At 68.5% G+C, this 55,740-nt stretch carries 54 protein-coding genes, 1 tRNA gene and 1 pseudogene (2 of these 56 running past the window's edge); 26 read left to right on the forward strand and 30 right to left on the reverse strand.

Features of this window, described 5'->3' with window-relative positions; genetic code table 11:
- A protein-coding gene (locus IE302_RS28980; RefSeq protein ID WP_191257596.1) for a hypothetical protein crosses the window boundary here: on the forward strand, positions 1-332 show its 3' end. It extends 619 nt beyond the left edge of the window; 332 of the gene's 951 nt are visible here — the last part of the coding sequence; the start codon falls outside the window, past its left edge; its stop codon occupies positions 330-332.
- Here the strand turns inward: IE302_RS28980 and IE302_RS28985 are convergent.
- The 5 genes and pseudogenes from IE302_RS28985 to pdxR form a co-directional block, all read right to left on the reverse strand.
- Positions 322-948, reverse strand: a complete 627-nt coding sequence (locus IE302_RS28985; RefSeq protein ID WP_191257799.1) for a TetR/AcrR family transcriptional regulator — start codon at positions 946-948, stop codon at positions 322-324. The genes IE302_RS28980 and IE302_RS28985 overlap by 11 nt on opposite strands.
- 93 nt (positions 949-1,041) lie before the next feature.
- Complete coding sequence (locus IE302_RS28990) at positions 1,042-1,350, reverse strand: cupin domain-containing protein (protein ID WP_191257597.1); 309 nt, start codon at positions 1,348-1,350, stop codon at positions 1,042-1,044.
- A 36-nt stretch (positions 1,351-1,386) separates the two neighbouring features.
- On the reverse strand, positions 1,387-2,427 hold the full coding sequence (locus tag IE302_RS28995) for a polyprenyl synthetase family protein (protein ID WP_191257598.1): 1,041 nt from the start codon (positions 2,425-2,427) through the stop codon (positions 1,387-1,389).
- Between the two features lie 102 nt (positions 2,428-2,529).
- Positions 2,530-2,826, reverse strand: a pseudogene (gene ssb / locus IE302_RS29000) (single-stranded DNA-binding protein); the annotation flags it as partial.
- Positions 2,827-2,980: 154 nt separating this feature from the next.
- Positions 2,981-4,408 carry a MocR-like pyridoxine biosynthesis transcription factor PdxR gene (gene pdxR, locus IE302_RS29005; protein WP_191257599.1) on the reverse strand — a complete coding sequence of 476 codons (1,428 nt, stop codon included), beginning with the start codon at positions 4,406-4,408 and terminating at the stop codon, positions 2,981-2,983.
- An 80-nt stretch (positions 4,409-4,488) separates the two neighbouring features.
- On the opposite strand from pdxR, the gene IE302_RS29010 reads away from it, so the two are divergent.
- Positions 4,489-5,703 carry an MFS transporter gene (locus IE302_RS29010; RefSeq protein WP_191257600.1) on the forward strand — a complete coding sequence of 405 codons (1,215 nt, stop codon included), beginning with the start codon at positions 4,489-4,491 and terminating at the stop codon, positions 5,701-5,703.
- 29 nt (positions 5,704-5,732) lie between these two features.
- Here the strand turns inward: IE302_RS29010 and IE302_RS29015 are convergent, their stop codons facing one another.
- Positions 5,733-6,125 (reverse strand): NUDIX hydrolase, encoded by a 393-nt coding sequence (locus tag IE302_RS29015; protein ID WP_191257601.1) that lies wholly within the window; start codon positions 6,123-6,125, stop codon positions 5,733-5,735.
- 78 nt (positions 6,126-6,203) lie between these two features.
- Between IE302_RS29015 and IE302_RS29020 the strand changes: the two genes are divergently transcribed.
- Positions 6,204-7,361 (forward strand): epoxide hydrolase family protein, encoded by a 1,158-nt coding sequence (locus IE302_RS29020; protein WP_191257602.1) that lies wholly within the window; start codon positions 6,204-6,206, stop codon positions 7,359-7,361.
- Here the strand turns inward: IE302_RS29020 and IE302_RS29025 are convergent.
- Positions 7,354-8,400, reverse strand: coding sequence for a winged helix DNA-binding domain-containing protein (locus IE302_RS29025; RefSeq protein WP_191257603.1), 1,047 nt, complete (start codon positions 8,398-8,400; stop codon positions 7,354-7,356). The genes IE302_RS29020 and IE302_RS29025 overlap by 8 nt on opposite strands.
- Before the next feature lie 80 nt (positions 8,401-8,480).
- Here IE302_RS29025 and IE302_RS29030 point away from each other — a divergent pair, with 80 nt between their 5' ends.
- Together IE302_RS29030 and IE302_RS29035 are read left to right on the forward strand one after the other, a co-directional pair.
- Positions 8,481-8,858 carry a DUF6153 family protein gene (locus IE302_RS29030; protein ID WP_191257604.1) on the forward strand — a complete coding sequence of 126 codons (378 nt, stop codon included), beginning with the start codon at positions 8,481-8,483 and terminating at the stop codon, positions 8,856-8,858.
- 47 nt (positions 8,859-8,905) lie between these two features.
- The gene (locus IE302_RS29035) at positions 8,906-9,493 is read left to right on the forward strand and encodes a DUF305 domain-containing protein (RefSeq protein WP_191257605.1); all 588 of its coding nucleotides are present in this window, start codon (positions 8,906-8,908) and stop codon (positions 9,491-9,493) included.
- A 24-nt stretch (positions 9,494-9,517) separates the two neighbouring features.
- Here IE302_RS29035 and IE302_RS29040 read toward each other — a convergent pair whose 3' ends face one another.
- On the reverse strand, positions 9,518-9,898 hold the full coding sequence (locus IE302_RS29040; RefSeq protein WP_191257606.1) for a MerR family transcriptional regulator: 381 nt from the start codon (positions 9,896-9,898) through the stop codon (positions 9,518-9,520).
- Between the two features lie 28 nt (positions 9,899-9,926).
- On the opposite strand from IE302_RS29040, the gene IE302_RS29045 reads away from it, so the two are divergent.
- Positions 9,927-10,631, forward strand: a complete 705-nt coding sequence (locus IE302_RS29045) for a methyltransferase domain-containing protein (RefSeq protein ID WP_191257607.1) — start codon at positions 9,927-9,929, stop codon at positions 10,629-10,631.
- A gap of 13 nt (positions 10,632-10,644) precedes the next feature.
- Here IE302_RS29045 and IE302_RS29050 read toward each other — a convergent pair whose 3' ends face one another.
- From IE302_RS29050 to IE302_RS29060, 4 genes are all read right to left on the reverse strand, one after another.
- A complete protein-coding gene (locus IE302_RS29050; protein WP_229907985.1) occupies positions 10,645-10,998 on the reverse strand; it encodes a hypothetical protein in 354 nt (117 codons plus the stop codon).
- Between the two features lie 67 nt (positions 10,999-11,065).
- Positions 11,066-12,139, reverse strand: coding sequence for a SagB/ThcOx family dehydrogenase (locus tag IE302_RS29055; protein ID WP_191257608.1), 1,074 nt, complete (start codon positions 12,137-12,139; stop codon positions 11,066-11,068).
- Between the two features lie 53 nt (positions 12,140-12,192).
- Positions 12,193-12,315 (reverse strand): hypothetical protein, encoded by a 123-nt coding sequence (locus IE302_RS43100; protein ID WP_268246782.1) that lies wholly within the window; start codon positions 12,313-12,315, stop codon positions 12,193-12,195.
- 81 nt (positions 12,316-12,396) lie between these two features.
- A complete protein-coding gene (locus IE302_RS29060) occupies positions 12,397-15,327 on the reverse strand; it encodes an AfsR/SARP family transcriptional regulator (RefSeq protein WP_191257609.1) in 2,931 nt (976 codons plus the stop codon).
- A gap of 430 nt (positions 15,328-15,757) precedes the next feature.
- On the opposite strand from IE302_RS29060, the gene IE302_RS29065 reads away from it, so the two are divergent.
- Together IE302_RS29065 and ku are read left to right on the forward strand one after the other, a co-directional pair.
- Positions 15,758-16,036, forward strand: coding sequence for a YggT family protein (locus IE302_RS29065; protein ID WP_191257610.1), 279 nt, complete (start codon positions 15,758-15,760; stop codon positions 16,034-16,036).
- A gap of 57 nt (positions 16,037-16,093) precedes the next feature.
- The gene (gene ku, locus IE302_RS29070) at positions 16,094-17,020 is read left to right on the forward strand and encodes a non-homologous end joining protein Ku (RefSeq protein WP_191257611.1); all 927 of its coding nucleotides are present in this window, start codon (positions 16,094-16,096) and stop codon (positions 17,018-17,020) included.
- Here ku and IE302_RS29075 read toward each other — a convergent pair.
- Both IE302_RS29075 and IE302_RS29080 read right to left on the reverse strand, forming a co-directional pair.
- On the reverse strand, positions 17,007-17,636 hold the full coding sequence (locus IE302_RS29075; RefSeq protein WP_191257612.1) for a B3/B4 domain-containing protein: 630 nt from the start codon (positions 17,634-17,636) through the stop codon (positions 17,007-17,009). The genes ku and IE302_RS29075 overlap by 14 nt on opposite strands.
- An 11-nt stretch (positions 17,637-17,647) precedes the next feature.
- Positions 17,648-18,259, reverse strand: coding sequence for a LysE family translocator (locus IE302_RS29080; RefSeq protein ID WP_191257613.1), 612 nt, complete (start codon positions 18,257-18,259; stop codon positions 17,648-17,650).
- A 149-nt stretch (positions 18,260-18,408) separates the two neighbouring features.
- Here IE302_RS29080 and IE302_RS29085 point away from each other — a divergent pair, with 149 nt between their 5' ends.
- The 4 genes from IE302_RS29085 to IE302_RS29100 all read left to right on the forward strand — a co-directional run bounded on the left by IE302_RS29085 (position 18,409) and on the right by IE302_RS29100 (position 20,562).
- Positions 18,409-18,909 carry an ATP-binding protein gene (locus IE302_RS29085; RefSeq protein WP_191257614.1) on the forward strand — a complete coding sequence of 167 codons (501 nt, stop codon included), beginning with the start codon at positions 18,409-18,411 and terminating at the stop codon, positions 18,907-18,909.
- 21 nt (positions 18,910-18,930) lie between these two features.
- Positions 18,931-19,815 carry an alpha/beta fold hydrolase gene (locus tag IE302_RS29090; RefSeq protein ID WP_191257615.1) on the forward strand — a complete coding sequence of 295 codons (885 nt, stop codon included), beginning with the start codon at positions 18,931-18,933 and terminating at the stop codon, positions 19,813-19,815.
- A 25-nt stretch (positions 19,816-19,840) separates the two neighbouring features.
- Positions 19,841-20,257 (forward strand): VOC family protein, encoded by a 417-nt coding sequence (locus tag IE302_RS29095; protein WP_191257616.1) that lies wholly within the window; start codon positions 19,841-19,843, stop codon positions 20,255-20,257.
- A 98-nt stretch (positions 20,258-20,355) separates the two neighbouring features.
- Positions 20,356-20,562: a CsbD family protein gene (locus tag IE302_RS29100; protein ID WP_191257617.1), complete on the forward strand. Its 207-nt coding sequence runs from the start codon at positions 20,356-20,358 to the stop codon at positions 20,560-20,562.
- A 61-nt stretch (positions 20,563-20,623) separates the two neighbouring features.
- Here the strand turns inward: IE302_RS29100 and IE302_RS29105 are convergent, their stop codons facing one another.
- A complete protein-coding gene (locus IE302_RS29105; RefSeq protein ID WP_191257618.1) occupies positions 20,624-21,736 on the reverse strand; it encodes a cytochrome P450 family protein in 1,113 nt (370 codons plus the stop codon).
- Positions 21,737-21,822: 86 nt separating this feature from the next.
- On the opposite strand from IE302_RS29105, the gene IE302_RS29110 reads away from it, so the two are divergent.
- The 3 genes from IE302_RS29110 to IE302_RS29120 all read left to right on the forward strand — a co-directional run bounded on the left by IE302_RS29110 (position 21,823) and on the right by IE302_RS29120 (position 23,700).
- Positions 21,823-22,290, forward strand: a complete 468-nt coding sequence (locus IE302_RS29110) for a MarR family winged helix-turn-helix transcriptional regulator (RefSeq protein WP_191257619.1) — start codon at positions 21,823-21,825, stop codon at positions 22,288-22,290.
- A 94-nt stretch (positions 22,291-22,384) separates the two neighbouring features.
- On the forward strand, positions 22,385-22,981 hold the full coding sequence (gene sigK, locus IE302_RS29115; protein ID WP_191257620.1) for an ECF RNA polymerase sigma factor SigK: 597 nt from the start codon (positions 22,385-22,387) through the stop codon (positions 22,979-22,981).
- Positions 22,978-23,700: an anti-sigma factor gene (locus tag IE302_RS29120; protein WP_191257621.1), complete on the forward strand. Its 723-nt coding sequence runs from the start codon at positions 22,978-22,980 to the stop codon at positions 23,698-23,700. Before sigK ends, IE302_RS29120 begins: the two co-directional genes overlap by 4 nt.
- Here the strand turns inward: IE302_RS29120 and IE302_RS29125 are convergent.
- From IE302_RS29125 to IE302_RS29155, 7 genes are all read right to left on the reverse strand, one after another.
- Positions 23,697-24,644: an SDR family NAD(P)-dependent oxidoreductase gene (locus IE302_RS29125; RefSeq protein ID WP_191257622.1), complete on the reverse strand. Its 948-nt coding sequence runs from the start codon at positions 24,642-24,644 to the stop codon at positions 23,697-23,699. The genes IE302_RS29120 and IE302_RS29125 overlap by 4 nt on opposite strands.
- Positions 24,645-24,655: 11 nt before the next feature.
- A complete protein-coding gene (locus IE302_RS29130; RefSeq protein ID WP_191257623.1) occupies positions 24,656-25,099 on the reverse strand; it encodes an ATP-binding protein in 444 nt (147 codons plus the stop codon).
- Between the two features lie 69 nt (positions 25,100-25,168).
- The gene (gene amaP, locus IE302_RS29135) at positions 25,169-25,735 is read right to left on the reverse strand and encodes an alkaline shock response membrane anchor protein AmaP (RefSeq protein ID WP_191257624.1); all 567 of its coding nucleotides are present in this window, start codon (positions 25,733-25,735) and stop codon (positions 25,169-25,171) included.
- Entirely contained in the window at positions 25,732-26,259 is a 528-nt protein-coding gene (locus IE302_RS29140) for a DUF6286 domain-containing protein (protein WP_191257625.1), read from the reverse strand. Before IE302_RS29140 ends, amaP begins: the two co-directional genes overlap by 4 nt.
- Positions 26,256-26,642, reverse strand: a complete 387-nt coding sequence (locus tag IE302_RS29145) for an Asp23/Gls24 family envelope stress response protein (RefSeq protein WP_191257626.1) — start codon at positions 26,640-26,642, stop codon at positions 26,256-26,258. The genes IE302_RS29140 and IE302_RS29145 overlap by 4 nt, the downstream gene beginning before the upstream one ends.
- Before the next feature lie 5 nt (positions 26,643-26,647).
- Entirely contained in the window at positions 26,648-26,824 is a 177-nt protein-coding gene (locus IE302_RS29150) for a hypothetical protein (RefSeq protein WP_005154991.1), read from the reverse strand.
- Between the two features lie 41 nt (positions 26,825-26,865).
- Complete coding sequence (locus IE302_RS29155) at positions 26,866-27,336, reverse strand: Asp23/Gls24 family envelope stress response protein (RefSeq protein WP_191257627.1); 471 nt, start codon at positions 27,334-27,336, stop codon at positions 26,866-26,868.
- A gap of 210 nt (positions 27,337-27,546) precedes the next feature.
- Here IE302_RS29155 and IE302_RS29160 point away from each other — a divergent pair, with 210 nt between their 5' ends.
- On the forward strand, positions 27,547-28,764 hold the full coding sequence (locus IE302_RS29160; protein WP_191257628.1) for an alkaline phosphatase: 1,218 nt from the start codon (positions 27,547-27,549) through the stop codon (positions 28,762-28,764).
- Positions 28,765-28,819: 55 nt separating this feature from the next.
- On the opposite strand, the gene IE302_RS29165 is transcribed toward IE302_RS29160, so the two are convergent.
- Entirely contained in the window at positions 28,820-29,431 is a 612-nt protein-coding gene (locus IE302_RS29165; protein WP_005157321.1) for an ANTAR domain-containing response regulator, read from the reverse strand.
- A 174-nt stretch (positions 29,432-29,605) separates the two neighbouring features.
- Here IE302_RS29165 and IE302_RS29170 point away from each other — a divergent pair.
- A tRNA-Leu gene (locus IE302_RS29170) sits at positions 29,606-29,682 on the forward strand.
- Between the two features lie 195 nt (positions 29,683-29,877).
- Here IE302_RS29170 and IE302_RS29175 read toward each other — a convergent pair.
- Complete coding sequence (locus IE302_RS29175; RefSeq protein WP_191257629.1) at positions 29,878-30,243, reverse strand: hypothetical protein; 366 nt, start codon at positions 30,241-30,243, stop codon at positions 29,878-29,880.
- Positions 30,244-30,988: 745 nt separating this feature from the next.
- Here IE302_RS29175 and IE302_RS29180 point away from each other — a divergent pair.
- Genes IE302_RS29180 through IE302_RS29190 form a run of 3 tightly spaced genes read left to right on the forward strand, consistent with a single transcriptional unit; the run spans position 30,989 to position 40,297 of the window.
- Positions 30,989-32,248 carry an acyltransferase domain-containing protein gene (locus IE302_RS29180; protein WP_191257630.1) on the forward strand — a complete coding sequence of 420 codons (1,260 nt, stop codon included), beginning with the start codon at positions 30,989-30,991 and terminating at the stop codon, positions 32,246-32,248.
- Positions 32,249-32,253: 5 nt separating this feature from the next.
- Positions 32,254-35,226, forward strand: a complete 2,973-nt coding sequence (locus tag IE302_RS29185) for an SDR family oxidoreductase (protein ID WP_191257631.1) — start codon at positions 32,254-32,256, stop codon at positions 35,224-35,226.
- 22 nt (positions 35,227-35,248) lie between these two features.
- Positions 35,249-40,297, forward strand: a complete 5,049-nt coding sequence (locus IE302_RS29190) for an SDR family oxidoreductase (protein ID WP_191257632.1) — start codon at positions 35,249-35,251, stop codon at positions 40,295-40,297.
- Between the two features lie 16 nt (positions 40,298-40,313).
- On the opposite strand, the gene IE302_RS29195 is transcribed toward IE302_RS29190, so the two are convergent.
- Positions 40,314-41,936 (reverse strand): GMC family oxidoreductase, encoded by a 1,623-nt coding sequence (locus IE302_RS29195; protein WP_191257633.1) that lies wholly within the window; start codon positions 41,934-41,936, stop codon positions 40,314-40,316.
- A gap of 133 nt (positions 41,937-42,069) precedes the next feature.
- Between IE302_RS29195 and IE302_RS29200 the strand changes: the two genes are divergently transcribed.
- Complete coding sequence (locus IE302_RS29200) at positions 42,070-42,939, forward strand: LysR family transcriptional regulator (protein ID WP_191257634.1); 870 nt, start codon at positions 42,070-42,072, stop codon at positions 42,937-42,939.
- Between the two features lie 16 nt (positions 42,940-42,955).
- Here the strand turns inward: IE302_RS29200 and IE302_RS29205 are convergent, their stop codons facing one another.
- Complete coding sequence (locus IE302_RS29205) at positions 42,956-43,864, reverse strand: AurF N-oxygenase family protein (protein WP_191257635.1); 909 nt, start codon at positions 43,862-43,864, stop codon at positions 42,956-42,958.
- Between the two features lie 429 nt (positions 43,865-44,293).
- Between IE302_RS29205 and IE302_RS29210 the strand changes: the two genes are divergently transcribed.
- The 5 genes from IE302_RS29210 (at position 44,294) to IE302_RS29230 (ending at position 50,983) form a co-directional block, all read left to right on the forward strand.
- Positions 44,294-45,598: an alpha/beta fold hydrolase gene (locus IE302_RS29210; protein WP_191257636.1), complete on the forward strand. Its 1,305-nt coding sequence runs from the start codon at positions 44,294-44,296 to the stop codon at positions 45,596-45,598.
- A 14-nt stretch (positions 45,599-45,612) separates the two neighbouring features.
- On the forward strand, positions 45,613-47,049 hold the full coding sequence (locus IE302_RS29215) for an MDR family MFS transporter (RefSeq protein ID WP_191257637.1): 1,437 nt from the start codon (positions 45,613-45,615) through the stop codon (positions 47,047-47,049).
- A gap of 25 nt (positions 47,050-47,074) precedes the next feature.
- Complete coding sequence (locus IE302_RS29220) at positions 47,075-48,046, forward strand: aldo/keto reductase (protein WP_191257638.1); 972 nt, start codon at positions 47,075-47,077, stop codon at positions 48,044-48,046.
- 20 nt (positions 48,047-48,066) lie between these two features.
- The gene (locus IE302_RS29225) at positions 48,067-49,275 is read left to right on the forward strand and encodes a cytochrome P450 (RefSeq protein ID WP_191257639.1); all 1,209 of its coding nucleotides are present in this window, start codon (positions 48,067-48,069) and stop codon (positions 49,273-49,275) included.
- 298 nt (positions 49,276-49,573) lie between these two features.
- Positions 49,574-50,983, forward strand: a complete 1,410-nt coding sequence (locus IE302_RS29230) for a helix-turn-helix transcriptional regulator (protein ID WP_191257640.1) — start codon at positions 49,574-49,576, stop codon at positions 50,981-50,983.
- Here the strand turns inward: IE302_RS29230 and IE302_RS29235 are convergent.
- The 4 genes in view from IE302_RS29235 to IE302_RS29250 are tightly spaced (at most 9 nt apart) and all read right to left on the reverse strand, a layout consistent with a single transcriptional unit that may run on beyond the window.
- Positions 50,920-53,082, reverse strand: coding sequence for an AMP-binding protein (locus IE302_RS29235; protein ID WP_191257641.1), 2,163 nt, complete (start codon positions 53,080-53,082; stop codon positions 50,920-50,922). The two genes, IE302_RS29230 and IE302_RS29235, sit on opposite strands and share 64 nt — an antisense overlap.
- Before the next feature lie 9 nt (positions 53,083-53,091).
- The gene (locus IE302_RS29240; protein ID WP_191257642.1) at positions 53,092-54,612 is read right to left on the reverse strand and encodes an HAL/PAL/TAL family ammonia-lyase; all 1,521 of its coding nucleotides are present in this window, start codon (positions 54,610-54,612) and stop codon (positions 53,092-53,094) included.
- Positions 54,609-55,274: an O-methyltransferase gene (locus tag IE302_RS29245; RefSeq protein ID WP_191257643.1), complete on the reverse strand. Its 666-nt coding sequence runs from the start codon at positions 55,272-55,274 to the stop codon at positions 54,609-54,611. The genes IE302_RS29240 and IE302_RS29245 overlap by 4 nt, the downstream gene beginning before the upstream one ends.
- Positions 55,210-55,740: the 3' portion of a 3-methyl-L-tyrosine peroxygenase-related protein gene (locus tag IE302_RS29250; RefSeq protein WP_191257644.1), read on the reverse strand. The gene runs 399 nt beyond the window's last position; 531 of the gene's 930 nt are visible here — the last part of the coding sequence; its start codon lies off the right edge, out of view; its stop codon occupies positions 55,210-55,212. Before IE302_RS29250 ends, IE302_RS29245 begins: the two co-directional genes overlap by 65 nt.

The raw sequence follows: 55,740 nt of genomic DNA on the forward strand, positions 1-55,740 counted from the left end.
GCGCGCTCATCGGCGGCTTCCTGATCGGCAGGCCGTTCCCGCTGTTCCGGATGATGTTCCGCAGCGCGGCCGAAAGTCACAACGTCCTCTACGGCGCGGCCGCGTTCGCCCTCCAGTCGGTCGGCAACATCGTGGTGATGGCGCTGTTGTTCCTTCTGCTCACGCATGGCACGGGCGGGCGGCTGCAGCGGTGGATGCTCGCGAAACCCACCAGGATCGCGGTGGTGACCGGTGCCGCGCTGCTGGTCGCCGGCACGTTCACCCTGTTGTACTGGGATCTGCGCGTGCTCGGCCGGACCGGCGTCATCTGGTACCCGACCGTCAAGTGGTGAAAAGCCTCGCCAGTACCTGCCCGACCGAATCCTGAAGGCACCTCGCCGCGTCTTCCCGGCCGGCGAGGTGTTTCAGCAGGCCCTGCTGGAACAGGCCGTCGAAGAGCGCGTATGTCGTCGACGGCGTGAGATCCAGCGGCTTGCCCAGTAGTTCCGCGTACCGGGAGACGACCCGCCAGATCATCAGTTCGAGTGTCTCGTCGATGGCGAGCACGTCGGCCTGGAACAGCTTTTCGAACAGGCTCTGATTGCGCAGGTCGTACCAGAGCCGGTGCAGCCGGGCATTCTCGCGCAACGTGCTCGCCGTCGCGGCGCCGAAGGCCAGCTTCAGGTCTTCGGCGGTCTCCGCGGTCTCGACTATCCGGTCGTACCGGGTGACACATTCGGTCTTGTACTGCTTGACGCAGTAGGTGATCAGCTCGGCCTTGTTCCGGAAGTAGTAGTGCAGTACTCCGTGGGAGAACTCGGAGTTCTGGGCGATCTCCCGCAGGCTCGTGCGGGCGTAGCCCAGTTCGGACAAAGTGACCAGTGCCGACATCGCCAGTTGCGCGCGTCGCTGATCGAATCTGTCCACCTGGCGGGTTTCGTCACCGCTGCGGTCCGCCACGTCGGTCACAGTTCCCGGTTCCCGTCGCTTCGGGTGCCCGCCCACCACGAGCACGTCGTGGGATTCTAGCCCGGGAAAGGGTTTTCTTGCGGCCGACAGAATTTACTCGAGCCACTCGGTGATGAACCGGTCGCTCTCGTGGATGTGGACGGCCTCGTAGATCTCCGGACCGATCACGGCGAACTTGTGCGGGGTGTCCGCGGGCACGACGAGGACGTCGCCCGCCCCGCCTTCGCGTTCGGCGTCCCCGACGGTGAACCTGGCCCGGCCGCGGATGATGACGAACGTCTCGCGGTACGGGTGCTGGTGCAGCCTCGGTCCGGAGCCGTCGACGCCGGTCCGTTCGCGGATGATCGAGACTCCGGAACCGATGTCGCGGCCTTCGACGTTTTCCAGGGTTTCAGTGGCCATTCCTTCACCATAACCCCGCTCCCGCGAGCCGTGGGGCTATTCGCCCCGGTCGACCACGAACGCCGAAAGGCCGACGAGCAGCGCCCTGGCCGGACGGTCGGGGAGACCGAGCGCGAGATCCCGGGCCTTGGCCGCGTAGCCGTGGGCTTCGGCGAGGGCACGTTCGACACCGGCGGACTCGCGCAGGAGATCGAGCGCCTCGCGCCGGAGCCCCGGATCCGGGACCGGCCCGTGGCCGACGATCTCGCGCAGGCGAGCGGCGTCGGGGCCGTGGTCGTCGAGCGCGTGGAGCATCGGCAGGGTGACGATCCCTTCGCGGAGGTCAGTGCCCGCGGACTTGCCGAGGTCGGCCGTGGACGCGGAGATGTCGAGGACGTCGTCGGAGATCTGGAACGCCACACCGATCAGTTCGCCGTACTGGCCCAGCGTTTCGACGATCCGCTCGTGCGCGCCCGCCACCTGGGCGCCGAGCCGTCCCGCCATCGCGATCAGCGACGCGGACTTGTCGGCCATCACCTGGAGGTGGTGCTCATGGGGTGCGTGCCGTCCACAGTCTTCGAACGGCCCGGTCGTCTCCAGGAACTGGCCGCGGACGAGCCTGCCGAAGGTCTCCGCCTGCTGACGCAGCGCGTAGTCACCGAGCCCGGCGCCGACCCGGGCCGCGCAAGCGAGCACGTAATCCCCGATCAGGACGGCCTTTTTGTTGCCCCACAAGGAGTTCGCACTCTTCACCCTGTGCCGCATCGGCGCCTCGTCCATGACGTCGTCGTGGTAGAGCGTCGCGACGTGGACGAGTTCGACGAGCACGGCCGCCGAGATCGCGTCGTCACGTCCGTCGCCGAACGCCGCTCCGGCCAGCGCCATCAACGGCCGGAGCCGTTTCCCGCCCGCGCGGACGAGATGGGTGGCGGCTTCGGTGAGATCCGGATATCCGGGGCTGCGCAACACCTCCTGAAGTCTTTCTTCCACCTGGGACAACCCGGTGCGGAGTCCGGCGGCGAACTCCGCGTGCCGCTCGTCGGCCGGGTCCAGGCCGAGTTCGGTGACGATCGTGGTCGTGTTCACGACCTCCAGCATCGGAGCCGGTGGCCCGCGATCGCATGGCGCGTAAGGGGGAGACCGGTCCCTCCCGAGAGGGAAACCGCCGGTTCAGAAAGGCGGCTCCGGGTTTCCCGCCGCCACCACCGTCCGTTTCTCACCTTCCTTGGTCTCGAACGATCGCTGTTTCAACCTGCCTTGCACGATCACCCTGGTTCCCCGGGTGAGTGATTCGGCCAGGTTCTCCGCGGCCTGTTTCCACAGTGAGCAGCGCAGGAACATCGGGTCGCCGTCGCGCCATTCCCCGCTCGCGCGGTCCAGCACGCGCGGTGTCGACGCGACCGTGAAGTTCGCGACCGCCGCTCCCGACGGGGTGAACCTCAGTTCCGGATCGGTCGTCAGGTTGCCGATCACCGTGAGCACCGTTTCTCCGGCCATGGGACTTCCTCCTCGCTTCCGCGCGCGGGCCCCGGCCGGGCCCGCTGTCGCCTGGGAAGAGGAGACCACCGGGGTACGACAGTTTCCGGCGCCCGGCGGCGGCCGGATGTCAGGAAAGGGCCTTTCAAGACGAAAAGTGTCCTGAAAGGCCCTTTCATGACATCTCGGCGGCCGGAAAGCAGTCCCCGAGCCGCGAGAGCCCTTCACCGATCCGATCGGAACCGACCAGCCCGTAGCCGATCACCAGCCCGCCGCGTGTTCCCCCGTACGCGGCCAGGCTCTCGACCGCCACCCCGGCCCGTGCCGCCTCCGCGACGACACCGTCCACAGTGACCGCCGCATGTGGATTAACCACCGCGCACAGATGAAGTCCGGCACTCGAAGGGACGACTTCCAGCACGTCCCGGAGTTCGTCTCGGACGAAGGCCAGGATCCGGTCCCGCCGCACCGAATACTCCCGCGTGGCCTTGCGGACGTGACGGGCGAGCAGGCCCTCGTCGATGAAGCTCGCCAACGCCGCTTGGGTAACGAGGTCACCGTGCCAGTCCATCAGCTGCTTCGCCTGCCGCAACGCCGGCCGAAGCGACGCGGGCGCGACGAGGAAACCCAGACGCAGCAAGGGAAGCAGGGTCTTCGAGAACGACCCGACGTAGAGCACCCTGCCGTCGCGGTCCAGGCTTTGGAGCGGTTCGAGCGGCCGATCCGAGAACCGGTACTCGCTGTCGTAGTCGTCCTCGACGATCACCGCGTCGTTCCGTTCCGCCCACGCCAGCAAGGCCGTCCTCCTGGCGAGCGACATCGGCGTGCCGAGCGGGAACTGGTGCGACGGCGTCGTGTAGATCAAGCGAGTGCCCTTGACGAGCGCGGTGACGTCGAGGCCTTCGTCGTCCACCGGCACCTTCACGACCCGGGCGCCGAGAGCGGTGAAGAGCCGCTCGGCCGGGGGATAGCCGGGATCCTCGACGGCGGCGCGCGTCCCGGGTTCGATCAGCACCCGGCCGATCAGGTCGAGGGCCTGTTGCGCCCCTTGGGTGACCAGGACGTCCTCGCCGCCGGCCCGCACCGACCGGGCCGCGCCGATGTGCCGCGCGATCGCCACCCGCAGCGTTTCGAGCCCGGCGGGGTCGGCGTATCCCGAAGGCGGCGGCAACGAGGGCCGCAGCGCCTGGCTGACCAGCCTTCGCCAGGTCCGCAGCGGGAACAGGGCCGGGTCTGGGACGCCGACGCGGAAGTCGAAATCAGGGGCGGGCCGGTCGTCGCCGAGCGGGACTGGAAGCGAACGCCAGCGGGCGATCGGCCGCACCCCGGCTCCGGACGGCGCGGCACGCTCCGTCCGCGCCACGGGATCGGCGCAGACGAACGTCCCGCGCCCGACGTGGCTTTCGAGGAAGCCCTCCGCGGTGAGCCGTTCGTAGGCGACCGCGACGGTGTTGCGCGAGACGTCGAGTTCGCGGGCGAGTTCCCTGGTCGGCGGCAGGCGTTCGCCGGAACGCAGGCGCCCGTCGAGGATGCCGTCGCGGAGCTGACGGTAGATCCGGGCGGCGAGGTCGGTGTGACCGTCGAGGCTGATGTGGAACGGCACGCCTCGAGCCTATATTGGCCCAACCAGAATGGCTGGCATTGGAGCTGGGATGTGGCCAATCCGGAGCCTAGCTTGAGTCCATGGAGTCCACGAAGAGACTGGCTTTGGCCCAGCTGATCAGCTCCGTCGGCGACGGCGCCTACTACGTCAGCTCGGCCCTGTACTTCACGGTGATCGTCGGGCTTTCGCCCGCGCAGGTGGGCCTCGGCCTCACCGTCGGCTGGGCGGTCGGCTCGGTGGCCGGCGTCGCGCTGGGGCACGTGGCGGATCGTCGAGGGCCGAAGGGAACGGCCGTTTTCCTGGGACTCGGCACCGCCGCGTCGGTCACGGCGTTCCTCTTCGTCGGCTCGGTCGCCGCGTTCGTGATCGCGGCCTGCGTCTACGCCTGCTTCCAATGCGGCCTCGGCGCGGCGAGGCAGGCGTTGCTGGCCGGTCTCATCGACCCGGCCGAGCGCACGACGTTCCGTGCCCGGTTGCAGGCGCTGTCCAACGCGGGGATCGCGATCGGCGCGGCACTCGGCGGGATCGCCCTGGCGCTCGGGACGCGCGAGGCCTTCCTGACCGTCTTCGTCGTCGACGCGCTGGCGTTCGTAGCCGCGGCTCTCGTCCTCCGCGGGCTGCCCTTGGTGGCGCCGGTGCCGGTGAGGGCCGGCGAGCCGTCCGCGGCCGTCCTCCGCGACCGCCCGTACGCGCTGCTGGCGCTGCTCAACATGATGATGTTGCTCTACATGCCGCTGTTCAGCCTGGTCCTGCCGCTGTGGATCTCGACCAGGACCGCGGCCCCGGGCTGGCTGGTTTCGGCGATGCTCGTGCTCAACACGGCGAGCGTGGTGGTCTTCCAGGTGCGGGTCGCGCGCGGCGTGACCGGTCTGCGCAGCGCCTCGCGCTACGCCCGGTACGCGGGTCTGCTGCTCTTCCTCTCCTGTTTGATCTTCTCGTTCTCCGCCATGAGCAGTTCCGCGTGGACTGCGGCGCTCGTCCTGCTCGCGGGGGCCGCGTTGCAGGTGGTGGGGGAGATGGCGCAGGCGGCGGGCTCGTGGGAGATCGGGTTCGGTCTCGCCCCCGACGGCAAACAGGGCCAGTACCAGGGACTCTTCGGCGCCGGGACGGCCGTCGCCCGCATGCTCGGCCCGGTCCTGCTGACCGGTCTGATCCTCGTGGGCGGCGCGCTCGGCTGGGTGGTGCTGGGCGGGCTGTTCCTGCTGGCGGGCACGCTCATCACGCCCGCCGTCCGCTGGGCGGAGCGGACCAGGTCACCGCGGCATGAACACGTCGGAGCCTGTCAGGCAGCGTAAAGAGGTCCAGCCGGGACGGGGCCCGGAAATCAGCCTTCGAGTGCTTCGCGGAAGTGATCGGCGAGATCGAGTTCAGCGGCCTCTTCCCGGGTGTACCAGGCGAAGGCATCGTGTTCCTCGGGGTCGATCACGACTTCGGCGGGGTCCGCCTCGCTGAGCGCGTACACCGTGGCGTGGATCCGCATCGGCCTGCCCGCGACGTCGTCCCAGCTGTGGGTGCCGTGTTCGCCGGTGACGCGGACGGTCAGCCCGGTCTCCTCGGCGAACTCGCGGACCACGGTCTCGGACGGCGGCTCGCCCGGCTCGACGGTTCCGCCCGGCAGTTCCCAGTGCCCGCCGAGGAAGGATCCCGGCCGCCGCCGGATGAACAGGAACTTCCCGTCGCGGATGAGCGTGCCGTAGGCCAGGTATTTGTCCGTCACCCGCGCATCCTCCCGTATCCGGGAAGCCGATCCGATCGAGGACCGAACCTGTCCGCAATGGCTCGTAGCGTAGGCGTCATGGCAAACACCGAGATCCGCCCCTTCCGCCTCGACATCCCCCAGGAGCAGCTGGACGACCTGCACGCGAAGCTCGACAGCGCGCGCTGGCCCGCCCCGCTCCCCGGCGACGGCTGGGACACCGGGGTGCCGGTGGCGTGGCTGCGCGGACTCGCCGAATACTGGCGCGACGGCTATGACTGGCGTGCGGCCGAACGCGAGATCAACCGCTTCCCGCAGTTCACCACCGAGATCGACGGGCAGAACATTCATTTCCTGCACGTCCGCTCGCCCGAAGCCGACGCGACGCCGCTCGTCCTCACGCACGGCTGGCCGGGTTCGGTGGTGGAGTTCCTGGACGTCATCGGTCCGCTCACCGATCCGAAAGCGCACGGTGGCGACGCGGCGGACGCGTTCCACGTCGTGATCCCGTCGCTGCCCGGCTTCGGTTTCTCGGGCCCCGTCACGGATTCCGGCTGGACCATGCCGAGGATCGGCCGCGCCTGGGCGGAGCTGATGCGACGTCTCGGCTACGAGCGCTACGGCGTCCAGGGCGGCGACCTCGGTGCTTCCGTGTCGCCCGAGGTGGCCCGGTCCGCGCCGGACAAGGTGATCGGCGTGCACGTCAACGGCGGCCTGACGCCGATGCCCCCGATGTCGCTGTCGGAGGAGGAACTCGCTTCGCTCACCGACCTCGAACGCGACCGCATCCAGCGGATCCGCGCTTTCATGCAGGAGGAGTTCGGGTACATCGCGATCCAGTCGACGCGGCCGCAGACGCTGGGCTACGGGCTCGTGGACTCCCCGGTCGCGCAGCTGGCCTGGATCATGGACAAGTTCCGCGAGTGGACGCATCCGCGCCCGACACTGCCCGAGGAGATCATCGGCCGGGACCGGTTGCTGACCAACGTCATGTTCACCTGGCTCACCGGTACGGCGGCTTCATCCGCGTACGTCGGCTACGCGCAGGCGGCGACCTGGGGAGCGGTGGAGAAGAACTCCGGGGTGCCGACGGCGGCGCTGATCTTCGCGCACGACGTCGGGATCCGGCGATACTCGGAGGAGACGCACACGATCGTGCGGTGGACCGACGTCGATCGCGGTGGCCACTTCGCGGCGATGGAGGAGCCCGAGATCCTGGTCTCGGACGTGCGAGAGTTCTTCCGGTCCCTCAAATGACGACTACGGCCGCTTCCCCGAGGAAGCGGCCGTAGTCGTCCACTTCGGACTCCAGGCCGGAGATGGCGGACCGCGAAAGCGTGGCGAAAGGTTCGATGACGACCTTCGTCTGCTTCGCGGTTCGCTTGGTGTGCCAGGTCCCGGCGATCTTCCCGTCGATCAGCACGGTGGGCGCGATCATCCCGCCGCCGGAGTTGACCCGCTTCGCCTCGGCCGGGTCGAGGAGCAGATCGCGGTCGCGATAGCCCAGCAGGAACGTGTCGAAGGCACCGAGCAGGCGCGGAGGACACGGGGGAGCGGACAGCTCGGTTTCCGGGAGAGCGAAGCCGCGGCCGGCGGGAACGAGATCCAGTGCGCCGAAGGCCTCGCGGCACAGGCCGAGCGGGAGCCCGGACCAGGCGCTGAAGTCCTCGGTCGTCGCGATGCCGTAGGCGGTCAGGTACCGGTGGGCGAGTTCCATGAGCGGTTCGTCCGGTGCGCTGTCCTCGGTGGTCCACTCGTCGAGGAGGACGTACGTCGGTTCAGTGCCGTCGTCCTGGCCTCGGCAGATCAGGCCGCGGTTGGCCGCGTACGCCAGGAGATGGGCAGGCGCTTGGGACTTCGCGTCGAGCACGATGCCGCCGGCGGCCAAGCCGTCCACGATCCACTGCCGGGTGAGTGCCTTGCCCGGCAAGAGATCCTGGAGGAGCAGCAGCGCGCGTTCGCAGAGTTCGTCGGTGAGGTCCAGCTGCCTGCGGCGTCCTTGCCCCGCCTGGACGTTGCGCGGGCCGAACAGCCGGTTCAGCCACTGGAGGTCCGCCGACGGCACCAGATGGAGCGTCTTGCGCATCAGCCAGGTGCGCGCCACCGCGCGGGACGCGTCGACGTCCGGCGCGGTCAGGCCCCGGCTGCGGGCCCGGATCGCGAGCCTCGCGGCGGGACTCGACTGCGCCTGGATCGCGGCGACGGACTCGGCCACCGAGACCACGTCCGCGGCCGGGGCGCCGAGCAGCTGCGCGTGGGCGCGGACGGCGCGGATGTCGTTGTCGGACAGCGTCACCCGCTGACGATCTCATGGAGCTGCGACGGCGGGGAAACCCCACCAGCCGGCGACGCGCCGAATCCGGCTACGGTGGAGGCGTGACCCAGCCCTCGTACCCGGCCGCCCTGCGGTGGCTGTTGCTGTGCGTGGTGGCGCTGGGACTGGTCGGTATGCATCACGTCATCGCCGAGTCCGGTCACGGCGCGGGGCACGAGACCGCCGCGGTCGCGATGGCCGACCCTTGTTGCGCGGACACCACTTCGCACGACGACGGTGGACACACTGGACTGCATCTGTGTCTCGCGGTGCTCGCCGCGGCCGTGCTGCTGATCGTCACCTGGCTGCTCGTCCGAAAAGGACGGACGACGGGAACGGGGAAGGCGCGATCGGGCACCGGCTCGGCTTCGGGCCGTGACCCGCCGCGCTGGAGACCGGTACCGGAGAGATTGTCCTTCCTCTGCGTGTTGCGGGTGTGACAGGCGAGTTCGTCTCGCCCTGCCCGAAACCGATTTGAGGAAGAACCATGACCAGCAGGAAACTGGTCGGGGCGGTCCTTGCCGCCCTGGCCTCCTTCGCCGTGCTCACCGGCTGCGCGAGCTCCGACACCGCTTCCAGCGGGCACGACATGTCCACGATGAAGGCACCCGATCCCCAGCGGGCCGGCCACAACCAGGCCGACGTCACGTTCGCGCAAGGGATGATCCCGCATCACGAGCAGGCGCTCACGATGGCGAAGCTTGTCGACGGCCGCACCCGCAACGCGAAGGTCGTCGACCTCGCCGCGCGGATCCAACGGGCGCAGGACCCGGAAATCCAGCAGCTGAACGGTTTGCTGAAGAGCTGGGGAGTGGCGCCGTCGGGCGACCACTCCGCGCACGGCTCGATGTCCGGCATGATGACCGAGGACGATCTCGCGAAACTCGGCAAGGCCAAGGACGCCGCGTTCGACAAGCAGTGGCTGGAAATGATGGTCAAGCACCACGAGGGTGCGCTCGCGATGGCGAAGACCGCGGTGCAGCAGGGCAGCGACGCCGAGGTGAAAGCCTTGGCGCAGAAGGTGATCGACGGTCAGCAGGCCGAGATCACCGAGATGCGCGCGCTACTCGGCTGAGGGTGACGGTGGCGCGGGCCGGGATCATCCCGCCCGCGCCACCGCCGCGCGGAAATGCGCGCACTGGGTGAAGTCGTCGTGCTCACATCCGAGCGCGCAGTCGATGATCGCGAGCGAAGCCTGCGCGGCTTCGACACGTCGCGTGAGTTCCTCCTTGTGGCGCCTGAGAACCGCCTCCCGCGCTTCGGGTTTCTGGAACATCTCGCGGATGCCGTCGAGGCTGAGGCCCGCTTCCTTCGCGCGCAGGATGACCGAGACGCGGTACAGGTCGGCGTCGTCGTACCGCCGACGGTCGCCGGACCGCGCCGGTTCGAGCAGGCCGACGGACTCCCAATGGCGCAGGACATGCGTCGCCAGGCCGAAGCGTTCCGCGACCTCGCCGACGCTCAAGGTGCTTGACTTCATGTCGTCATTAAGTCGGACGATCCCCGGTATGTCCATGTTGCAGCGGCTCGACGCCGCCGATGCCCTGCCGGGAGCCGCCGAACTGCGGGCCCGGACCTACGACCTGCTCCGGCTCACGCCCGGCTCCGCCGTGATCGACGTCGGCTGCGGCGCCGGGCTGGCCGTCTCCGAACTGTCGTCGCGGGGCTTCAGCGCGGTCGGTGTCGACATCTCGACCGAGATGGTCGAGGAAGCCCGGCGGCGTTCGCCCGAGGCGGATTTCCGGTCCGGGGACGCCTACGCGCTGCCGGTGGACGGCGGGTTCGCGGGATACCGGGCGGACAAGGTGTTCCATGAACTCGCGGAACCGGAGCGCGCTCTCGCGGAAGCGCGCCGGGTCCTGGCCCCGGGCGGGCGGATCGTGTTGTCCGGGCACGACTGGGAAGCGCTGATCGTCGATTCCTCTTATCCGGCGCTGACGCGGGAGATCGTGCGGGCCCGCGCCTCGGAGGTCACCGCGCCCCGGGCCGCGCGCGGATTTCGTCGACTACTCGCGGGGAACGGGTTTCGCGAGGTTTCGATGGAGGGGGTCGTCGGATTCTTTGGCGGGTACTCGTTCGCTCGCGGGTTGGTGGAGGCGGCCGTGCGGTTGGGAGCGGTTTCCTTTGCGGAGGCGGAGATTTGGCTGGCGGAGCAGGTCGGCGATGGGGGTTGTGTCGCCGTGCCGCAGTTCTTGGCGTCGGGGGTGGTTTGACGGAGGTCTTTGATCAGGAATTGTCGGTGGCCGGTTGTACCGTTCTCGTCGTGGACACAGTCCATCGGCTGTCACCGTCGCAGGCATAGCCGTGATACGGGTCTTGCTGCGCCGCCGCCACCAGATTCAGGACCTCAGCCGAGGTCGCGGGCTGGCGATACACGTACTCGCCGAAGTACTCGCCGCCGTAAAGAACATGACGCGGTGCGTGCAGCCTGCCCGTCCAGCAGTTGTCGGCAATGCCGGTGTAGAAGGGACCAGGAACGTTCAACCAGAGCCGGTCTTCCCAACGCCCGCTGAAAGACCCCTCAGGCTCACCTGCTGGAAGCGCCGCCAACGGTTCCCAGCGCGGCTCCTCGTAGATCACCTGCGAAGTGTAGGGCCCGCTCGCCGAAAGCGACGCCGGTCGATCAGCCGACCCTCCAAGCCGGCCATCACAAGCGAGTGCCGAGTACCGACATGCCGAGCACCAGTTCGTTCGCCGGATCGCAGCCGAGGAGATCCTCGACCAGTTCGTCGCGAAGCGCCGCGGTGAAGGTGACGTTCAGGCCGAGTGCCGTCGCCAGCAGATAGACGGTCTGGCTGAGGTGCCCGACGTCCATCAGCAGCACCCGATAGGTGCGGCTCACCGGGTACTTCCATTGGTTCCGCTCGATGACGCTCGTGTAGATCAGCAGCGCGCCGGCGTTCCGGGTCCACTGCTGATCGCCGGCGAGCGCGATCAGTTCGTCGTCGTCGATCTTGCCGTCCAGGGGTGTGAGCCCGTGCCGGAAGCCGTCGTAGCGGTAAATTCCTCGATCCAGGCCCTCGACGTTCCGCGCGTAGACGTACACCTCGGTCGGGTGCCGTGCCCCGCCCGACGGGCTCGTCTTGAAGACGTTCCCGGTGGCCGGGATGTCGGGATGCGTTTCCGGCCGCGTCGGCCGGGCCGCCGTGAGAAGCGTGCTCAAATCGTGCAGCCGCAAGGGTTCTTCGCCGAACTCGCGGACGCTTCTGCGCTTGCTCAGCGCGTCGCCGAGCCCGATCGCGTTCAGCGGGTCCGGCGACGGTTCGGGCAGCGCTATGGCGTCGCACTCGCCCGAAGGCCTCACCGGAGAAGGCGGAGGGCTGACCTTCGCCTTCTCCAGCAAGGTTTTCGCGATCATTTCGCTGGTCGTGAACTCGGTCTCGCGCAAGGAACGGGTCCCGAAGTGAAAAGCCCGCGCGGACGTTCCCCAAGGACCCCAATCCCGAAGGATCTCTTCTTCCCGCTGGTGCCGGGAAGAACCTTTGACCACCAGCACGTCGTACCGGATCATCGCTCGCGCGATACGGACGAGTCTTTCCGCCGTCTCGGGATTTTCGTCCGCTTCACGAACCGATTCCGGTTCTCGCCAAGAACTGAACCATCGCAGGACGCGTTCGGCCCCTTCGGCGAGTTTGAGCTGGCGATGTCCGAGGTGATCGTCCCAGACGACGTCACCCTCGGACCAATAGAGCGTTCCGCAAGAGGAAACCCTGACCAGCATCGAAAGTCTTGTGCCCCAGTCCCCAGTAATGTTTTCCGATTATCTCAGGTCATTCAGTGTCGCGCACGGAAAGGAGGACCGCCGTGCGGCGGTGGCTCGAACCCGCCCCAGTTGCTCTGCGCCTTGTACTCCGCTTCGAGCTCGTACAAGAACTCGTCGTCGTCTTCATCATGCATGTCGCCGATCCTCTCCGTGAGCGGTTACTCCGGTCAAGCGAATATACCTACGCCATCAGAGTACCGGAGCAGAACGGAGAATTACGCCGAGTAATCGTTCAGGTGCTGTTTGAGTTCGCGGGCTTCGGGCGACTCCAAGATGCCGAGATCGGTGTATAAGCGTAAAGCGAAGCGGCGATGACGTTCCGCATTCAGTTGCTCACCGAGAATGTCGAAAGCGGATGCCAACTCCTTGTGGGCGATCGGCAACATGCTGCGATTCCCGGTCGATTCGAGCACTTTCATCGCGGTCCGGAACTGGGTGACCGCGAGTTCGCCATCGCCGAGTGCACGCGAATTGATACCGAGAGCGAGAAGGCATTCCGCCTCGAGATCGGGTGATTCGTTCTCGTGGGCCAGTCTCAGCGCTTGGTCGAGTTCCGCGGCTGCTTCCGCATAGCGCCTGTTCTCGGTGAGGATCAGTCCGATCCGATGCCTGGCGCGGGCTTCGATGAGCACGCTGCCGTGGGCGTGGGCCGTCTCGCGGACCCAGCCGAGATGTTCGATCGCCTGGTCGGACTCGCCCTTGAGCCAGTGGGTGACCCCCGAATTGCCCCTGGCCCGGCACTGCATCCGCACGTCGCCGGTGGTCGACGCCAGCTCGAACACCTCGTTGAACAGTCGGTTCGCTTCGGTGAACTCGTTGAGCCGCCACAGGGTCAGCGCGTACATGTGCAGGGCCTGGTACTCGAGGACGACGTTCCCCGTGACCCGCGCGGCGGACAGGGCGAGGGTCTCCAGCTCCCTGGCCTGACGGTAGTAGCCGCGGTTGTCGAAGTAGCGCCAGACCGCCGCGCAGAAGAGCACCAGGTCCGAGTAGCGCTGGTGGTTGTTCATCGCGACGGCCACCGGCAGGACGTTCTGCCATTGGGCGTCCATCCAGTGCGCGGCCTGGTCGTAGTCGGCGAACGACTGTCCGAACTCGCTCTTCGGCGCTTCAAGGCCGCCTGGCTCGTCTTCGGAATCGGGGTCGATGAAGTCCATCGCGGCCGCGACGGTGCTGCGGTAGTAGTCGAACAGCCGCCGCATCATCGCTTCGCGCTGGTGTTCGGGCTCCTCCGCGAGCAGGAGTTCGCGGCCGTAGCTGCGGAGGAGGTCGTGCATCTCGTACCGGTCCATCGACGGCTGCCGCAGCAGGTTCACGTCGACGAGGCGTTCGGCGAGACGGCGGGCCTCGCCGAGGTCCACTTCGGCCAGGGCCGCCGTCGAGTGAAGATCGAACGCGGCACCGGGATGGTGGCTCAACCGGCGGAACACCCGGCGCTCGGCTTCGGACAAGTTCAGATAGGACACTCGGAAGGCACCCGCGACATCGCGTTCCCCGGCGGTGAGCTCGCCGAACCTGTTCCGCTCGTCGCGCAACTGCCGGGCGACGAAGTCGAGCGTCCAGGACGCCCGCGCCCGCAGCCGGCTCGCCGTGACGGCCAGCGCGAGCGGGAGGTCACCGCACAGGCTCGCGACCTGGTCGGCCGCGTCGGGGGATTCCCGCTTCAGCCGGGAAGGCCCGACGATCCGGCCGAGCAGGTCCACCGCGTCGGCCCGGCTGAACGGTTCCAGGGAGAGCAGTTCGGCGCCGTCGAGGTCCACGAGCCGGGTCCGGCTGGTGATCAGCACGCAGCAACTCGCCGAACCGGGTAGCAGCGGGCTCACCTGCGTCGCCCCGATGGCGTTGTCCAGCACCACCAGCATGCGTTTGCCGGCGAGGCAGCTGCGGAACAGCGCGGCGCGCTGGTCGGTCGCGGCGGGGATGTCCGAACCCTGGATACCGAGCGACCGCAGCAGCGCTTCGAGCGCGGCCCCCGGGTCGACGGGATCGCCCGCCGGCGAGAACCCTTCGAGGTTCACGAACAGCTGCCCGTCGGGGAACAGCGGTGCGAGCCGGTGCGCGGAGTGGACGGCCAGTGCTGTCTTGCCGACCCCGGGCATGCCGTCGATCGCGATCAGCCGCGGCCCCGTCATGGAGTCGTCCTGGCCGATTTCGAGGACCGTCCGCAGCTCGGCGGCGCGACCGCCGAACGCCGGGAGGTCCGCGGGAAGCTGCGCGGGGCGCGGGAAGAGAGCCTTCTGCGCGTCCGCGTCTTCGCGTCGCCCGCCGGTTTCCCTCCCGGCCCGGAGCCCGCCGACGCCGTACCGGACGAGGGCGGCGTCCTGCATCAGCTCGGCGTCGGTACGCAGGATCTGCTGGTGGAGCGCGCTCAGTTCGGCACTCGGGTCGACGCCGAGTTCCTCGGCGAGCGCGCTCCTCGTCCGGTCGAACGTCCGGAGCGCGTCGGCGCCGCGGCCCGCCCGGTAGAGCGCCAGCATGGTGAGGACCTGGAGCGTCTCGCGGGTGGGATGCCAGGCGGCCAGGTCGAAGGCTTCGCGGGCGGCCGCTTCGGTCTCGCCCAGCCGGAGCCTGGCGCCGATCAGGAGCTCGGAGGCGGCGAGGCGTTCTTCGTCGAGCCTGCGCGCCGTCTGCTCGATGGCGTCGCCTTCGAGACCGTCGAAGGCCGGGCCGCGCCAGAGTGCGAGCGCGTCCGAGAGCTTGGCGGCCGCCTGGGAGAGCAGCCCGGCCGCCAGGAGCTCGACGCCCTGGTTGTAGTCCGCTTCGAAGCGGACCGAGTCGACCGTGGCGCTGCTGGTGACGACACGGTAGGCGGAGCCGGTGGTGACCACGGCGGACCGGGCCACGCCGAGGTCGTGCCGAAGCCGCGCGATCGCGTTGCTGACCTGGCGGACAGCGGTCTTCGGCGGCCGCTCCGGCCACATCGTGCCGATCAGGTACGAGACCGGGACCAGCCTGCCCGCGTTGATCAGCAGGGCGGCGAGGAGGCGCTGTTCACGGCGTCCGCCCAGCCGGACGGGCACGCCGTCGACCTCGGCCTCCAGCGGGCCGAGAACGGAAAAGCTGAGCTGGGATCGCTGACCGGGGTGTTTCGGATCGCCGGGGGTGAGGGCGGATTCCGCCGAATCGGGTAAACGATCAGCGGTCATATGCGACTATGTCGTCCGAGACCGTGAGCGTGCTCACGCACTACCTCCAGTCCGTTCGCCGGCTGACCGGCACCCTAGCCCACCGCGTCGGTCTCCAGCCAGGTCGGCGCGGGTACGCCGTGCGGCATTCGGCCTAACGGGCGGGCACTCGCCTGCCTTCAAACCGGTTCGATTCTACGCCTGGCCGCTCCTGAACTGCGCGGATGCCGTCGGTGACGAGCCGATGTAATTCCGATGCAGGGCCTTGGAAAGCTGAAGACATCAGCTGACGGGCACGGCGCGACGGGGCAGCGCGCCGAACCGTGTGTAGGGGCTCCGCGGCGGTTGGCCTTCGTACTGGGGGTGGCCAACCGCCCTGGAAGCCCTTTCTTTCGTCACAGGTTTCTCCCAGCAAGGCGCGGCACACTGGACCAAAGAGGAGTGTGCCGACATGAGTGCTCTTGGCGATCTGCTGGGCGTCCTGCTCACCCTGTTCCTGATCGTGCTCGTCGTCCGGATGGTGCTGGACTGGGCCGTCAACCTCGCCACCAGGCTGCCTCCGTGGACCTTCCGGGCGCGCGGGATCGCCCACCGGGTGACCGAGCCCGTGCTGGCGCCGGTCCGCCGCGTGGTCCGCCCGGTGCGGGCGGGCGGGGTGGCGTTCGATCTGGCCTTCACCCTCGTGTTCCTCGCGGTCGTCCTCCTGCAGTCCCTCGCGTTCAGCCTCTGACCAGGTGTGATCCGCCGCCGTCGCGGGTATCAGGCGCTTGAGGAGAGGAGTGTGCCCATGCGCCCGGTCTGGAGCGGTTCGCTTTCGCTCGGTCTGGTGACGGTGCCGGTCCGGCTGTACAGCGCGGTCGAGGACCACACGGTGCGTTTCCGCCAGTTCCAGCGCGGCACCGAGGACCGCGTCCGGTACCGGCGGGTGAACGAGCGCACCGGCAAGGAGGTCGACTTCGACGACATCGTCAAGGGATACGAGCTGGACAGCGGTGAGTACGTGGTCGTCGAACCCGCCGAGCTCGACGAGATCGCCCCCGGCCGGTCGAAGTCGCTCGACATCGAGAGCTTCGTCGAACTGGACGCCATCGACCCGATGTTCTTCGACAAGACGTACTGGCTCGCGCCCGCGAAGGACGAGTTCGAGCGTCCGTACGCGCTGCTGCTCGAAGCGATGCGTTCGTCGGGCAAGGCCGGGATCGCGAAGTTCGTCATGCGCGGCCGCGAGTACCTGGCACTGGTCCGTTCGGGCGACGGCGTCATGGTGCTCAACACCCTGCATTTCGCCGCCGACCTGCGGGATCCCGCCCAGGAGCTGCCGGATCTGCCGGGCAAGGCCAAGGCGCGCGGCAAGGAACTGGACATGGCCGTCAATCTGATCGACGCGATGAGCGACGACTGGCGGCCCGAGGAGTACCGCGACACCTACACCGATCGCGTGCGGAAGCTGATCAAGGCCAAGAAGAAGGGCGAGACCATTACGCCCGCCATCGAACCCGGCGAGCCGACGAAGGTCGTCGACCTGTTCGAGGCGCTTTCGAAGAGCGTCGAGAGCGGGAAGGCCAAGAAGTCCGGGGCGAAGAAGCCCCCGGACAAGAAGGACCTGTCCTCGTTGTCGAAGGCGGACCTGGAGAAGCTCGCGAGGGAGCGGAACATCAAGGGGCGTTCGAAGATGACGCGCGCCGGTCTGGAGAAGGCGCTCAAGGCCTCCTGAGTTCCCCCTCGATGGTCTCGATCAGGAGCCGGACGTCCTCGGCCGCGGTCGCGTGCAGCCCTTCGGAAACGATCAGCACGTCGGACGTCGTGGCGGAGACCGCGGAATGCCCGCTCTGCCGGTTTGTCCACCGCCGCGCGTGGGCTTGCCCGTCTTCGTCGGCGAAGATCACCTCACCCGGGTTCGGATGCTCGACAGTGCCCGCGAAGGTCACGTATTTCTCGTCGCCGCGCGCGTGACGAACTTCGAGGGAGCCGCTGATCTTCGAGACGTCGAGCACCGCGACCGGGATGGCGTACGCGACCGAGACCGCGTTGCAGAGATCGATCACCGGGTGGATCCGGGGGAGCGACCTTTCTTTCCGGAGACGGCGCAGCAGCGACTCCGAAGCGCAGCGGTACTGCGTGGGCTTCAGGCCCATCTTGGCGAACGCCCGGCGCCAGGCCTGGATCTCGGGGAATTCCGATTCCGGGCCGTCCGCGAGCCGTCGCGTCGCCCGCTCGATGAACTTTTCGAGGTCGACAGGCATTTCGGGAGTGATACCGGTGGCTTCGAACGTGCCGACGGCGAGGGTGGGGTGCTCGGCGCGGACGTCGGGGTGGTGCTGGAGTCGCATGGGAGACCTGTCTACTGGGTGGTGAACGCGAGTTTGGCGCCGAGCGCGGCGAAGGAACCGGCGAAGACCCGCCGGGTCCAGGCGAGCACGCGCGGCCGGGAAAGGACGTGGTGGCGCACGCCGGCGGCGAGGACGCCGTACACGCTGAACACCACGAACGTCGCCAGCATGAACACCCCGCTCAGCAGCAGCATCCGCGGGACGGAACCGGGTTCGCCCGCCGGGACGAACTGGGGCAGGAACGCGAAGAAGAACAGCGTCAGCTTCGGGTTCAGGACGTTGATCAGCACGCCGGAGGTGATCGTCCGCAGCGCCGACGCCGGTTCGGGATCGCCCTCGACGACGATCGCCTCCCGGTCCCTCAACGTCGCCCACGCCATGTAGAGCAGGTAGGCCACGCCGAGGTACTTGATGATCTCGAAGGCCACCGCGCTCGCGTGCAGCAGCGCCGCGAGGCCGGTCACGGCGGCCACCATGTGGGGGACGATCCCGAGGGTGCAGGCGGTCGCGGCGATGATGCTCGCGCGGCGGCCGCGGGCCAGGCCCGCGGACAAGGTGTAGACCACGCCGGTGCCGGGCGTGGCGACCACGATCAGCGTGGTGATCAGGAAGGCGATGCTCACGCCGTCCACTCTGCGCCCCGTTTGGTCTGATGGACAGGACCAAAGCCGCGTCACTCCACTGGACCAAAGGCTTGATCGAGGCGGCCGGAGCCCGTCACCGGATGGAGTGGCATGATGCACGCTCGCACGTCGACGAGGAAGGCCTTGGTTTGAGCGCGCGCACTTCCCAGGTGGACGACCTCCGGCTGGTGGCACAACCGAACGCGGTGTTGTGCTCCGAGCTCTTCGTCCGTCTCATCTTGTCGGATTGGTCCTTGCGGCCGTTGCTCGATCAGGCGAAGACCGCCGCCGCCGCTTTGGTGGGCACGCTGGTCGACGCCGCCGATCCGAAGGAGCCGCCGTTCCTGACGCTGAGATTGCGCCTGCGGTCGGATGTGCTGGTCATCGAGGTCGACCACGAGCTGGACGGGCTTCCCGTGCCGACCCCCGCGCCCGGCGAGCGGACCGGGGTGGCGCCGAGCGAGACCGGCGGCGTGACCTTCTGGTGCGAGCTGCCGCTGCCCGGTGGCCTGTCCGCCGGACAGGTCCAGCTGCCGCGGCGGGGCGACCGCCGGACCCTGGTGGACGAACCCGTCTCCGGGGGACCCGTCGGCGCCGATCCCGAAGTCCTGGAACGGCTTCTGACCCGGCTGAGTGGCTGGTCCGGCTGATCTTCGTGAAAGGATCGGGTGATGGCTTCGAAGCGCGTCACCACACCGGTCCTGGAGATCGAGTACGAACATGCCGGTGAGGCGGGCGCGCCACCGGTGATCCTGCTCCACGGGTTCCCGTACGACGTGCGGGCCTACGACGAGGCCGCCGCCATCCTCGCGGCCGGTGGCGCCTCGGTGTACGTGCCGTATCTCCGCGGTTTCGGCGGGACGCGGTTCCTCGACGACGCCGCGCCCCGCTCCGGGCAGCAGGCCGCGCTCGCGCAGGATCTGCTCGACTTCATGGACGCGCTGGGGCTGGAGAAGGCCGTCGTCGCCGGATACGACTGGGGTGGCCGCGCGGCGTGCATCGTGGCCGCGCTCCGGCCCGAGCGCGTGCGCGGGCTGGTCTCGGTGGACGGCTACAACGTCCAGAACCTCGCTTACGCGGGCGAACCGGCACCGCCCGACTGGGAACGAACCTACTGGTACCAATATTATTTCCACTCCGAGCGCGGCCGCCGCGGGCTGGCGGAGAACCGCGAAGAACTGTGCGCCCTGTTGTGGCGCACCTGGTCGCCGACCTGGGCAGGCGCCGACGCGGCGTTCCCGGCCAGCGCTCCCAGCCTCCACAACCCGGACTTCGTCGACGTCGTCATCCACTCGTACCGTCACCGCTTCGGCCTGGCGGAAGGCGATCCGCGGTACCAGGCACTCGAAGACCTGATCGCGAAAGAACCGGTGATCACGGTGCCGACGGTCGTGCTGGAAAGCGGGGACGACGGCGTCGGCGGGCCCAGCGCCGAGGACGACCGCGAGTACTTCACGGGCCCGTACGACCACCGGGTCCTGCCGGGAGTCGGCCACAACGTTCCCCAAGAAGCTCCTGAAGCGTTCGCGGCCGCTGTAGCTTCCCTGCTTGAGTGAAACCCTTCCGGCGAAAGGAACGTCCGTGACCGACACCCCGCCCGCGCCCCCTGTCCCGCCTGGGACGTTCCTGCTCGAACTCGTGCCGGTTCCGGTCAGCGACGTCGATCGGGCGAAGGAGTTCTACATCGACCGGCTGGGGTTCCGGCTCGACGTCGACGTCACGCCCGCGGGCGGGGTCCGGATCGTCCAGCTCACGCCGCCCGGTTCGGCCTGCTCGATCATGTTGAGCACCGGGCTCGCGACGCTCGACATGCCGGTCGGGACCTTGCGCGGGCTGCATCTCGTGGTGGCCGACATCGAAGCGGCTCGCGCCGAGCTCATCGCCAGGGGCGCCGAAGTCGGCCCGGTCGAGGACATGGGTGGCGTCTTCTACGCGGCCTTCAGCGACCCGGACGGCAACACTTGGACACTCCAGCACATGCCGTGGCGCGTGGGGTGAGGGCGATCACCCGTCCGTGCGCGTGACGAATCCTGATCTTCGGTTGTCCTTCCCGTGTACGGCGCACGATCCGCGCGCCACGGACGGAGGAGGACCCGATGTCGTTGGGCGACAAGATCAGCAACAAGGCCGAAGAGCTCGGCGGTAAGGCCAAGGAGGCCGCCGGCGACGCCACCGGCAACGAGGAACTGCGCGCGGAAGGCCAGACGGACCAGGCGAAGGCCGGTCTCAAGGGCGCCGTCGAGAACGTGAAGGACGCCGTCGGCGACGCGGCCGACAAGATCCGCGAAACCTTCAAGAAGTAGCGGCTCGTTCCGGGCCGGGGCAGCGGTTTCCGTGCCCCGGCCCGTCCTTCACTCGCGCGGGTCAGCCGTGCAGGAGTACCGGCAGGCTCGTGAGCCGCGTGCCCCGGATGCCGCCGAGGAACGTCTGCCGGAGTCCGGCATAAGGCACGGCGAGCCGGGCTTTCGGGAAGTCCGTGCGCAGAATCGTCGCGGCCGCCCGAAGTTCGAGCTGCGCGAGCTGGGCACCGACGCAGAAATGCGGGCCCGCGCCGAAAGCCAGATCCGGGCCGGGCCGCCGGCCTGGATCGGTGTTGATGCCCTGGATGTCGACGAGCACGGGCGCCCGGGCGGGGAGCCGGGCCCCGGCCAAGTCGAGCTCCTCGGTGGTGAACCGCCAGAGCGTGAACGGCGCGGGCGGATGGTCCCGGAGGGTTTCGCGGACGAGGTCGTCCTCGGATGCCTTGTCCCCATTGAGAAGTCGCGCGACCAGGAAGCCGATCGAGGCGTCGGTGGTCAGCTGCCCGGCGAAGATCAACCCGAACAGGTGATACCTCAGGTCGTCTTCGGTCGTCCCGGGCGGGACACGGTCGCGTAGTTCCGCCGCGAGCCCGTGCCGGTCCGGAGTCAGGCCCGCCGCCGCGAGACCCGCGATCGCGGCGATGGCCTTCCCCTGTGCGTCCGGTTCCGGACCGGACATGCGGCGGCAGGCGTCGGCGGCGGCGTCCACGAGGTCGAGCGGGATGCCGAGCAGGTCGAGCAGCACCATCAGCGGGAACCGGGTGGAGAACCCGTCCATCAGGTCTACGGGTTCCTCGCCCAGATCCATGAGCAGTTCGCGGGCGATCTCATGGATCCGGCCGGATTGCGCCTGGATCCGCTTGGCGCTCAGCAGCGGGGCGTGCGCCCGCCTCAGATTCGCGTGATCGGGGCCGTCCAGCGTGGTCAAGGACGGCTGTTCCGCCGCGGTCTGTTCCAGCCCGGCGCGGTCCCAGCTTTCGGGAGCCAGCGCGGGATCTTTGGCGATGCGGGGGTCGGCCAGGACCTCGCGGGCCAGCTCCTCGTCGGTCACGATCCACGCGCTTCCGCCGGCCGGGGCGGCCACTTCGACGAGGGGACCGGCGGCTCTCAGCGCGGGGCGGACGGGGTCGGGCTCGGTGATGCCGCGCGTCGTCGCGGCGAAGGGATCGGGGAGCACTACAACTCCTTCATGAGAAAGTAGCTTCATGATGAAGGTATATTTGCGGCCGGTAAGTTGTCAAAGCACGGATCCGAGGAGGGGTGATGGAGGACGACGTCGTGGCGCGGACCACGTCGCTGCTGGACGGCCTCCGCGGCTTCGGGGCGAACTACACCGAGTTCACCAGGCGTTTCGCGAACTGGCTCGGCCTGCACTCCACCGACGCCGCCGCGCTCGTGGAGATCCTCTACGCCGAAGACACCGGCTCGCCGCTATCCCCGGCACGGCTCGGCGAACGCATTTCGCTGACCTCCGGCGCGACCACGAACCTGCTCAACCGGTTGGAGAACCTCGGCTACGTCGTGCGGACCCGCGAGAGCGCTGACCGGCGGAAAGTGACCCTGCGCAGCGGTCCTGACATCCAGGGGCCCGCGCGGGAGTTCTTCGGCCCGTTCAGCGCGGGGCTCGCGGGGCTGGTCGCGAAGTATCCGGCCGAGGAGATCGACCGGATCGAGGCCTTCCTGCGGGATCTGCGGTCCACAATGGACACCGTGCTCGACGAACAAGGGTGAGACGCGGACCAGTCCGATCCGCTCCCGGCACCGAATCCCTCCCAGACGCCTAGGAACCGCGTAGCCGGGCGTCGGGTGAGGTGGAGGCAGCTTGATGGTCGAGGGTGTGCGGACGAGTCCGCGCGGAAGCGGTGGCATCGGCACGGGGTCCGCCGAGGCGAGCCTGATGCAACGAGTCGCGGCCGGTGACGAACAGGCGTTCGCCGACCTGTACGACGTCGTGGCAGGACCGGTCTGGGGAGTGGTGAACAGGGTCGTTCGCAACGGCACGTTCGCCGAGGAGGTGACCCAGGAAGTCCTGGTGGAGGTGTGGCGGACGGCGGCGCGGTTCAAACCGGGCAAGGGGAGCACGCTGGCCTGGGTGCTCACCATCGCGCACCGGCGGGCCGTGGACCGGGTGCGTTCGCATCAGGCCGCGCTCGACCGGGACGACCGCGCGGGCAGGCTCGACTTCCGTCGCCCGTTCGACGAGGTCGCCGAATCGACGATCACCAACCTGGAACAGCAGCGCGTGCGCCAGTGCCTGTCCGCGCTGACCGACCTGCAACGGGAATCGGTGGTGCTGGCCTATTACAACGGCTACACCTACCCGGAAGTCGCGGAAGTGCTGAAGACCGCGCCCGGCACGGTGAAGACCCGCATCCGCGACGGCCTGATCCGGCTGCGTGACTGCTTGGGGGTGGGGCAATGACCGCGGAACTGCACACATTGACCGGGGCTTACGCCCTGAACGCCGTCCCTGAGGAAGAGGCCGAGGCGTTCAAGAAGCATCTGCGCGGCTGCCCCGCGTGCGCCCAGGAGGTCCAGGAGCTGCAGGAGACCGCGGCGCGGCTGGGGACGGCGCTCGCCGCCGTTCCGCCGCCGAGGCTGCGGGAAGCGACGCTCACGCAGGTCGCCCAGACCCGCCAGTGGCCCCCGCTGGTCGCGGCCGTCCGGCGAACCCGGCCGGCGAAGAAGCCACCTCTGCGGATCGTCTTGTGGGGTGCCGGGGCGGCCGCCGCAGCGGCGCTGGTGTTCGGCCTGGTCACCGCGAACACCGAACTGGGGACCGACCCGGCGCAGCAGCAACTCGCCTCGGTGAATTCAGTGCTCACCGCACCCGACGCCTCGACGGCCAAGGGCGCCAAGCCCGGGACGACCACGGTCGTGACCTCGCGGAGCCAGGGCAAGATCGTCGTGATGGCGGGTGAGCTGCCGCCGTTGGCGCCCGGCAAGGCGTATCAGGTCTGGCTCATCGGAAAGAGCGGCGTCCATTCCGCCGGGCTGCTGGCCGACGACGGTCCACATCGGACTCGCCCGGTCCTCGCGGACCTGCCGGGCGGGATCGACCGGATCGGCATCACCGCTGAACCCGCCGGGGGCTCACCCGCCCCCACCGTCCCGGCGGTCGTCATGGTGAATCTCGCCTAGGACACGGACCAGATACTGGTCAGCCGCTCGCAGGATTGCCAGAGTTCCTGGCGCTGCGCGGCGGTTTCCCGGGTCTTGCCGAGGTAATGCGTCGGCCGCTGGACGCGGTCGTGCCAGAACATCCCGTTGTACCGGGCGGGTTCCTCGGCCGCGGCGAGCCAGACGAAGGTGTCGGCGCCCTGCTCGGCGTTCCGCAGGATCGGCCGGGTCAGTTTCTGGAACGTCGGCAAGGAGGTCGCGACCCCGGGGGTGTCGGCCCAGCCGGGGTGGGCGCTGTGCACGGTGATCCCCGAGCCGTCCAGCTCGTCCGCCCAGAGCTCGGCGAGCACCACCTGCATGCGTTTGGTGCGCGCGTAGCCGGCGGCGGGCTTGTACTCGCCCTGGTGGTACTGGAGGTCGTCGGTGCGCAGCGGCTGGCTGTACATGCCGCCGGAGCTGACCCAGATCACCCGCGCCCCGTCGGCGAATTTCGGCCGGAGCGACGCGGTGAGCAGATGTGGTCCGAGCACGTGTGTCGCCAGCATGACCTCGTTGCCCTCGGCCGTTTCCGAACGCTCGGCGGGCATCACGCCGGCGTTGTGCACGAGGACGTCGACCTCGCCGTCGAGGTCTTTCGCATAGTCGCGCACGGAAGACATCAGGCTGACGTCGCACCGGTCGACGACGATCCGCGCGCCGGGCACGGCACGCTCGATCTCGGCGCGGGCGGCGTCACCGTCGCCGCGGACCGCCATCCGCACGGTCGCCCCCAGCTTCGCCAGCCCGATGGCGGTCGCCTTGCCCAGGCCCGCCTTCGCGCCGGTCACCACCGCGACCTTGCCCGCGAGCGCGTCCGGCGCGGGGTCTTCGGGCCACCACCGGCGTCGCAGGAAGTGCCCGACACTGCTGTAACCGAGCAGGGTCCGGTCGAGCACGGTGTCGGCGGCCCGGGTCACGGTGGACATGCGAATGCTCCTCAACGTTCGTAGTAAAGCTGCGCGGGAACCAGTGCCCACACCGTTTTCCCGGTCCGCTCTTCGCGGAAACCCCAATCGAGGGTCAGCTGATGGATCAGCCGGAGTCCGTGATGCGCGCTTCCGGATGAGGATCGCAAGGCTTCCAGGTCGGGGTCGTCATCGGAGACTTCGACCATGAAGCTGCGGACGCGCCGGTTGACGCGCAGCTCGCCAGGTCCGCCGGTGTGCCGGTACGCGTTGCTCACCAGTTCGTCGACCACCAGCAGCAGGGCACCGAGCGGCTCGTCCTCGCCGCGGCCGAAGCCGAGCTGGTCGGCGACGATGGAGCGGATATCCCGTAGTTCGGGGAGTTCTCGCAGGTCGAGCGTGACTTCCGCGGCGCCGGCGACGCGGCGGCACAGTCGGTCGAGTTCCGCTTCCAGCTCCGCTTGGCCACCGCTCACCGCGCCCAGCTCCCCTCACCGATACACCTCTCACGAGGCGTTCGGAGCCGGCGGGCCCGCGGACGGGTGCTAAGTGATGCGGGGACCGGCCTTGGCGGAGAAGCGGAACTCGATGGTCATCGGCAGCTCGTCGAGGTCCAGTGCCTGACGCAGTCGCGGCAGCCCGTCCTCGGTGATCCGCTCGCGGATGGCGGCCAGGTCGCCGTCCTGCGCGGCGCTCAGCACCACGGCCAGCACCGGCGCGTCCTGGGTGCCGCCCAGCGTGGCATGCGCGGCGTGGACGCCGGGGTAGGTCGCGACCTCCGCGACGAAAGGTTCCACCGCGGTGCTCGCGGCCAGCGCGGTCTGGCCGGTGTCCTGGTCGAAGCGCCAGGTGCGGGACCTGGGTTTGCGGGCGGGCTGCGCGATGAGCCAGCGCAGCGTCAGCAGGCCGAGGACGACCGCGCCCCCGGCGACGGCGTACCAGACCCAGCCGGGCGGCAGGGCCGTTCCGGGTACGAGCGTGGTGCCGCGAGCGAGCAGGGGGATCTTGCCGAAATGGGTGCCGACGGCGAAGAGGCCACCGGCGAGCAGCACGAGCCCGGTCAGGATCAGGAGGGTGCGGTTCAGCCGGGCGGGACGGTTGAGGTCGGTCATGACGCGCTCCTCGTGGCCTTGACCCGGACCCGCACGGCGGGGACGGTGGCGGGGCCGATCTGGGAGAGTCGGTGCTCGATGGCGGCGCGGACGGCGTCGGCGAGCCCCGCGGTGTTCGTCCGCCCGGTGGTCACCACCGAGACGATCGCGCGTCGCTTGAGCTTCAGCTTCGCCGCCGAGACGCCGTCCACAGTGGACGCGGCGGTGCGCAGGGTCGAGCGGTAGCTCCGCCGGGAGGCGCCGGAATCCGGGCCGCCGTCGAGCGGCAGCACGGTCGGCCTCCCCGGGACGATCGCGCTCACCAGGAGCAGCAGGCCGATCAGCGCGACCCCGCCACCGGCGATCGCCGGGAGTGGATCACTCCATCGGGTGCCGTGCAGTGCGGACGCGACGGCGTCGTAGCTGATCCACGGCTTCTCCCCGATGATCGTCTGGACCGCGACGGCGGCGGCGAGGACACAGCCGGCGAGCACCACGAGGGCGACGAGCACGGCCGGGACACTGCGGCGAGGACGTCGTTTCATCGGACCCTCCTCGTTTCGGCCTCCGCGGAGTGCAGGGCCGTGACGGTGATGTCGACCCGTGTGATCGTCAGGCCCGAGAGTTCCCCGACGCGGCGGAGCAGGTGCTCTCGCGCGGTTTCGGTGGTGGCGCGGACCGAAAGCGGATATTTCACCGAGAGCCGGACATCCAGCGTGGCCGTCGAGCCGGTGACGTTCGCGCTCACCTTGGCGCCCTGGCCGAGGTCCTCGCCGCCGACCGCGATCCCGAGCACCCGGGAGGCCGCGCCGCCGATGCCGTCGAGTTCGGTGATCGCCTGCGCGGCGATCCGCTCGACGGCACCGCCGGCCACGGTCAGCCCGCCGCGCCCGTCCGTGTCCGGCGCGGCGGCGGTCATCGTCGTCATGGCGGTCAGCCCCTGTCGCGGCCGGCCAGGGCCGAAAGGTCGAGCTTGCCGTCGAGGAACCGGCCGACCAGCAGGCCTAGGACGGCGAGGACGAGTACGACGAGGAAGGCTCCGAAGCCGCCGAACGCGCCGGCCACGCCGAGCACGAGACCGGTCAACAGGCCGAGATGGGTGGCGTTCATGAACGTTCTCCTTGCTGTCGGGCGCGGGCCGGCGCCGATGGTCACTGGACGCGGCCGGACTCGGTGTGCTCGTCGGCGTCGTCGTCGCCCGGGATGTGGACGTCGGACACGTTGATGTTGACCTCGACGACCTCGAGCCCGGTCATCTGCTCGACCGCGCCGATCACGTTGCGGCGCACCGATTTGGCGAGATCCGCGATCGCGACGCCGTATTCGACGACGATCTGCAGGTCGACCGCGGCCTGGCGCTCGCCGACCTCGACGGAGACGCCCTGCCCGGCGGACGCGGTGGCGCCCGGGATGCGCTCGCGCAGCGCGTTGAAGGCGCGCACGGCACCGCCGCCGAGGGCGTGGACGCCGGTGATCTCGCGGGTCGCGAGGCCCGCGACCTTCTGCACGACGGTGTCGGCGATCGTGGTGACGCCCTGGGTGGAGGCCAGCGCGCTGTTCTCGGCGGGGGCGGGGGCGGCGGAGTTCGAGTTCGGCTTGGCGGTGGTGGCGGTGTTCGTCATCGCAATCTCCTCGGTTCGGATTCCGTTGCCTGTCGCGGAAGTTCGCGGTGTCCCGGTTCGCTTCCACACTCCATAGACCCAGCCGGGAGAAGATCGTCACGACCCGATCGTGTGGTCTGGATCTCATCGCCCGTGGGTATCCCTGTCGGGCTTGTCTGGTGTTCGCGTGGGTTCTCTGTTAGGAAAGGTTCCTAACTAATGGGAGGCGATGTGCGCGGACGCGGTCTGGCGGTGGCGACGGTTCTGGTGGTCCTCTGTGGTGGTTCGGCCGCCGTCGCGGAGACGACGACGGCGGGGTCCGGGGCGCGGACGGCGCGCAACATCATCTACATCCAGGGCGACGGCCTCGGTCTCGGCCAGCGCGACCTGCTCCGGCTGGCGCTCAAGGGCAAACGCGGCGAACTGGCGATGGACGGGCTCGCGGCCACCGGTCTCGTGCGGACGTCGTCCGACGACGAGGACGAGATCGTCACCGATTCGGCCGCGGCGGCCACCGCGCTGGCGACCGGGCACAAGACGCGTAACGGCGCGGTCGGGGTGGACGTCCACGGGCGTCTGCTGGAAACGATCCTCGAACGGGCGAAGCGGGCGGGGAAATCGACCGGGCTGGTCACCACCGCGCAGGTGACGGGCGCCTCGCCCGCGGCCTTCGCCGCGCACGTGCCCAGCCGGGATTCGCAGAGCGACATCGCGAAGCAGTACATCGAGAACAGCCGTCCGGACGTGCTGCTCGGCGGCGGTGAGGACTGGTGGTACCCGAAGGGGAATCCCGGGCTCTGGCCGGACAAGCCGGGGGAGGAGAGCCGCAGCCCGTACGGCAATCTGGTCGAACGCGCGCAGCGGACGGGCTACACCTACGTGCGTGACGGAGACGAGCTGCGGACCACGCGGGCGAACCGGATCCTCGGCCTGTTCGCGAACGAGGACATGGTCGACTACGGCCCGGACGGCGTCGGGAAGTACGCGCCGCGAGTGCCGCTCCAGCAGATGGCGCGCAAGGCGCTGGATACGCTGTCCAAGAATCCGCGCGGATTCTTCCTCTTCTTGGAGGAAGAGGGGACCGACGGGATGTCGCACGAGAACAACGCGCACGGCGTGATCGACGCCGGCCGCGCGCTCGACGCCACGGTCGCCGAGGTCCTGCGGTTCGTCCGCGCGCACCCCGACACGCTGGTGATCATCGGCGGCGACCACGAGACCGGCGGACTGAGCATCGAGAACTACGACGCCGACGACACCGACCCTGAGCAGGACGGTCCGTTCGATGTACCGGGTTCGAAGCTTCGGTTCACTGTGGACTGGACGACCCACGACCACACCGGCGCCGACACCCCGGTCACCGCCGAAGGCCCCGGCTCCGCCCGGCTGGGCGGCACGGTCGAGAACACCGACGTCTACTGGGTGATGCGGACGGCCAGCGGCCTGTAAAGAAAAAGGCCGCCTCACCTCCGGCGACGGAGGTGAGGCGGCCTTTCCGGCTTCGTCAGCCGATACTCTCGACGACGGCCTCCGCCACGGCCTTCATCGTGGTCCGGCGGTCCATCGCGGTGCGCTGTATCCAACGGAAAGCGTCCGGCTCGGTGAGCCCCTGACGGCTCATCAGCAGGCCCTTGGCGCGGTCGATGACCTTCCGCGTCTCGAGCCGGTCCGTGAGGCCCGCGACCTCGGACTCGAGGGCCTGGAGCTCGGCGAACCGGCTCACGGCCAGCTCGATGGCGGGCACCAGGTCGCGCTTGGCGAAAGGCTTGACCAGGTACGCCATCGTTCCCGCGTCCCTGGCCCGCTCGACGAGGTCGCGCTGGCTGAACGCGGTCAGGATGACGACCGGCGCGATCCGGTCGCCGGTGATCTTGGAAGCGGCCTCGATCCCGTCGAGCTTGGGCATCTTGACGTCGAGAATCACCAGGTCGGGCTTCAATTCGGTGGCAAGGTTGATGGCCTGTTCGCCATCCCCGGCCTCACCGACAACCTCGTAGCCCTCTTCGCGGAGCATCTCGACGAGGTCCAGACGGATGAGGGCCTCGTCTTCGGCCACGAGCACCCGCCGCTGGGGTGCGGCGACGGCACCGTTGGCCTCGGCAGCCTGCTCGGTCACCGGGGTCCTCCTGAAGGTCGTCGGGCAATTCGGCTCGCGGACTGTCCGCGAACCTGAAGCCTACCGGGAACGATCCAGTCGGCGAGATGGCGTTCACCACGTCAGACGGTCGTCACACTCCCGGGCCCGGCGAAAGGCGCACTCCCGGGATCCCGTAAAGTTCACCCCCGTACCGCCCCCGTAGCCCAACTGGCAGAGGCAACGGATTCAAAACCCGTCCAGTGTGAGTTCGAATCTCACCGGGGGCACCAACAGCAACCCCACAAGCCGACCAGGCGCGCTGCGCCGGGAGGCATGCCGGGAGCTTGATCGTGATTGTCGCATGGTCGCCGTCGTCGTGGACCACGATGGCGAGCTGAACGGATTCGAACAGGGCACGTAGATACGGTTCTGGCGCCTTTGCGAGGTTGATCGCCAGGTAGGGAAGTGCGTCGATCGGGGGCAGTTCATCTGACGTCATCCCTTGGGAGAGTCAGATCCGCCTCGTCCAGGTCGGCGATCTTCGCCTGGAGTTGCTTCTCATCGCCGCCTAGTTCGGCGAGTTGTCGCTTGATTCGGGCTCGTTCTTCCTCGCGCTCGGATGTGGCGTGGTCGTCGGCGTCTGCCAGGTCTGCTTCGAGGATCGAACGACGTTCAGGGCCGAACACGCGGTCGGCGAAGAGCAGAAACGACAAGTCGTCGGGCGTGGGCTCCTGAAGCCCACGCAAGCCGCAAAGGCGATCCAGGAACAGATCCCGTTCTGTTTCACCAGGGCCCTCTTCACCGCTGCATGGAAGAAGCTCGGCGTGCGCCCTCCTGTCGGCGACCCTCATCCGGCTACACCCAGGCATACATTGCCAAGCTCGTCCGCGACTGTGGCACCGAAGCCGGTTTCCGGAGTCTGCTCGAGACAGCTCCCAGAGACAAGGAGACCGGACAGTGGGTCGGCCCTCCTCCACCGAACGCAACACCACCATGGAAGCGGCCGGAACCGCCCACGGCGCGCTCGGCCTGAAGTAGACAGCTGGCTGCGTGAGAACGAAGCCGCTGAGTGTCGGCTGGAGCAGTTGTGGCCTGAGCGATGCGGTTCGTCGTCGTCGGATGCTGCCGTAGACGAGGTTGTTCAGGGCGAGTAGACGGTCCGCCAGCGGTACTCGCGCTACGCCATCGCGAGCAGCTCCGTCTTCGGCGCGCGGGTACGCACGTTGCGAGGCGTTCTTCGCGGGCACTGTCGGGTTCAACGGCGCGACCTTCTCTGGCACCATCGATTTCGATGAGGTGACTTTCACTGGCAAAGTTTCGGGAAGATGGTCGTGCGGAACGTCTGAAGGCGCGGCCTGCCGGCACTCGCCGGCGCGGGCGCGCAAGGCATCGCGTGGAGTCGCTCAGTTCGTCAAGGAACCTCAGTCTAAAGTGGATTAATTCCAGTTTTCTCAGTGACGAAAGGGCGGTCCGGAGCCGTGATCGGGCAATTCTAATCGTCGGCCAGGGTGCGCTCCTATACCGTCCCGAACATCGAAGACCTCGCGCTTTTCTGCTGCGACAGCGCAGAATTCGGACGAAAGGGTGTTTCGGACGATGAACCTCGGACAGGCTGAAGTCGGATTGATTCCCGGCCAAGGGGCCTACCGCCCCGGTGCGCTAGCCGGCCTCTGGGCGCAGGGTGACGAGCCGGTACACGAGGTATTCGAAACGCTCGACGAGGTCCATCGATCCCGCACCGGCCGCACGGTCAGTTCGGTGGTGTTTACTCCTGAGGCGCCTTCGATCGAGGAAATGCTCACCCGGCACCCTGACGAACTCCAGTTGACCATCTTCGGTGTCTCAGTCGCCGCGCACCGGATGCTCGTTGTCCGCGGCACGGTTCCGGATTTGCTGGTCGGACACAGTTTCGGTGAGATCGCAGCCCTGGTGGCGGCCGGAGCGTACTCGGTGGCCGACGGTGCCTCGATCGTCTGCGATCGCAACGAGGTCCTGCGCGCACACGCCTCCGAAGGGGGATTGCTGGCACTGCGCTGTGGCCGGTCGAGGGCCGAACTCCTGCTCGCGCTCGCGGACCTGCCGGGGCTGACTCTCGCGGTGGACAACGCTGCGGAGCAGACTGTGCTCTCCGGTCCTTCCACACAACTGGCGACGGCAGGTGCGGTGGCGGAAGCGCTCGGAATCGGTGTTGGAGAAGTGTCCTCCCCCTATGGGTTCCACAACCACGCACTTGTACCGGCGGGACGGGCGCTGGCCGCGAAAGTCGCCGAGTACAAGACAGAAACGTTCGACACCCCGGTCCATTCCCCGATTCTCGGTCGCCGGTACCGGGACGGCGATGACCTGGCGACTTTGCTGGGCCTCCATTTGTCCCATCCGGTTCTGTTCCGGGAAACCCTGTCGGAACTCTATTCTGCGGGAAGGCGGTCCTTTGTGGAGCTGGGCGCGGGTGAAACCCTCAGCAAGCTGGTCCGCGTGGCTTTCCCGCTAGCTTCGGCGGTGAGCGGCCTGGCGGAGACGGGGCGCCCCGCTCCGATCTCTCAGCCTCGGCAAGCGGACCCGGCTCCAGCGTCGACCCAGGTGGTGCCGGAGCCGGAACCTGGTGCGGCTCTGAGCCGTCAAGAAGTCCTTTCCCGGCTTCAGGAACTGTATGCCGAAGCGCTGGAGTACCCGGTCGAGGTCCTGGCGGAGGACGCGGCCCTGGAAGCGGACCTCGGAGTCGACTCGATGCGCCAGACGGAGTTGCTGACCAAGGCGAGGCGGATCTTCGATCTGCCCTCGCCCGAGCCGGGGTTCCGTAGTACCGACCTCGACACGCTCGCCAAGGTCACCGACTACGTGACCAACAGCAGGTGAGTCCTGTGGAACAGGAACTGAGGGGTCACGTGGCACTGGTGACCGGCGGCGCGGGTGGGGTCGGTTCCGCGGTCGTGGAACTGCTGGCCCGACGCGGGGCGGTGGTCTATCTCAACTGCTTCCACTCCTTCCGACGCGGGAAGGAGATCGCCGGGCGGCTGACGGCCGAAGGGCTGGACGTCCGGCTCGCGCGCGGTTCGGTGGCCAAGGACGAGCACGTCGGGCAGATCGTGGATGAGATCGGGGAGGCCGAAGGGCGCCTCGACATCCTGGTCAACAACGCCGCTCTCGGGATCTTCGGCACCGCCTCGGGGATCAGCGAAGACGACCTCGACCGCGCTCTGGCGATGAACGTCAAGGCCCCGTTGCGCTGCGTGCAGCGGGCTCGCTCGCTGCTGACCGCGAGCGGGCGGGCCAGTGTGGTCAACGTGTCGTCGGTGGGTGCCCGCTCGGTGTTGCGGGACTATCTCGCCATCGGAGTGACCAAGGCCGCGCTCGAGGCGATGACCCGCTATCTTGCGGTGGAACTGGGGCCGGCCGGGATCCGGGTCAACACCGCCTCCGGCGGGCTCTTGGACACCGCGGGCGGGCGGATGTTCCCGGGTTTCCAGGACTTCGCCTCGATGATGCGGGCGCGGACGCCACTGGGCGGCAGGCTGGGTGAGGTCGACGAGTTCGCCGAACTGATCGCCTTCCTCGCGTCGCCCCGGTCGCGCTGGATCACCGGACAGACGGTCAGTGCCGACGGCGGCGTCGACCTGATGTGTGGGGATCTACCCGAGAATCTCCGGGCGGCCAAGGAACCTTCGTTGCCGGCTGTGGAGGCTGCCGTGCCTCCCGAGACATCGGAGCCTGAAGCGAGCACAGACGACCCGGTCGTCGTGGTGGGGATGGGGATGGCCGTGCCCGGGGCATCGAGCCCGGACGAGTTTTGGGACGTACTGGTCGGCGGGCCGAAGCTGTTCACGGAGGCCACTTCCGATCGCTGGGTGACCGGCGCGTTCAGCCCGGACCGCAACGACGTGCCGGACAAGGGCTCCCAGCCGGTCGCCGGGCTCATCACCGATTTCCGTCCCGATCCCCGACTCGCTGCCGAAGCACCGGATGTCACTGCCACCGACTACAGCACCCTCTGGTTGCGGCACAGCCTGTACCAGGCGCTGGAGAACACCAGCGTCGGCACGAGCGACCGCGTCGCGTTCTGTGTCGGGCTCACAGCCGATGGCAGCCAGCACCTGTCCGAGACGCAGGTGGTGACCGCGGTGCGGGAGGCACTCGGCGGGCCGCACGCACAAGGCCTGACCGACGAGGAAAGAGCTCGGGTGGAGCGGGGTGTTCTCGACCGGTTCCGGCATGGCCGCGGTGATGCCAGGCGATCGTTGCCACACGCTATCGCCCGGGAAGCGATCGAAGGAATCCTTCCCGGCGACTCCGCCGTGCACGTGGTGGACACCGCATGTTCGTCGTCGCTGTACGCGCTGGACCGCGGCATCCGGGAACTGAATTCGGGCCGCTGCGACGTCGCCGTTTGCGGGGGCGCGGCGGTCATGCAGGTGACCTACATGGTCGCCTTCGCGAAGATGGGCGGGCTGTCGCCGACCGGCGAGGTCCGTTCGCTGGACGAAGGCGCCAACGGCGTGCTGTTCGCCGATGGAGCGGGATTGGTGGCGCTCAAGAAACTGTCCCGCGCCTTGGCTGACGGTGACACCGTACTCGGCGTCGTCCGTGGTGTCGGTCTCTCCGCTGATGGCAAGGGCAAAGCCATCAACGCACCCGCCACCACGGGGCAGGTCATGGCGGCCCGGCGGGCGCTGGCCAAGGCAGGCACCGGCCCGGACGAGATCGACCTCGTCATCGCGCACGCCACCGGCACCCCCACGGGCGACACCGCTGAACTGCTCGGCATCGCCGAGGTGTACGCGCCCGACCGTCCGGTCACCGTGGTCTCCAACAAGTCCGTCATCGGGCACACCGGCTGGCCCGCCGGTGTGGTGTCGCTGATCCATCTGCTGCTGTGCCTGCGCCACGACAGGATCCCGCCTCAGCACAGGTTCGAACGCCTGCCCGCCCGGGTCTCGGCACATACCTCGATGATCGAGGTGCCGCGCCAGGTCACCGATTGGCGGCGCGAACCCGGCGACAGGGCCAGGACCGGCGCGGTGGCCGCCTTCGGCTTCGGCGGAACGAACGCGACGGCCGTGGTTTCCGAGTACCTCCCTGCGCGATGGCATCCGCGCGCTACCACCCCGGTGTCCACCCGGTCCCGGCCCTTGGCGGTGATCGGCTGGTCGGCCTGCGAGCCGGAGGCCGGCAAGACCTCCTTCGGCGCGGTCTACCCGGTCCACCGGATCGACGGCGTCGCGATGCCACCACCGATGATGCGGCGGATCGACCGTGCACAGCTGATGGCACTGGAGTGCATGTCGAAGCTGCCCGAGCCGGTCCGGGAACTGTGTACGCGGCACCGCGACCACACGGGAGTCCTGTTCGGGGTCATGGGGCAGACCTCTGCGATGCACGGCGCGCAGTTGCGGGTGCATTTCGACGACATCCGTGCCGCGGCAGGTGATACCTCCTCACCCGCGGTGGCGGACTTCCTCGACCGCCTGTGGTCGGAGGTGGACAGCACCTGGCCCGCGATCAGCGCGGACACCCAGCCCGGGGTGATGCCGAACGTGATCGCCTCCCGGATCGCCAACCACTTCGACCTACGGGGCCTGAACCTGGTGGTCGACGCCGGGGAGGCGTCGTTGCTGCGTTCCTTCGAGACCGCCGCTCGGTTCCTCGAAGGCGGCGACCTGGACTTGGCCCTGGTCGGTGCGGTCAGCGCCAACCCGCATCCCGCGTGGATCCGGTCGCTTCGGAACGGATCCTCGGATCAAGCAGGGGAGGCCGAGGGCGCCTACCTCTTCGCCGTCACATCGCCGGAGAAGGCCGAGGAATGGTCTCTTCCCGTGCTCGCTCACCTCGAACCCTGACGCAGACCGCTTGGGAGTTGTCATGAGCAATCCGGACCGGGGTACCCCGCATCTCTATGGCGCGGAGGGAGCGCGCGAGCTGCTCGACGTCCTGACCGGCACGGTTCCCGAGCAGGTCATCAGCCGGGAATCGGCCGGCCGACAGGCTCGCTTGCGGGCCAGTTCGCCGTCGGCACCGGAGACCGTGCTCCAACGGTACGAGCTCTCCTGGCAGCGGGAAGCGGGCGATCCCGAACTGCCGGCCGGACCGCTGTTCCCCGACGGCACGCTGGTGGTCCTCGACGACAACGCCCCGGTGCCGGAGGGCATGCCCGAGGACACGGCCGTCCTCCGGTTCGGCGACACGGGCTGGAGCTTCGGCGACCGGCGCACGGCCGACGGCGAGGAACTGCTCACGATGCTGTCTGAATGGTCCTATCGGCATGTGCGCGTGCTCGCGACCCTCGAGCCGTGGAACCTCGCGCGGAAGTTCGCCCCGGCGGCCGTGCTCCGGCTGCACGATGCCTGTTTCCTGGCTGCCAAGGCCTCCGGAGGACTGGATACCTACGGCATCGCCCTCTCCGGCGGCGCCGACGGGAACGGCGTGGTCCACCCGTACGCGGGCCTGTTCACCGGCCTGGTCAAGGCGATGGAGCTGGAGCCGGTGGTGACCACGGCACGCTTCTGCGTGGTCCTGACCGCCGCGGACGCCGGGGCGGCCACCGCGCAGCTCGCCGATGAGATGCGAGTCCGGCATGCCCTGCCGGGAGTCGTCCTCGGCGGCGGCAAGCGCTGGGTGCGGCGGGCGCGACCCGCCCCGGTACCGCCGGCGCGGGGGGCCGTCCTGGGTGAGGACGCCGTCGTGCTCGGTGCGGGTACGAGCCGGGGTATCGGCATGCTCACCCTGCTCGCCCTGGCCGAGAACTGCCGCCCCGTCATCCACATCCTCGGTACCAACGACCTTTCCACCTACGAGCCCGAGGAACTGGCGGAGGATGACGAAGCGCATCGGCTCCGCCGCCGAGCCGCCCTGGTGGCCGCTGCGCGCGGGGAGAACGGGGGTGTTCCCGCAGTCAATGCCCGGCTGCGAAGGCTCGCTCAAGCACGGGAAGTTCACGCCGCGCTGACGCGCCTGAGCGAGCTCTGTGGCCAGGGCCGGGTGCACTACCACGTCTGCGACACCGGGGATCCGGATCAGGTGCGGCGGGCGGGCGCGGAAGTGCTGGCGGCACAGGACGGGCGGCCCGTCGATCTGCTGCTGAACTTCTCCGGGCTGACCCGCTCGGCCGAGTTACCCGCGAAGTCGCTGGAGAACTTCCGCGTCGTGCGCGACATCAAGGTGAACACGTATCACGCGCTCAAACACGCTTTCGCCGAAAACCCGCCCCGGCGCTGGATCAACGCCGGGTCCCTGGCCGGACTGTTCGGCATCCAGGGTGAAACCGACTATGCCGCAGCCAACGACTTCCTCTACACGGCCGCGGACGTGGCGGAGGGGACTGCCGAGACCACCTTCGGCTGGGGGCTCTGGGATGGTACGACCCGCTCCACCGAACCACTGGTGGCCGAGGTCCTCGACCGTCATCTGTCGAGGATGCCCGCCGAAGAAGGCGTCGCGCACTTCCTCGCCGAACTGAGCAGGCCGGGAGCCGTGCCCACCCTGGCCCACTTCGGCGCGCTGGAACGCCGCATCATGGGCGAGCGGCACCCGCAGCGGGTAGCGGTCTGGACGCCGGGGCCCGAGGAGACCGGATCCGGACCGGAGCCGCCGTTCGACGAGATCGTGGAGCGCGGTCCCCGAAACCTTGTCGCCCAAAGGGAATTCGCTGTCAGCCGCGATGCCTACCTGGAGCACCACCTCGTCGGAGGTCATCCGACCGTACCCGGGATGGTCGCCCTGGAGCTCGCCGCGCAGGCGGCGAAGGCGCTGGTGCCAGGCCGAGTTCCGGTCGGTGTGCGGGACCTCGTGCTCGACCGCTTCATCCGCGTGTTCCGCTCTTCGGCGCGACCTCAGCGGAAGAAGATCGTGGCGGAGATGGAAGAGGACGTGCCGGGTGTATACGGCGAAACCGTGGTGAACGTGCGGATCCTGACCGACGTGGTGGCGCCGGACGGGACGATACTGGCTACGGATCGCGAGCACTGCCGGATGTCGGTGGTGCTGCGTGACCGGCCACTTGAGTGCCCGAGACCCGCGCCGGACCGCCTTCCTCGCGCTGCCGGAGCGCCGGAGCTGGCCAATCCCTATCAGCTGCCCAATCCGTTCGCCGAGTTGTCGGGAGTCTTCGCCGCGAACAAGCTCGTTCAGTCCGGTCCCGAGGGCAAGCTGGCCACGTTGACGCTTGACGGCATCGAGGTGGGCCGCTGGTTCGGGCACGCGGTCCTGCCCGCGGTGGCCTGCGACGCGCTCGCACAGGTCATGGCGACGACCGCCGACGACGGCTGGAGCCCGATCACGGTGCCGCGAACGGTCCGCCGGATCGACTTCTACGGCGGGCTCAACGACGTCGCGCTGGCCGACGGGGAATTGACCCTCAGGGCCACGTCCGGACCGGACGGTGGTGTCTGGGGAGGAGTGTTCACCGCGGACGGGCGGCTCGTGCTGCGAGTGGCCGGCGCGACCGGCGAAGCACTGGGCTACGTACATCAGGAAAGCGGACGGACACGGACGGTCGAGGAACACCGCGGGGAGACCCCCGCGCCCATGACACAGCCTGAGGCGGGGTTGTCGGAGCCCGGTGAGGAGAACGAACCAGCCGTGCGCCCGCACCTGCTCGCCTACGACACGACCGACTTCGCCCGGCCGGTGCAGCGCTGGGTGACCGAGCCCGTGCCGCGTCCCGTGGACCCGATTTCCGGTGCTCTCCGTGGACGCCGGGTGCTCCTGCTGGGAGCGCACGCCGCGACGACCGAGGCGGTGGCGGAGCAGCTCACGGCCGGCGGCGCTCACGTGACCACGGCCGGATCATCGGCGCGCGTGGGCGAATTGTCGGCGGAGGCGGCAGGGTGGGATGTCATCGCCGACCTCACGCTGACCGGCCTGGCGGACTACGAGCTGGGCGACACGGCGTGGCGGGAGGCGTTGCTGACCACCACCGCGGCGTTGCAGGCCGTCTACGACCATTGGCTGGGTTCGGCCGAGGCGGATCGTTTCCAGTACCTGACGGTCGGTCACGGTGACGGCTTGTTCGGCCGGTCCGATGACACCGTGCCCCAGCCCCTGAGCAGTGCTTGGGCGGCGATGGCGAAGAACCTGATGGTCGAGCTGCCGGGACTCAGCACCACGAGCATCGACCTCGACCGCCTCGACGTCGCCGAGATCGCCCGGGTACTCGACGTCGAGGCCGGTCGCCCCGAGGCGCAGGAAGTCGGATACCGCGACGGTGTCCGTCACGTTCAGCGCGTTCTCGTCAGTCCTCTGCCGTCGGACCGGTCGTCGGAGCCAGTGGTTGGTCCGGACGACTGCGTGCTCGTCTCCGGTGGCGGCCGAGGCGTGGGTTTCGCCCTCGCCGAAGAACTCGCCCGGCTCGGCGCGGAGGTGGTGGTGACCGGACGGCGGCCCTTGACCGGGCCCGGCGCGGAGCTGGACGACGTCGACTTCGCCGCCTGGCGCAAGTCACGGTTGCTCGAAGCGGCCGGGGGACCCGGTGGCGTGCGCGAAGGCCGTCGTGCCGTCGAGAACGCTGAGTTCGTGCGCACGGCGGTGGCCAATCTCGCGGCGGCGGCCGGCCGCGGCGTGCGGATTCGCTACGAACCGTGCGATGTCATCGATCGGGACCAGGTCGAACGGCTGGTGGCAGGGCTTGAACGAACTCCGACCGTGCTCGTGCACAACGCCGCCACCTATCGGGGAGTGCGGTTCTCCCGCCTCACGCCGGAGGAGGTCGTGCGTGCGGTCGAGGTGAAGGTCACCGGCTTCGCCACGCTGTTCGCGGCGGTCGCGGCGCGCGCGTCCGAGGACCGGCCGCTGCGCTTCGTCTCGTGCGCGGGGTCCATGTCGGCGAGCGGAGGAATGGTCGGGCACACCGCGTATGCGGCGGGCAGTGGCGCGCTGAGCAGACTCGGACTGTGGGCGGCACGGCGCAGTGGCGTCCCGGTCCACACGATCAGCTGGCCGACCTGGGAACGCATCGGAAACATCGTGCACTACCTCGGCGCGGCCCGATACGGGTCCACAATGGACTCGGCGGACGGGACCGCGCACTGGCTCGCGGAGATGTCAGGGTCGGTCCGGAATCGAGAGCGTGGCGGCGAGTCCGGCTACTTCGGCAGACTCGGGGTGATGACCCGGCCGCACCAACTGCGCGCCTTGGCCTGGCCGGCGGGCAGTCCCGACCGGACCCGGGTGGACACGGGACTGGCGTTCCTCGGTGAGGTCCTCAGATTCGTCGAGCATGAACGCTTCGTCACCCGTCATCGGTGGTCTCCTGCCGAACATCCCCATCTGTGTGAAGCGGGCGGCAAGCTTTCGATACCGATGCTGCTCGAATACGTCCTCGCCGTCGGCGACTGGGTGCGCCCGGAAGGACATCCACGTCAGCATCTGTTTTCCGTGTCCGATGTGGACGTACGGCTCGGCGGATTGTCGGTGGACGAGGGGACACTGGCCTTGGATTTCGACGCCGTCGGCGGATGGACGGACGGGACCTGGCAAGTGCGGGTGACGGTGAACGACGCCCGCGGCGCGGTGGCGAGCGCGGTGCTGGACTACGGCGAGCGTCCGCCCGAACCCGTTTCCGTCGCGGCCGGGCCGTTGACCGACGTGCGGGCCCATGCCGACGAGGACCTGTGGTGTGGAACGCCGACGCCCGCGGCGTGCCTGCCGCATCCGGCGCTGGCCGCGATCCTCACGGCCGCCGCGCCGATGGGGCGTGTACCGGACCGGCTGAAGATCGCCCGGCTCGTCGCCGTTCCGGGATGCCGGGACGTCCGGACCGTCCGCGCCAACGCGTCCTGTGGACTCGCGGCGAAGGACGGACGCGCGATGCTGGAGGTCCACGGGGTCGAGAAGCTGAGTGAACTCCAGGGGCGGGAGGGCCGGTGTGACAGCGGCGTCGGGACTGCTGGGCAGCTTCGTGCGAACGGTGGCTGAGGTGGGCTCGACACGATCAGGACGTGGCGGCCCGCATCAGCCGCGCGGTGCGTTCGGCGACCATGATGGTCGGCGCGTGGGTGTTCGCCCCCGGGATGGTCGGCATCACCGAGGCATCACCGATGTGCAGGGCTTCGATGCCGTTGACCCGCATGGACGTCGAGTCGACGACCGCATCCGGGTCGGTGCCCATGCGGCACGTGCCGACCGGATGCCATTCACTGCCACCGCACGACCGGATCCACGCATCGAGGTCCTGATCTTCCCACTTGAGCGGCCCGAGGGCGGTTCCTCCGGTCGCTGCCTTCAGCGGCTGGGTCTGGAACAGACGCCGTACCAGGTGCAGACCGGCACGCAACTGTTCGAGATCAGCCGGCACGTCCAGGTATTTCGGATCGACCAACGGGGCCACGGCTGGATCGGCAGAGGCGAGTCTGACCTCGCCTCGGCTGCTCGGAGTCAGGAGGCTCACCGCACACGTCACCGCAGGCTGCTCGTACAAGTTCCCGGTGGCGTCCACGCCGACCAGCGCCAGGGTCAGCTGGATGTTCGGCCTGGAGAGATCGGGGCTGGTGGAGACCTTGCCCGTGGCCTGGGTGAACGAAGCCAGAAGGCCACGGCGCAGGAGGTGATAGGCGCGCATGTCCGCTTCGGTGACGGTGGTCCACAAGGGACTCCCGTCGAGGACCGGCCAGGAGGTCGTGACTCCGGGGTGGTCGTGCAGGTTGGTGCCGACTCCGGGCAGGTCGTGAACCACGCGGAGCCCGTGCTCCCGCAGATGCTCCGCCGGCCCGATCCCCGACAGCATCAGAAGCTGCGGCGTGCGCAGGGCACCTGCGCTGAGTACGACCGAGCGCCGTGCGGAGACCCGCCGTACGGTTCCTTCGCCGTCGATGCACTCGACTGCGGTGGCTCGACCCTGTTCGACGACGATCGACTTCACCAGATTCCCGATCCGCACGGTGAGGTTCGAACGGCCCAGTGCGGGCAAGAGATAGCCGTGCACGACGCTGTGTCTGCGGCCGTCGTCCACATTGGACTGAATCAGGCCGAAACCCTCGCGCTCGGCGCCGTTGAAGTCATCGATCACGGGCAGGCCGAGTTCGGCGCCGGCGGCGACGAAACCGAGCGCGAGCGGACTGGCGTCCCTGGCCCTCGACACCCGCATCGGCCCCTGGGCGCCGTGCCATCCGTCGTTGATCTCGCTGTGCTCGATCGCACGGAAGATCGGCTGCACTTCGTTCCACGCCCAGCCTGTGGCGCCGCCCGCGTGCCAGTCGTCGTAGTCGGCCGGATGCCCGTGGAACCAGGCCATGCCGTTGATGCTGCTGCCACCGCCCAGACCGCGTCCCTGCGGCAGCCCGACTCGCCGGCCGTTCAGGGACGCCTGCGGAATGGAGGCATCGGACCAGGACGCCGGACCGTTCCACAGGCGCATGGTCGCACCCGGCGTCTGTGCTTCAGGTTCCAGTCCGCTCGTGCTGCCGGCCTCCAGCAGCAGAACGCGGCAATCAGGCTCCTCGCTCAGGCGCGCCGCCAGAACACAACCAGCGGCCCCCGCGCCGATGACGATGACGTCGACCTCCGTCGGGAGGTCGCCGGAAATGCGGTCCGAGATCGAGCGGTCATGGTCGGTCACGGTGGGGTGTCCTTTCGGCATTGACGATGCAAGTCGAGTTCAGCAGTACAAAGGGGCTGACGGGTAGTGGTGGTTCGGCATGATCGTCATGCCGAACCGGCATACCCGGCAACGGTCCGGGAAGGGAGCGACCGTGGAACTGCGGCACTTGCGCTATTTCCTGGCGGTCTTCGACGAAGGCAGCATTTCCCAGGCGGCGAAGCGGCTCGATGTCGCGCAGCCGGCCCTGTCGCGGACGATGAGAGCGTTGGAAGACGACCTGGGCGTGCCACTGCTGACCAGAGTCTCTGGCTCGGCAACACCGACAGAGGCGGGCCGGGTACTGGCAGACCACGCCCGCGCGGTCCTGGAACGGATCGACACGATGGTGGAGCACACCCGGGCGACGAGTGTTCGTGGTGAGCACGTCCGATGCGCGGCGGCCACAGGTGACGTTCCGCTCGCCATGCAGCTCACGTCGTCCTACCCCGGCGCCGAGATCATCACCGGCGAGCCGGGCACGCTGCTGGGCAGGCTGTGGGCGGACAACTGTGACGTGATCCTGATTCGCGGACCGTTCGACAGCCAGGGTTTGGACACGGAAGTCGTGCGTACCGATGCTCGGGTCGTGCTGCTGCGAGCGGGTCATTCGCTGGCCGCCAAGGAGCGTTTGCACATTTCTCACCTGCGCGACGAACCGATCACGATCTGGCCGGCGATGAGTGATGTCGAGCGCGAGCACTGGGCAGGTGCCGACCTCGACCGGCACCAGTGGCGTGAGGGGCCGACCAACACCACCGCGACCGATGTGATGGTCGCCGTGCAGAGGGGGCAAGCGATTGCCTTCATCCAGGGGTCCTTGTTGCCGGAGGGATTCGAACCACCGGGGATCTGCGTGCGCCCGGTCGATGGCATCTCGCCCAGCACGCTGCGCCTGGCTTGGCGGGAGGAGTCGACATCCCTTGCCATCGCGCGTTTCGTGACGCATATAGTCGCTGCCGCTGGTTTCGGGCGTGGAGTTTAGCGCCGCCGGACCCCTGTCAGTGACCTTCCGGCAGCAGATGGGACTTGCGCCAGAAGTACATGCCGGGTTTGCCGACCAACCCGGATTCCAGCAAGAACGGCATGATCTTCTCGCCCGCCCACCGGATGGTCGAGTGCCAGTGCGGATTGCTCCACGCCGCTTTGGCGCCGTCACGCGGACGGATCCCGACAGAGGCGAAGAGATTCGGGTTGACCAGCGAGCGGATCACCAAGAACGAGATCTGCGCGGCCATGGCCTGCTGGTAGGCGAGTTCGATCTTCGGCATCTTGGCCATCCCGCGGGTGACCTCTCCGCGGGCGAAGGTGACGTGCCGGGCTTCTTCGAGGACGTGGATCCGGTTCACCATCCGCACCAGGGGTTGGATTTCCGGGGCGTTCATCTGCTCGCGCCCGATCCGGTCGAGAACTTCTTCCGCGACGAGGATCGCGGCATAGCGGGCGGGACCATAGCTGAGGGTCGGGAGCAGCTTCGCCAGCCGCCGCATCCAGGGAACCGGGCCGTAGACCGGGCAATCCATCCACACGGTCAGCCGGGCGAACATGGTCGAGTGGCGGCATTCGTCCGCGATTTCGGTCAAGGCGTACTGGGCGTGAGAGCTGATCGGATCTCCGTCGTAGAGCTCCTTGAGCAGCATCTGCATCACGAGATTTTCGAGCCACAATCCCAAGCCCGCGATCTGGGCCATTTCGTGTTTACTGAGTTCGATGCGTTGTTCTTCGGACAGTGCGTCCCACAGGTGCGTCCCGTAAAGCGAGGACCGATGGGGGAGCATGAAGCCCTTGCCCTCCACGACCGACGCGTTCCAGTCGATGTCGACTTCCGGATCGTAGAACTTGTCCGCAGAGGACTTGAGCAGCCGGACCGCTGTCTTCTCCCGGTCGGTTTCCCTCATCGCAGGAGCCATGACGATCCACCTCTGTCCATATTCGTGGTAACAGCCGCCGAAACCGGCTCGGTTGCCACCTTCGCGGCGGCTGCGGTGATCGTGCGTCACGCGATACCGATATTCGCACCCTTGACCCCGCTGGGCGTCCGAGACGAGTCTCCAGGGAAGACTTGCGGCAATTTCGGGCAATTCCCTTTTCGGGACGGTTTCTCTCGAGCACTTCCCGCATTCGCCGTCGGGCGCTGGTCAGAGTATTTGGGGCACAGTGCTTCACCAGGTCTGCCCCGCGTGTGGCTTGCCCGGATCACCGGCAGGTTGTCCGCGTAACACTTGCGCCCGTCAGCGAAGTCAGACGTGAGCACGCTCTCTTGATGAGAGAGCACTTGCACAAGCTTGCGGTGAGGCTCTACTGTCTTCGTGAAAGTTGACTCTCATAAAGGAGTGGGCATGGCGCGGATTTCGATCGTCGGGCCGGAGGACGGCGAGATCGCTCTCAGCGGCCCGATCCGGCTGCGGATCCTCGAGGACGGCAGCACGACCGACCACCGCCTCGGGCTGGGGGAGATCGTCGTCGCTCCGCACGTGGAAGGCCCGCCGCAGCATCGGCACGCCCAACACGACGAAGGGTTCTACGTCGTACGAGGGACCGTGCGCTTCACGGTGGGGGACGACGTCCACGACGCACCGGCCGGAAGCCTGGTCATGGTGCCACCCGGAGCCCCGCACACCTTCGCCAACCCAGGGGACGAACCTGCGGTCATTTTGAACACCTTCACCCCGGATCTGTTCGTCCAGTACTTCCGCGACCTGGGTGAGTTCGCGGCCAAGGCGGGACGTCCGGCGAACGGCGAGGAGATCACGGAGATCATGAGCCGCTATCACACCGAGCCCGCGACCACCTACGCCGAAACGGGCTCTGCCGCTCCAGCCGAGCCCGAGATCGAAGAGCGGGTGCTCGACGACGGTCTCGTGGTGCGGGTCGAAAGCCGTGGGATCGGCAAGCCGGTGTTGCTGGTCCACGGTGGCGCGGGGCCGGCTTCGGTCGCCGGTCTGGCCGCCGCGCTCGCCGCACGCGGTGTCCGGGTGCTGACTCCGGTCATCCCGGGCTTCGACGGGACGGCCGGATCCGACCTGGTACGTGACGTCCCGGAGATCGCGCGGGTATTCCGCCGGCTCATCGAGGAGCTCGACCTGCGGGACGTGCTCGTGGCGGGCAACTCCGTGGGCGGCTGGATCGCGGCACAGATGGGCGTCGACGAGCAGTCGGCCCGGGACGACGAGCCCGAAGGTATTCGCCGGGTCGGCGCGCTCGTCCTGCTGAACGCGGTCGGGATCGCCGTCGACGGACATCCGATCACCGACATCTCGGCCCAGCCGCCGAGTCGTCTGGCCGATTTCGTGTTCCACGACCCGGAGCGGTTCCGAATGGATCCGGCCGCGTTGCCGCCGGGGCGCCTCGCCGCGATGAAGGAGAACGCCGTGGCGCTGAACCGCTATGCCGGTGACCCGTACATGCACGACCCGTACCTGCGTGAGCGGCTCGAGGCGGTACGACTTCCGGTGCGGGTCTTGTGGGGGGAGAGCGACGGAATCGTCGATGTCGCCTACGGCCGTGCCTACGCGGCGTCGTTCGCCGGTGAGAACGACGAAGGCGCGAAGTTCGCCGTCATCCGGGAGGCGGGGCACCAGCCTCAACTCGAGCAGCCGGACCGTACCGCCGACCTCGTGCTCGGTGACAGCGTGATCGGCTGAGAGGTACCTGCCCCATGTCGAGTCCCGTGTCCTCACCGTCTGGTGTGCTGAGCACGTCGAGGCTTCGTGTCGCTTTCGCCGTCCTGTTGCTTTCGATGCTGCTCGCGATGCTCGACAGCACCGTCGTCGGCACCGCCATGCCGACGATCGTCGCCGAACTGGGCGGCCTCGACCACTTGTCGTGGGTCGTCACGGCCTACACCCTGACCACTGCGGCGTCCACCCCGATCTGGGGCAAGCTCGGCGACCTCTACGGGCGCAAGGGCGTCCACCTGAGCGCGCTGGTGATCTTCACCTTGTCTTCTGTCGCGTGCGGCTTCGCGCAGGACATGGGGCAGCTGATCGCCTTCCGGGCGGTCCAGGGACTCGGTGGCGGCGGGCTCACCGTCGGCGCCCTGTCTTTGATCGGGGTGCTCGTACCGCCCCGTGAACGCGGTCGATACCAGGGCATGATGGCCGCCTTCATGGCCGTGGGCCAGATCGGCGGGCCGCTGTTCGGCGGGATGATCACGACCTTGCTCGGGTGGCGCTGGAACTTCTACCTGAACCTTCCGCTGGGACTGCTCGTGATCGCCGCCACCGCGATCGTGCTGGTGGTGCCGCCGGTTCCGCGGCGTGAGGTCCACCTGGACCTGCGCGGTGCCTTCCTGCTGACGGTCGCCGTGACCGGGCTGCTCCTGCTGACGAGCACCCTCGGCCACACGGGCCCGACCGCCGTGCTCGCCCTGATCACGGCCGGCGCGCTCGTCGCCTTCGTGGTCGTCGAGCGGCGCAGCGCCGACCCCGTCCTGCCGCTGAGCATGTTCGCCCGGCGCAACACCCTGATGACCACCGTGATCACCTTCGTGGCCGGTGCGGTCAGCTTCGGCGCGATCACCTTCATCCCGGTGTTCCAGCAGAATGTCCAAGGCGCGACCGCGTCGGACTCGGGGCTCCTTCTCCTGCCGATGACGCTGGCCGTCGTGGTCGCCTCACAGCTCGCGGGCCGCCGCAGCAGCCGGACCGGCCGATACCGGGCCTTCCCGATCGCGGGCGCGCTCTTCCTGACCGCCGGCTGTGGCGTGCTCGCCACCCTCCACGCAGGAAGCCCGGTCTGGATCATCGGCATTGCTCTGGCGCTCGTCGGCTTCGGACTCGGGCTGAGCACGCAGATGGTCATGCTGATCGCGCAGAACTCGGTGCCTGTCGGCGAGATCGGCGTCGCGACGGCGAACACGACGATGTTCCGCACCATCGGCGGCGCCCTCGGCACTTCGGTGTTCGGGCTACTGCTCACCGCGGGCGGCGCGTCGGCTCAAGGGCTCGTCACCGGCTTGTCGCATATCTTCGTCGTCGCCGGGATTCTGAGCCTGCTGGCGCTGGCCGCCGCTTGGCGGATCCGGGAACTCCCGCTCCGCCGGACCACGGGGGAGAGCGAGCAAGCGACGGCTCCGGCGGCAGGTGCCCGGTGACCTGCGAAGGAGGTGGCCAGCCGCTATGAGGCCACCGCGGGTAGTGGGAAAGAGCGACCTGACCGTTTCGCCTCTCGGTCTGGGTACCTCGACATGGGGCACGAAGACCGAATACGACGACGCCGTCGCCCAGATGGGGGCCTATCTGGACGCGGGCGGAAACCTCGTGGACACGGCCGATGTGTACGGTGCGGGTCGCGCCGAGGAGAGCATCGGGCAGATGCTCGCCGACGGACTGCCGCGCGACTCCCTCGTTCTCGCGACGAAGTCCGCGGCCGTGATCGTCGAAGGAAGACCGTCCGCGGACGCGTCCCGCGACCATCTGCTCGCCGCCCTGGACGCGTCGCTCATCCGGTTGCGTACCGACCATGTCGACCTGTGGCAGTTGCACGCCTGGGATCGCCGCGTCCCGATCGAAGAGACACTCGACGCTGTCGACACGGCGATCGCCTCGGGCAAAGTGCGTCATGCCGGCGTGTGCAACTACGCGGGCTGGCATACCGCGACCGTGGCGGTCCATCAGTCCGTCAAGGACGGTCCGCCGCTCGTCAGCACACAGGTCGAATACTCGCTTGTCGAGCGTGGAATCGAACGGGAAGTGGTGCCCGCGGCCGAGAACCACGGCTTGGGGATCTTTCCGTGGGCTCCCTTGGGGCGAGGTGTGCTGAGCGGGAAGTACCGCGACGGCGTGCCGGAAAAGCGGGCCGCGGGCCGCTTCTTCAAGTGGTACGTGGGGAGGCACCTCAACGATCGCGCCGCCGGGATCGTCGAGACCGTGGCGTCGGTCGCCGGTGAACTCGGTGTCATGCCGGTCGAGGTCTCGCTCGCGTGGGTCCGTGACCGTCCCGGTGTGGTGGCTCCGCTGGTCGGCGCCAGGACCGTCGGGCAACTGAGGGAGTCGCTCGCCGCCGCGGATCTCTGTCTGGCCGAAGAGCATCGCCGTCGACTCGACGACGTTTCGAGGCCGTATGTCGGTTATCCGGAAACAAGTATCTGAGCAGAGGGGTGCGTGAACCCATGACGGCGCATCGGCGACCCGAGTATCTGAGCACGTCGCGCTACACCGCTGATCCCTACGGGGTGCTCCGTGACGTGTGTGACAAGGCACCGGCCGCGCAGGTCGAGGTCAACGGCTTCCGGATGTGGGCCGTCACCGGATACGACGACATCCGGAAGATCTTGGCGAATCCCGGGATGTGCAAGGACATCGTCGAGCATCGCAAGAAGGTCGTCCCGCGGTCCATCATCCGGCCCGAGTACAGCGCCAAGCTCGCTTCGGAATCACGGCGCAGCCTGCTCGATCGTGACGGTCCCGATCACCGCAGGCTGCGGAGCCAGCTGACCGGTGAGTTCAGCGCGACGCGGTTGGCCGGGCTGCGGCCGTCGATTGAAAGCACGACCGCAGCCCTGCTCGACCGCTTCGATCCAGGTGAAGAGACCGACCTGATCGCGGACTACGCGCTGCCGCTGGCCACCACGGTGCTGGCCGACCTGCTCGGCCTTCCCGAAACCGAACGTGGGGGATTCCCGCACTGGCAGATGTCCATGCTGACCGGGGAAAGCGTTTCGGAAGTGGAGGACGGGGCGAACCGGCTGCACCAGCTCGCCTTGCGCATGATCGCGCTGAAACGGCGGGAGCCGGGCGACGACCTGCTGACCCGATTGCTGCGGATCCACGACGAAGGCGGATTGGATGCCGACGAACTGGCTTCCACTTACGTGGTGCTGTTCATCGGTGGCTCGGAGCCCGCGACCGCGATCGGCACCGGGCTCGCCTTGCTGCTCGATCGCCCGGAGGTCGTCGAGCGGCTGCTGGCTTCGCCCGAACTGTTCAAGGACGCCGTCGAGGAGATCGTGCGCTACGAATCCCCGTTCAAAGTGCTGCCGCCGAGGTTCAGTGACGAACCGACGGTCCTCGACGGCGTGACGATCCCGGCGGGTGAGCTGATCTTGACCGCGCCCAGCGCGGCGAATCGCGATCCGGACCGCTTCGACGATCCCGATACCTTCGACATCGATCGGGACACTCGCGGGCATCTGGGGTTCGGGCACGGCCCGCACCGGTGCCTGGGAGCCGAACTGGGTCGCTTGGAGACCGAGATCGCGCTGCGCGCGTTCTTGACGCGATTCCCCAGGACCCGGCCGACCGGACCGCTGAGTGAACTCGCTTGGCGGCCGGGCTCTTTTATGCGCCGTCTCCACAGCTTGCCCGTGGTCCTCGGCTGATCCGTCGCCTGAATCAAGATCACCCGAAAGGGTGGTTCTTGGGTGGTGGAATCCGACCTCGGCGGGGTCCTGGCCGAGGTCGGATCCGCTTTGCCGACAGACCTCACCGGTCAACGGGATGGGGGACAAGATCCGTGGCGACACCGATTTTCGTGGAAAATGACGGCCCGCCGCCGCGCGGGGAACGGAATCCGGTACTTCTGGGCAGAGGTTCGGGACAACGGGGCATTCCTGTCGTGTCGGCTTTAGTCTCTTCGTGACGCGACCGTCCGACGATTCCTGTGGGAAGGGGTGCGCCATGAGCGATGCCGACGGAGCGGACCAAGCGGAGGCGGCTCTCCGCGCTCTGGAGAACGCGAGAGTGGAACGCGAGCGGCTCGGCGAACTGGGCCGGTGGAGCGAGGCGGACGAAGTCGCCCTCAGCACTTTGCGTGACGTGCTTTCCGTCGCCTCGCCCGACATCATCGGTCCGGATCTCGGCGGTCTGGTCTATGTCGCGGGAAGTCCTAGGAAGGGTTCCCATGCCCGTGCGCGGCACGGGGTCCCGGTCCCGGCCGAGCGACTCACCGCGACCTGCGCGATGCTGCTGGCGAATCGCGGCCGAGACCCGGAAAGCGTGGTCGAAATGGCCACGAAGGCCCTGGCGTCGTTCAACTGGCGCGACGTGGGCACGCTTTGGTATTCCGTCCTCTCGCTCGCGTACGCCGACGAGGGGGAAGCCGCCCGGCGCTTCCTCGATCACGCGATGGCCCGTTCGGGATGGGCGGCGTCGACCGCGATCCCGGCCCTTCGCGCCCGCGTCGCGGGTCTCGGCGGAGCCCCGGCGACCGCCGTCCAGATCCTTGAAGACCTGGTGGCGCCCGGCTCCCAAGACCAGTTCACGGAAGTGGCGGTGGCCTGGTCGGTGGAAGCGCTGGTGGATCTCGGCGACCTCGATCGCGCCGACGACCTCCTGCGCAAGCATGGGTTCAACCACAGTCTGGACCGCGTGACCGACACCGCCGAGGTCCTCGCGGCACGGGGCGCGCTGCACCATGCCGCCGGTCGCACACAGCTGGCCTATGAGGACTTCACCGCCTGCGGCCGGGAACTCGCGCGCTGGGGTGTGGTGAACCCCGCGATCATCCCTTGGCGTTCCCAAGCGGCGTTGTGCGCCGCCGCGATGGGCCGGGAAGCACTCGCTCTTTCCCTGACCCAGGAGGAACTCGCCCACGCGCGACGATGGGGCACGCCGCGGGCGATCGGCACTGCCCTGCGTGCCGCTTCCCTCGTGTCCATGGGTGATCAACGCCTCGCGGGGATGCGGGAAGCTGTCGGACTCCTCGCCCGCAGTGGTGCGAAGGGCACGCTGATCCGCGCTCAGTACGAACTCGGTGTCCGGTCGATTTTGGAAGGACAGCACGAAGACGGGTGTGCCGCGTTGCGGGACGCCCGGGAAACGGCGGGTTCGGTCGGCAACCAGGTGTGGACGGGCCGGGTGGACGACGCGCTGGGACATTGGGCGGGGATCGCCGAGCAGGACCGTAGGCTGACCCCCCAAGAACGCAAGATCGCCAACCTCGCCCGGGCGGGGCTGAGCAACAAGGAGATCGCCGGCCGGGCCGGCGTGTCCAGCTCCACAGTGGAATTCCACCTCTCGAACGTCTATCGCAAGCTCGAGGTCTCCGGACGGAGCGGGTTGCGTTCGATCATGGTGGCCGTGCTCTGACGTGCCGAGGGTGACTCCTGCTCGTTGGTGGAGTCCTTCGCCGGACGCAGGCAGTGACCCGGCCTGTGATCGGCCGCTCCGGTGGCTAGGGCGATGATCGCCTGCCGTGTCTCCCTGTCGCGGAACGCCTCCGGCCGGCCGAGGTCCAAGCCGACGACGCAGGCGCCGGTGTCCGCGGCTTCGAGCGCCAGGCGCTCGACGAAGTGACGATGGGCCTCATCCTCACCGGCCACGCTCAGCAGCGTGATCAGCCGTCCGTGTCCAGCGGTCGACGCGCCGAGAAGCGGATGGAGCAAGGCCAGGTCTCGCCGGCGGTTCCCGGACGTGAAAGACCAGGCGTCCACCACCACGTCGATCCCGCCCAGTTCGCGAAGCGCCGAGGCGGCGACCTGCGTTCCCGCCCCGGGTGCGGTGAGGTCGACATCCGAGACCGACGACTTTCCGCGCGTGGTCCCGAAGACGTCGAGACCGGGCGATTCGGCGCGGAGCGCGTTTCCCACGACGAGAACGGACATTCCCGCAGTGGTGAATTCCGTTGTCAAAGCTGATCCCGCTTCGGGCAGCCCACTGAGCAGGACCACACGAAGTGCCGGTGGCGCCGTCGGCTTGCCTGTCGACGAGCGTGGGATCTCGTGGACGCGTTCGAGCAGCCGGACTCGCTTGTGCGGTGTCACGCGTCCCGCGACGTGGCCGAACAGATCGGAGAGTGGCACGTCCCGGGGCATGACGACGTACGCCTTCGGCACTTCGCCCGCGAGTTCGTCGGGCTCTCCCGTCACGATGACGTCGCTCACCGCCGGATGATCGAGCAGGATCGCCTCGAGTTCGGCTGGGGCTACCTGGTGCCCCTTGTATTTGATGAGCGTCTTGAGCCTGCCGACGATGCGCAGGAAACCGTCCTCGTCCCTGACAGCCAGATCACCGGTGTGGAACCAGCCGTCGAGACCGCGCACCGGCGGTGCCGAGGATTCGAGGTAGCCAGGGGTGATCTGGGGGCCGCTCAGCAGCAGTTCTCCGGGCTTCCCGGGGGCGGCGTCCTCTCCGGTCTCCGGATCGATGAACCGCGCCGTGGTTCCGGGAAGGATCTGTCCCACCGTTCCCTTCGGACCCGGGCGACCGTCGGGTGGGAAGGAGACGCATCCCGCTTCCGTCATGCCGAAGCCTTGGACGAGTGGCTTGCCCAGCTTGGCGACGCACCCGTCCGCCGCGGCCGGGGCCAGCGGACCACCGCCGGAGACGACGAGCCGGAGGGCCGGCAGTCCGGGAACGTCCGGCAGGGCCGCGATCCCGGTGATCACACTGGGCACGAGATAGGCGACCGACACCTTTTCGCTCGCCATCATCCGCAGGAAGCCGTCGAGCGCGAAGCGGGTCGAGCCGATCACCAGCGTTCCCCCGGCGCGCAACACCGGGTTCATCGCCATCTGCATGCCGTAGATATGCCGCAGCGGTCCCGCGCAGGTGACCGAGTCCTCCAGGCCGAGACGATGCTTCGTCTCGACCTGGTCCAGACCCGCCGTGAGGTTGCGATGGGTGATCCGCACCTTCTTCGGTTTGCCCGACGTGCCGCTGGAGGACATCAGGACGGCCGTCCGGTCGCCTCCGGGCGGTGGCCCGCCCGGCTGCGCACCGTCCACAGTGGAAGGCGTGGTCACCGCGTCCCAGGAGCGACCGGCGCCCGATTCCGGAAGGTCACCGATGTACACACATCCTTGGGGAAAAGACGGTGGCGCCGCCCAGAGCGCGGTGTCCACGATCAGGGAGCGTGCCCGACAGGTGGCTATGTCCTCCAGCCAGTCCCGCCGTGTGGCCCGCGGATCGAGAGGGAGCACCACGCCGCCGGCGGCGAGGACGCCGTAGTAGGAGATGACGAACTCCACGCTGTTCTCCGTCAGGACAGCCACTACGTCGTCCTGACGGAGACCGGAGGCATGGAGCCGCCCGGCCAGCGCGAAGATCGCGGATTTCAGCGCCGCGTAGCCGAATCGCCGGATCTCCGGACCTGAACAGTCGACGACGGCGAGACCGTCGTCGATGGATTCCTGCCCGAACACGTGGCTGACGACGTCCTTGGAGGACCCGTTCTCGGCACTCGACATCGAACTCCCTCAATTATCCGCGGTCTTCGGGTCCTGGCGGGTGACGAACCGGTCGAGCACGTCGGCCGCCGCGCGGACGTCGGCGTCCAAGGGCCGGTCGGTGACGATGGGGGGCACGACGTCGGCGAGCGCGTCCAGCAGCACCGCGCACCTGCGCGCCTTCGGCCTGTCCTGCCTGAGGTACGCCGCCTGCCGCAGGCCGACGGCGAGGCTGCCGTGCAGCACCCGCAGGCAGCGAGCCTGCTCCAGCGCGGTCAAGGCCGCCTGGGTGCCGAACGGCACCACGTCCTGGTTGTGGAGATTGGTCGGGATGCTCTGGATGCTGGCCGGGACGCAGGCGCGCCGCATCGACGCCACGACGGCCGTCGTCACCAGCTGCACTCCCTGGACGGCGTGCGTCACACCCGGATCAGGGGACAGCATCGGCGGCAATCCGCTGCTGCGGACGGGATCGACCAGCAGATCCAGTTGCCGCTCGGCGAGATTCCCCATCTGCGTGGCGATGATCGACAGCATGTCGGAGGCGAACGCGGTCGGCTGACCGAAGAAGTTGCCGCCGTGGGCGGTCAGGTTCTCGTCGGGGAAGAACAGCGGATTGTCGCTGACCCCGTTCAGATCGCGTTCGATCACGCCGCCCGCCCAGTCCAGCGCGGACCGCGCGGCGCCCAGAAGCTGGGGAACGCACCGAACGCTGTACGGCTCCTGCAAGGGGCGATCCCCGGAAGCGACGCTGCCGGCAAGGTGGTCTCGAAGCCGTTCGCCCACCTCCGCGGTCTCCGGGTGGCCGAAGGCACGCAGCAAGGACGGACCCAGGAAATCGCTACCGGCTCCGAGGACATCGGTGAGCAGCGCGCTCAGCACGATCGCGGACTCGAACGATCGTCGCAGGATGGCCACGGTGAGACCGCCGGCGGCGCTGGTGACCGATGTGCCGTTGACCATCGAGAGCGCGTCCCGCCCGGTGAACACCAGCGGTCGCAGCCCGATCCTCGCCAGCGCCGTCGCCGCGGGCAGCCGCTCGCCACCGAGCCACGCTTCACCCACACCGCGCAGGCTCTGCGCGACATACGCGAGCGGTACGAGGTCTCCGCTCGCCCCGACCGAGCCGAGCGAGGGCACGACCGGGGTGAAGTCCGTCTCCAGTACCGCGCCAAGCATTTCCAAGGCGGTGGGTGAGATGCCGGACAGGCCTCGCGCCAGGGACCACGTCCGCATGAGCATGGTCGCGCGGACCACTTCCGGCGGAAGTTCAGGCCCTTGCCCGGCCGTCAGATGCTGCAGCGCGTTGTCGCACTGGGCCTCCTGACTGTCTCGGCCGCCGAAGGTGACGAGCGGACCGAACCCGGTCGTGGCGCCGTAGACCGGGCGCCCGTCGGTCAGGCATTCGGACACGAACCCGTGCCCCCGGCGCACCCGGCTCTCGACATCGTCCGCGAGCACGACCTTGAGTGGTCCGGCGGCTTTCTCCAGCATGTCCACGGTGAGGGCTTCGGCCGGGTTCAGCACGGTTTCCACGGAGACCGGGATCATCGCAGCTCCTTCTTGCGAGCGAGGGTGAGGCCGTCGGCGATCGAGAGCAGCACCGACTCGACCCGGTCATCGGCCCGGACGTGGGCGTTGAACTCCTTGATGGCGAGGCCGTTGCCCGTCGGATGCTCTTCGGCCGCTTCGCCGTAGTAGAGCGAGTTGTCGGCCAGGATCAGGCCCCCCGGCCGCATCCGAGGCACGAGTTGTTCCCAATAGCCCTGGTATCCGGTCTTGTCGGCGTCGATGAACGCCAGGTCGATCACCGGCTCGTCAGGCAGCTCGGCCAGCCCCTCGGCCGCCGGACCGATGTGCTGCTGAATTCGGTCGTACACCCCCGCCTCCTTCCAGGCGGTGGCGGCGAGCGCGGTCCATTCTTCGGAGAGATCGAAGGTGTGGACCACGCCGTGCGGCTCCAGCCCACTCGCCAGCGCAAGCGTGGAGTAACCGGTGAACGTGCCGACCTCCACGATGGTGGACGCGCGGATCGATCGGCTCAGCAAGGTCAGGAAAACGGCCTGTTCGTGCGGAATCTGCATTTCGGCGACGCCCCCGAGCCCTGTGGTCACCTCCACGAGCGCGCTCTGCGCCGGTGTGGGTGGCTCAGCCTGCGCGCTGATGTAGGCGCCGAGACGCGGAGTCAGCTGGATTCGTTTGTCCTGCTCCATGGTCTTCCTCCAAGGCGATGAGTGCGAAACGTTCGAGCCGGCGGCACACGGTGTCCTGGAACCTGTCGACGCTCTCGTGTCCGTAGCGCGCTGTCAGCGGATGCCGGGCCAGGTCGGTCAGCGCCACAGTGGTGCGGCTGATGAGCTGTGCGACGAACTCGTGGCGGCAGAGGTCCTTGCGCCGGGTGCGGAAAAAGTCGTCCGCGGTGTCGCGTTCGGACTCCGAGATGGCGCTCTGCGCGTGACCCGATTCGCGCCGCAGCGAGGGGCCTTCCGGAACCAGCCGGTTGGCCAGCGACGCGTGTGCCAAGCGGTTGAACCGCATGGCGGCCTTCGCCTCGACGCCGAACCCGAATCGCTGCGTGAGCCGCGCGGACAACTCCTGGATCCTGGCGTTGTCCCGGTACCAGAGCCCGCTGAACCCCGGATGCGCCTCCGCCATCCGCACGCGGATCACGGTCTCGTA

This window comes from Amycolatopsis oliviviridis (assembly GCF_014654365.1).
Taxonomy (GTDB): Bacteria; Actinomycetota; Actinomycetes; order Mycobacteriales; family Pseudonocardiaceae; genus Amycolatopsis; species Amycolatopsis oliviviridis.

What these genes read in the sequence shown, in the direction of transcription:
- IE302_RS29120 (WP_191257621.1), top strand. Translation starts at nt 22,978, where the DNA reads ATGACCGCGGAACTGCACACATTGACCGGGGCTTACGCCCTGAACGCC.
- IE302_RS29245 (WP_191257643.1), bottom strand. Translation starts at nt 55,274, where the DNA reads ATGGAGCAGGACAAACGAATCCAGCTGACTCCGCGTCTCGGCGCCTAC.
- IE302_RS29175 (WP_191257629.1), bottom strand. Translation starts at nt 30,243, where the DNA reads ATGAGGGTCGCCGACAGGAGGGCGCACGCCGAGCTTCTTCCATGCAGC.
- IE302_RS29145 (WP_191257626.1), bottom strand. Translation starts at nt 26,642, where the DNA reads ATGACGACGATGACCGCCGCCGCGCCGGACACGGACGGGCGCGGCGGG.
- IE302_RS29140 (WP_191257625.1), bottom strand. Translation starts at nt 26,259, where the DNA reads ATGAAACGACGTCCTCGCCGCAGTGTCCCGGCCGTGCTCGTCGCCCTC.
- IE302_RS29090 (WP_191257615.1), top strand. Translation starts at nt 18,931, where the DNA reads ATGGCTTCGAAGCGCGTCACCACACCGGTCCTGGAGATCGAGTACGAA.
- IE302_RS43100 (WP_268246782.1), bottom strand. Translation starts at nt 12,315, where the DNA reads ATGCATGATGAAGACGACGACGAGTTCTTGTACGAGCTCGAAGCGGAG.
- IE302_RS29060 (WP_191257609.1), bottom strand. Translation starts at nt 15,327, where the DNA reads ATGACCGCTGATCGTTTACCCGATTCGGCGGAATCCGCCCTCACCCCC.
- sigK (WP_191257620.1), top strand. Translation starts at nt 22,385, where the DNA reads ATGGTCGAGGGTGTGCGGACGAGTCCGCGCGGAAGCGGTGGCATCGGC.
- IE302_RS29010 (WP_191257600.1), top strand. Translation starts at nt 4,489, where the DNA reads ATGGAGTCCACGAAGAGACTGGCTTTGGCCCAGCTGATCAGCTCCGTC.
- IE302_RS29155 (WP_191257627.1), bottom strand. Translation starts at nt 27,336, where the DNA reads ATGACGAACACCGCCACCACCGCCAAGCCGAACTCGAACTCCGCCGCC.
- IE302_RS29065 (WP_191257610.1), top strand. Translation starts at nt 15,758, where the DNA reads ATGAGTGCTCTTGGCGATCTGCTGGGCGTCCTGCTCACCCTGTTCCTG.
- IE302_RS29100 (WP_191257617.1), top strand. Translation starts at nt 20,356, where the DNA reads ATGTCGTTGGGCGACAAGATCAGCAACAAGGCCGAAGAGCTCGGCGGT.
- IE302_RS29230 (WP_191257640.1), top strand. Translation starts at nt 49,574, where the DNA reads ATGAGCGATGCCGACGGAGCGGACCAAGCGGAGGCGGCTCTCCGCGCT.
- IE302_RS29075 (WP_191257612.1), bottom strand. Translation starts at nt 17,636, where the DNA reads ATGCGACTCCAGCACCACCCCGACGTCCGCGCCGAGCACCCCACCCTC.
- IE302_RS28995 (WP_191257598.1), bottom strand. Translation starts at nt 2,427, where the DNA reads ATGCTGGAGGTCGTGAACACGACCACGATCGTCACCGAACTCGGCCTG.
- IE302_RS29235 (WP_191257641.1), bottom strand. Translation starts at nt 53,082, where the DNA reads ATGTCGAGTGCCGAGAACGGGTCCTCCAAGGACGTCGTCAGCCACGTG.
- IE302_RS29180 (WP_191257630.1), top strand. Translation starts at nt 30,989, where the DNA reads ATGAACCTCGGACAGGCTGAAGTCGGATTGATTCCCGGCCAAGGGGCC.
- ku (WP_191257611.1), top strand. Translation starts at nt 16,094, where the DNA reads ATGCGCCCGGTCTGGAGCGGTTCGCTTTCGCTCGGTCTGGTGACGGTG.
- IE302_RS29035 (WP_191257605.1), top strand. Translation starts at nt 8,906, where the DNA reads ATGACCAGCAGGAAACTGGTCGGGGCGGTCCTTGCCGCCCTGGCCTCC.
- IE302_RS29190 (WP_191257632.1), top strand. Translation starts at nt 35,249, where the DNA reads ATGAGCAATCCGGACCGGGGTACCCCGCATCTCTATGGCGCGGAGGGA.
- IE302_RS28990 (WP_191257597.1), bottom strand. Translation starts at nt 1,350, where the DNA reads ATGGCCACTGAAACCCTGGAAAACGTCGAAGGCCGCGACATCGGTTCC.
- IE302_RS29040 (WP_191257606.1), bottom strand. Translation starts at nt 9,898, where the DNA reads ATGAAGTCAAGCACCTTGAGCGTCGGCGAGGTCGCGGAACGCTTCGGC.
- amaP (WP_191257624.1), bottom strand. Translation starts at nt 25,735, where the DNA reads ATGACCGACCTCAACCGTCCCGCCCGGCTGAACCGCACCCTCCTGATC.
- IE302_RS29110 (WP_191257619.1), top strand. Translation starts at nt 21,823, where the DNA reads ATGGAGGACGACGTCGTGGCGCGGACCACGTCGCTGCTGGACGGCCTC.
- IE302_RS29210 (WP_191257636.1), top strand. Translation starts at nt 44,294, where the DNA reads ATGGCGCGGATTTCGATCGTCGGGCCGGAGGACGGCGAGATCGCTCTC.
- IE302_RS29215 (WP_191257637.1), top strand. Translation starts at nt 45,613, where the DNA reads ATGTCGAGTCCCGTGTCCTCACCGTCTGGTGTGCTGAGCACGTCGAGG.
- IE302_RS29125 (WP_191257622.1), bottom strand. Translation starts at nt 24,644, where the DNA reads ATGTCCACCGTGACCCGGGCCGCCGACACCGTGCTCGACCGGACCCTG.
- IE302_RS29240 (WP_191257642.1), bottom strand. Translation starts at nt 54,612, where the DNA reads ATGATCCCGGTCTCCGTGGAAACCGTGCTGAACCCGGCCGAAGCCCTC.
- IE302_RS29225 (WP_191257639.1), top strand. Translation starts at nt 48,067, where the DNA reads ATGACGGCGCATCGGCGACCCGAGTATCTGAGCACGTCGCGCTACACC.
- IE302_RS29055 (WP_191257608.1), bottom strand. Translation starts at nt 12,139, where the DNA reads ATGCTGGTCAGGGTTTCCTCTTGCGGAACGCTCTATTGGTCCGAGGGT.
- IE302_RS29205 (WP_191257635.1), bottom strand. Translation starts at nt 43,864, where the DNA reads ATGGCTCCTGCGATGAGGGAAACCGACCGGGAGAAGACAGCGGTCCGG.
- IE302_RS29045 (WP_191257607.1), top strand. Translation starts at nt 9,927, where the DNA reads ATGTCCATGTTGCAGCGGCTCGACGCCGCCGATGCCCTGCCGGGAGCC.
- IE302_RS29020 (WP_191257602.1), top strand. Translation starts at nt 6,204, where the DNA reads ATGGCAAACACCGAGATCCGCCCCTTCCGCCTCGACATCCCCCAGGAG.
- IE302_RS29150 (WP_005154991.1), bottom strand. Translation starts at nt 26,824, where the DNA reads ATGAACGCCACCCATCTCGGCCTGTTGACCGGTCTCGTGCTCGGCGTG.
- IE302_RS29220 (WP_191257638.1), top strand. Translation starts at nt 47,075, where the DNA reads ATGAGGCCACCGCGGGTAGTGGGAAAGAGCGACCTGACCGTTTCGCCT.